Origin of the sequence: Planomonospora sp. ID82291, from assembly GCF_015711645.1 — a bacterium.
Taxonomy (GTDB): domain Bacteria; phylum Actinomycetota; class Actinomycetes; order Streptosporangiales; family Streptosporangiaceae; genus Planomonospora.
On record NZ_JABTEX010000001.1, the window covers coordinates 1,209,312 to 1,264,896 of the forward strand.

General features: G+C 69.2%; 64 protein-coding genes. 9 read left to right on the top strand and 55 right to left on the bottom strand.

Going from position 1 to position 55,585, the window contains the following annotated elements; translation table 11 throughout:
- Positions 1-53: 53 nt before the first annotated feature.
- Both HS045_RS05095 and HS045_RS05100 read right to left on the bottom strand, forming a co-directional pair.
- Positions 54-521 (bottom strand): hemerythrin domain-containing protein, encoded by a 468-nt coding sequence (locus HS045_RS05095; protein ID WP_230883441.1) that lies wholly within the window; start codon positions 519-521, stop codon positions 54-56.
- A gap of 136 nt (positions 522-657) precedes the next feature.
- Entirely contained in the window at positions 658-2,073 is a 1,416-nt protein-coding gene (locus HS045_RS05100; protein ID WP_196449994.1) for a PhoX family phosphatase, read from the bottom strand.
- Between the two features lie 155 nt (positions 2,074-2,228).
- On the opposite strand from HS045_RS05100, the gene coaA reads away from it, so the two are divergent.
- The 4 genes from coaA to HS045_RS05120 all read left to right on the top strand — a co-directional run bounded on the left by coaA (position 2,229) and on the right by HS045_RS05120 (position 5,979).
- On the top strand, positions 2,229-3,164 hold the full coding sequence (gene coaA / locus HS045_RS05105) for a type I pantothenate kinase (RefSeq protein ID WP_196449995.1): 936 nt from the start codon (positions 2,229-2,231) through the stop codon (positions 3,162-3,164).
- Positions 3,165-3,261: 97 nt separating this feature from the next.
- On the top strand, positions 3,262-4,167 hold the full coding sequence (locus tag HS045_RS05110) for an ABC transporter ATP-binding protein (protein ID WP_196449996.1): 906 nt from the start codon (positions 3,262-3,264) through the stop codon (positions 4,165-4,167).
- Complete coding sequence (locus tag HS045_RS05115; RefSeq protein WP_196449997.1) at positions 4,160-5,068, top strand: ABC transporter permease; 909 nt, start codon at positions 4,160-4,162, stop codon at positions 5,066-5,068. The genes HS045_RS05110 and HS045_RS05115 overlap by 8 nt, the downstream gene beginning before the upstream one ends.
- A complete protein-coding gene (locus HS045_RS05120) occupies positions 5,065-5,979 on the top strand; it encodes an ABC transporter ATP-binding protein (protein WP_196449998.1) in 915 nt (304 codons plus the stop codon). Before HS045_RS05115 ends, HS045_RS05120 begins: the two co-directional genes overlap by 4 nt.
- A 19-nt stretch (positions 5,980-5,998) precedes the next feature.
- Here HS045_RS05120 and HS045_RS05125 read toward each other — a convergent pair whose 3' ends face one another.
- Complete coding sequence (locus HS045_RS05125) at positions 5,999-7,198, bottom strand: RNA-guided endonuclease TnpB family protein (protein ID WP_196449999.1); 1,200 nt, start codon at positions 7,196-7,198, stop codon at positions 5,999-6,001.
- Between the two features lie 143 nt (positions 7,199-7,341).
- On the opposite strand from HS045_RS05125, the gene HS045_RS05130 reads away from it, so the two are divergent.
- On the top strand, positions 7,342-8,058 hold the full coding sequence (locus tag HS045_RS05130; RefSeq protein ID WP_196450000.1) for an ABC transporter permease: 717 nt from the start codon (positions 7,342-7,344) through the stop codon (positions 8,056-8,058).
- 71 nt (positions 8,059-8,129) lie between these two features.
- A complete protein-coding gene (locus HS045_RS05135) occupies positions 8,130-9,332 on the top strand; it encodes a sensor histidine kinase (RefSeq protein WP_196450001.1) in 1,203 nt (400 codons plus the stop codon).
- Positions 9,333-9,561: 229 nt separating this feature from the next.
- Here the strand turns inward: HS045_RS05135 and HS045_RS05140 are convergent, their stop codons facing one another.
- From HS045_RS05140 to rplM, 4 genes are all read right to left on the bottom strand, one after another.
- A complete protein-coding gene (locus tag HS045_RS05140; protein WP_196450002.1) occupies positions 9,562-10,095 on the bottom strand; it encodes a hypothetical protein in 534 nt (177 codons plus the stop codon).
- Between the two features lie 126 nt (positions 10,096-10,221).
- Entirely contained in the window at positions 10,222-11,589 is a 1,368-nt protein-coding gene (glmM, locus tag HS045_RS05145; protein ID WP_196450003.1) for a phosphoglucosamine mutase, read from the bottom strand.
- A 1-nt stretch (position 11,590) separates the two neighbouring features.
- On the bottom strand, positions 11,591-12,115 hold the full coding sequence (gene rpsI, locus HS045_RS05150) for a 30S ribosomal protein S9 (protein WP_068896564.1): 525 nt from the start codon (positions 12,113-12,115) through the stop codon (positions 11,591-11,593).
- A gap of 71 nt (positions 12,116-12,186) precedes the next feature.
- Entirely contained in the window at positions 12,187-12,630 is a 444-nt protein-coding gene (rplM, locus tag HS045_RS05155) for a 50S ribosomal protein L13 (RefSeq protein ID WP_196450004.1), read from the bottom strand.
- A 367-nt stretch (positions 12,631-12,997) separates the two neighbouring features.
- On the opposite strand from rplM, the gene HS045_RS05160 reads away from it, so the two are divergent.
- From HS045_RS05160 to HS045_RS05170, 3 genes are all read left to right on the top strand, one after another.
- A complete protein-coding gene (locus HS045_RS05160) occupies positions 12,998-13,783 on the top strand; it encodes a CAP domain-containing protein (protein ID WP_196450005.1) in 786 nt (261 codons plus the stop codon).
- 35 nt (positions 13,784-13,818) lie between these two features.
- Positions 13,819-15,075 carry a hypothetical protein gene (locus HS045_RS05165; protein ID WP_196450006.1) on the top strand — a complete coding sequence of 419 codons (1,257 nt, stop codon included), beginning with the start codon at positions 13,819-13,821 and terminating at the stop codon, positions 15,073-15,075.
- Positions 15,076-15,179: 104 nt separating this feature from the next.
- Positions 15,180-16,919, top strand: a complete 1,740-nt coding sequence (locus HS045_RS05170; RefSeq protein WP_196450007.1) for a hypothetical protein — start codon at positions 15,180-15,182, stop codon at positions 16,917-16,919.
- A gap of 256 nt (positions 16,920-17,175) precedes the next feature.
- Here HS045_RS05170 and truA read toward each other — a convergent pair whose 3' ends face one another.
- From truA to rplK, 48 genes are all read right to left on the bottom strand, one after another.
- Positions 17,176-18,132: a tRNA pseudouridine(38-40) synthase TruA gene (gene truA / locus HS045_RS05175; RefSeq protein ID WP_196450008.1), complete on the bottom strand. Its 957-nt coding sequence runs from the start codon at positions 18,130-18,132 to the stop codon at positions 17,176-17,178.
- A gap of 79 nt (positions 18,133-18,211) precedes the next feature.
- Positions 18,212-18,748: a 50S ribosomal protein L17 gene (gene rplQ, locus HS045_RS05180; RefSeq protein ID WP_196450009.1), complete on the bottom strand. Its 537-nt coding sequence runs from the start codon at positions 18,746-18,748 to the stop codon at positions 18,212-18,214.
- Between the two features lie 142 nt (positions 18,749-18,890).
- The gene (locus HS045_RS05185) at positions 18,891-19,907 is read right to left on the bottom strand and encodes a DNA-directed RNA polymerase subunit alpha (protein ID WP_196450010.1); all 1,017 of its coding nucleotides are present in this window, start codon (positions 19,905-19,907) and stop codon (positions 18,891-18,893) included.
- A gap of 104 nt (positions 19,908-20,011) precedes the next feature.
- The gene (rpsD, locus tag HS045_RS05190) at positions 20,012-20,638 is read right to left on the bottom strand and encodes a 30S ribosomal protein S4 (protein WP_196450011.1); all 627 of its coding nucleotides are present in this window, start codon (positions 20,636-20,638) and stop codon (positions 20,012-20,014) included.
- 20 nt (positions 20,639-20,658) lie between these two features.
- Positions 20,659-21,063 (bottom strand): 30S ribosomal protein S11, encoded by a 405-nt coding sequence (gene rpsK / locus HS045_RS05195; RefSeq protein WP_012887860.1) that lies wholly within the window; start codon positions 21,061-21,063, stop codon positions 20,659-20,661.
- 45 nt (positions 21,064-21,108) lie between these two features.
- The gene (gene rpsM / locus HS045_RS05200) at positions 21,109-21,489 is read right to left on the bottom strand and encodes a 30S ribosomal protein S13 (protein WP_068896556.1); all 381 of its coding nucleotides are present in this window, start codon (positions 21,487-21,489) and stop codon (positions 21,109-21,111) included.
- A 298-nt stretch (positions 21,490-21,787) separates the two neighbouring features.
- Positions 21,788-21,901 carry a 50S ribosomal protein L36 gene (gene rpmJ / locus HS045_RS05205; protein ID WP_003956441.1) on the bottom strand — a complete coding sequence of 38 codons (114 nt, stop codon included), beginning with the start codon at positions 21,899-21,901 and terminating at the stop codon, positions 21,788-21,790.
- Positions 21,902-21,925: 24 nt separating this feature from the next.
- Positions 21,926-22,147, bottom strand: coding sequence for a translation initiation factor IF-1 (gene infA / locus HS045_RS05210; protein WP_012887858.1), 222 nt, complete (start codon positions 22,145-22,147; stop codon positions 21,926-21,928).
- 273 nt (positions 22,148-22,420) lie between these two features.
- Positions 22,421-22,891 carry a hypothetical protein gene (locus HS045_RS05215; protein ID WP_196450012.1) on the bottom strand — a complete coding sequence of 157 codons (471 nt, stop codon included), beginning with the start codon at positions 22,889-22,891 and terminating at the stop codon, positions 22,421-22,423.
- 105 nt (positions 22,892-22,996) lie between these two features.
- On the bottom strand, positions 22,997-23,437 hold the full coding sequence (locus HS045_RS05220) for a DUF1707 domain-containing protein (protein ID WP_196450013.1): 441 nt from the start codon (positions 23,435-23,437) through the stop codon (positions 22,997-22,999).
- A gap of 37 nt (positions 23,438-23,474) precedes the next feature.
- The gene (gene map, locus HS045_RS05225; RefSeq protein WP_196450014.1) at positions 23,475-24,296 is read right to left on the bottom strand and encodes a type I methionyl aminopeptidase; all 822 of its coding nucleotides are present in this window, start codon (positions 24,294-24,296) and stop codon (positions 23,475-23,477) included.
- Between the two features lie 133 nt (positions 24,297-24,429).
- Positions 24,430-25,080 (bottom strand): adenylate kinase, encoded by a 651-nt coding sequence (locus HS045_RS05230; protein ID WP_196450015.1) that lies wholly within the window; start codon positions 25,078-25,080, stop codon positions 24,430-24,432.
- Entirely contained in the window at positions 25,080-26,393 is a 1,314-nt protein-coding gene (gene secY, locus HS045_RS05235) for a preprotein translocase subunit SecY (RefSeq protein ID WP_196450016.1), read from the bottom strand. The genes HS045_RS05230 and secY overlap by 1 nt, the downstream gene beginning before the upstream one ends.
- A gap of 175 nt (positions 26,394-26,568) precedes the next feature.
- Positions 26,569-27,024 carry a 50S ribosomal protein L15 gene (gene rplO, locus HS045_RS05240; protein WP_196450017.1) on the bottom strand — a complete coding sequence of 152 codons (456 nt, stop codon included), beginning with the start codon at positions 27,022-27,024 and terminating at the stop codon, positions 26,569-26,571.
- Between the two features lies 1 nt (position 27,025).
- Positions 27,026-27,208 (bottom strand): 50S ribosomal protein L30, encoded by a 183-nt coding sequence (gene rpmD / locus HS045_RS05245; RefSeq protein ID WP_068896549.1) that lies wholly within the window; start codon positions 27,206-27,208, stop codon positions 27,026-27,028.
- Between the two features lie 3 nt (positions 27,209-27,211).
- Positions 27,212-27,844: a 30S ribosomal protein S5 gene (rpsE, locus tag HS045_RS05250; protein ID WP_068896548.1), complete on the bottom strand. Its 633-nt coding sequence runs from the start codon at positions 27,842-27,844 to the stop codon at positions 27,212-27,214.
- A gap of 61 nt (positions 27,845-27,905) precedes the next feature.
- Positions 27,906-28,289 carry a 50S ribosomal protein L18 gene (gene rplR / locus HS045_RS05255; RefSeq protein WP_196450018.1) on the bottom strand — a complete coding sequence of 128 codons (384 nt, stop codon included), beginning with the start codon at positions 28,287-28,289 and terminating at the stop codon, positions 27,906-27,908.
- 2 nt (positions 28,290-28,291) lie between these two features.
- Positions 28,292-28,834 (bottom strand): 50S ribosomal protein L6, encoded by a 543-nt coding sequence (rplF, locus tag HS045_RS05260; protein WP_196450019.1) that lies wholly within the window; start codon positions 28,832-28,834, stop codon positions 28,292-28,294.
- Positions 28,835-28,850: 16 nt separating this feature from the next.
- Positions 28,851-29,249 carry a 30S ribosomal protein S8 gene (rpsH, locus tag HS045_RS05265; protein WP_068896545.1) on the bottom strand — a complete coding sequence of 133 codons (399 nt, stop codon included), beginning with the start codon at positions 29,247-29,249 and terminating at the stop codon, positions 28,851-28,853.
- 145 nt (positions 29,250-29,394) lie between these two features.
- On the bottom strand, positions 29,395-29,580 hold the full coding sequence (locus tag HS045_RS05270; RefSeq protein WP_012887844.1) for a type Z 30S ribosomal protein S14: 186 nt from the start codon (positions 29,578-29,580) through the stop codon (positions 29,395-29,397).
- A 2-nt stretch (positions 29,581-29,582) separates the two neighbouring features.
- Positions 29,583-30,152 (bottom strand): 50S ribosomal protein L5, encoded by a 570-nt coding sequence (gene rplE, locus HS045_RS05275; RefSeq protein WP_068896543.1) that lies wholly within the window; start codon positions 30,150-30,152, stop codon positions 29,583-29,585.
- A complete protein-coding gene (gene rplX, locus HS045_RS05280) occupies positions 30,152-30,442 on the bottom strand; it encodes a 50S ribosomal protein L24 (protein ID WP_196451064.1) in 291 nt (96 codons plus the stop codon). Before rplX ends, rplE begins: the two co-directional genes overlap by 1 nt.
- Positions 30,443-30,451: 9 nt before the next feature.
- Positions 30,452-30,820, bottom strand: coding sequence for a 50S ribosomal protein L14 (gene rplN, locus HS045_RS05285; protein ID WP_068896541.1), 369 nt, complete (start codon positions 30,818-30,820; stop codon positions 30,452-30,454).
- Between the two features lie 261 nt (positions 30,821-31,081).
- Entirely contained in the window at positions 31,082-31,363 is a 282-nt protein-coding gene (gene rpsQ, locus HS045_RS05290; protein WP_196450020.1) for a 30S ribosomal protein S17, read from the bottom strand.
- Entirely contained in the window at positions 31,356-31,592 is a 237-nt protein-coding gene (gene rpmC, locus HS045_RS05295) for a 50S ribosomal protein L29 (protein ID WP_026214152.1), read from the bottom strand. The genes rpsQ and rpmC overlap by 8 nt, the downstream gene beginning before the upstream one ends.
- The gene (gene rplP, locus HS045_RS05300) at positions 31,592-32,011 is read right to left on the bottom strand and encodes a 50S ribosomal protein L16 (protein WP_068896539.1); all 420 of its coding nucleotides are present in this window, start codon (positions 32,009-32,011) and stop codon (positions 31,592-31,594) included. The genes rpmC and rplP overlap by 1 nt, the downstream gene beginning before the upstream one ends.
- A 2-nt stretch (positions 32,012-32,013) precedes the next feature.
- Positions 32,014-32,865 carry a 30S ribosomal protein S3 gene (rpsC, locus tag HS045_RS05305; RefSeq protein ID WP_196450021.1) on the bottom strand — a complete coding sequence of 284 codons (852 nt, stop codon included), beginning with the start codon at positions 32,863-32,865 and terminating at the stop codon, positions 32,014-32,016.
- Positions 32,865-33,218, bottom strand: coding sequence for a 50S ribosomal protein L22 (gene rplV, locus HS045_RS05310; protein WP_068896537.1), 354 nt, complete (start codon positions 33,216-33,218; stop codon positions 32,865-32,867). The genes rpsC and rplV overlap by 1 nt, the downstream gene beginning before the upstream one ends.
- Positions 33,219-33,334: 116 nt before the next feature.
- The gene (gene rpsS / locus HS045_RS05315) at positions 33,335-33,613 is read right to left on the bottom strand and encodes a 30S ribosomal protein S19 (RefSeq protein WP_068896536.1); all 279 of its coding nucleotides are present in this window, start codon (positions 33,611-33,613) and stop codon (positions 33,335-33,337) included.
- Between the two features lie 11 nt (positions 33,614-33,624).
- Complete coding sequence (rplB, locus tag HS045_RS05320) at positions 33,625-34,461, bottom strand: 50S ribosomal protein L2 (protein ID WP_196450022.1); 837 nt, start codon at positions 34,459-34,461, stop codon at positions 33,625-33,627.
- Positions 34,462-34,550: 89 nt separating this feature from the next.
- Positions 34,551-34,850, bottom strand: coding sequence for a 50S ribosomal protein L23 (rplW, locus tag HS045_RS05325; RefSeq protein WP_068896534.1), 300 nt, complete (start codon positions 34,848-34,850; stop codon positions 34,551-34,553).
- Entirely contained in the window at positions 34,850-35,497 is a 648-nt protein-coding gene (rplD, locus tag HS045_RS05330; RefSeq protein ID WP_196450023.1) for a 50S ribosomal protein L4, read from the bottom strand. Before rplD ends, rplW begins: the two co-directional genes overlap by 1 nt.
- Positions 35,494-36,147 (bottom strand): 50S ribosomal protein L3, encoded by a 654-nt coding sequence (gene rplC / locus HS045_RS05335; RefSeq protein ID WP_196450024.1) that lies wholly within the window; start codon positions 36,145-36,147, stop codon positions 35,494-35,496. The genes rplD and rplC overlap by 4 nt, the downstream gene beginning before the upstream one ends.
- Positions 36,148-36,161: 14 nt before the next feature.
- Positions 36,162-36,470: a 30S ribosomal protein S10 gene (rpsJ, locus tag HS045_RS05340; RefSeq protein WP_030912931.1), complete on the bottom strand. Its 309-nt coding sequence runs from the start codon at positions 36,468-36,470 to the stop codon at positions 36,162-36,164.
- A 293-nt stretch (positions 36,471-36,763) separates the two neighbouring features.
- Complete coding sequence (gene tuf, locus HS045_RS05345) at positions 36,764-37,957, bottom strand: elongation factor Tu (RefSeq protein ID WP_196450025.1); 1,194 nt, start codon at positions 37,955-37,957, stop codon at positions 36,764-36,766.
- A gap of 92 nt (positions 37,958-38,049) precedes the next feature.
- Positions 38,050-40,140: an elongation factor G gene (gene fusA, locus HS045_RS05350; protein ID WP_196450026.1), complete on the bottom strand. Its 2,091-nt coding sequence runs from the start codon at positions 40,138-40,140 to the stop codon at positions 38,050-38,052.
- 45 nt (positions 40,141-40,185) lie between these two features.
- Positions 40,186-40,656 (bottom strand): 30S ribosomal protein S7, encoded by a 471-nt coding sequence (gene rpsG / locus HS045_RS05355; RefSeq protein ID WP_068896530.1) that lies wholly within the window; start codon positions 40,654-40,656, stop codon positions 40,186-40,188.
- Positions 40,657-40,658: 2 nt separating this feature from the next.
- A complete protein-coding gene (gene rpsL / locus HS045_RS05360) occupies positions 40,659-41,030 on the bottom strand; it encodes a 30S ribosomal protein S12 (protein ID WP_012887826.1) in 372 nt (123 codons plus the stop codon).
- A 526-nt stretch (positions 41,031-41,556) separates the two neighbouring features.
- Positions 41,557-45,444: a DNA-directed RNA polymerase subunit beta' gene (locus HS045_RS05365; protein WP_196450027.1), complete on the bottom strand. Its 3,888-nt coding sequence runs from the start codon at positions 45,442-45,444 to the stop codon at positions 41,557-41,559.
- Between the two features lie 26 nt (positions 45,445-45,470).
- Positions 45,471-48,941, bottom strand: coding sequence for a DNA-directed RNA polymerase subunit beta (rpoB, locus tag HS045_RS05370; protein ID WP_196450028.1), 3,471 nt, complete (start codon positions 48,939-48,941; stop codon positions 45,471-45,473).
- Between the two features lie 454 nt (positions 48,942-49,395).
- Complete coding sequence (locus HS045_RS05375) at positions 49,396-49,911, bottom strand: hypothetical protein (protein WP_196450029.1); 516 nt, start codon at positions 49,909-49,911, stop codon at positions 49,396-49,398.
- A complete protein-coding gene (locus tag HS045_RS05380; RefSeq protein WP_196450030.1) occupies positions 49,908-50,417 on the bottom strand; it encodes a hypothetical protein in 510 nt (169 codons plus the stop codon). Before HS045_RS05380 ends, HS045_RS05375 begins: the two co-directional genes overlap by 4 nt.
- A 304-nt stretch (positions 50,418-50,721) precedes the next feature.
- Positions 50,722-51,723, bottom strand: coding sequence for an ABC transporter ATP-binding protein (locus HS045_RS05385; RefSeq protein ID WP_196450031.1), 1,002 nt, complete (start codon positions 51,721-51,723; stop codon positions 50,722-50,724).
- Positions 51,724-51,984: 261 nt separating this feature from the next.
- A complete protein-coding gene (gene rplL, locus HS045_RS05390) occupies positions 51,985-52,377 on the bottom strand; it encodes a 50S ribosomal protein L7/L12 (protein WP_068896524.1) in 393 nt (130 codons plus the stop codon).
- Between the two features lie 84 nt (positions 52,378-52,461).
- On the bottom strand, positions 52,462-52,986 hold the full coding sequence (gene rplJ / locus HS045_RS05395) for a 50S ribosomal protein L10 (RefSeq protein ID WP_196450032.1): 525 nt from the start codon (positions 52,984-52,986) through the stop codon (positions 52,462-52,464).
- A 346-nt stretch (positions 52,987-53,332) separates the two neighbouring features.
- Complete coding sequence (locus HS045_RS05400) at positions 53,333-54,187, bottom strand: LppX_LprAFG lipoprotein (RefSeq protein WP_196450033.1); 855 nt, start codon at positions 54,185-54,187, stop codon at positions 53,333-53,335.
- 148 nt (positions 54,188-54,335) lie between these two features.
- Positions 54,336-55,049 (bottom strand): 50S ribosomal protein L1, encoded by a 714-nt coding sequence (gene rplA / locus HS045_RS05405; protein ID WP_196450034.1) that lies wholly within the window; start codon positions 55,047-55,049, stop codon positions 54,336-54,338.
- 86 nt (positions 55,050-55,135) lie between these two features.
- Positions 55,136-55,567, bottom strand: coding sequence for a 50S ribosomal protein L11 (rplK, locus tag HS045_RS05410; RefSeq protein ID WP_068896520.1), 432 nt, complete (start codon positions 55,565-55,567; stop codon positions 55,136-55,138).
- Positions 55,568-55,585 lie beyond the last annotated feature (18 nt).

Here is a 55,585-nt window from a genome sequence, read left to right on the forward strand (position 1 = left end):
TGCACCTCCCGGGGACCGAGCCCCCGCCGGGGATCGGGCGCCCTGCGGGCGGCTCAGCCTCCGGAGACGGACGGCTCAGGGGTGATGCGGTCCCAGGCCGCGATCGGCAACATGATGATCGACGCGGGGAACAGTCCGTGCTCCTCGCGGTCGATGTGGTGGTGCAGCTTCCCGATCGCCTCCAGCACGACGGCCCAGTCCGGGTCCTGCCGGTCGATCCCGCCGAACACCCCGTGGATGTCGTCGTGCTCGGCGCAGAGCCGGTCCACCTCCTCCGCCAGCGACCCCTCTTCGCGCAGCTCGGCGAAGAGTCCGCTCTCCTCGGTCGCGGTGTGCGGGAGCAGCTGGGCGAGCAGCTCGTCGAGGAGCGTCCCCGCGTCGCCGTACCGGCTCTCGTTGATCGCCCGGCGCAGCGCCCCGGCGGTCTCCTCGATCTCCCAGTGCTCCTGGGAGAGCCTGCCGATCAGCGGGAAGTCCCGGCAGCCGCAGTAGTTGCACATGGTGTGGCCCCTCGGTTCCAACGTGTCGCTCCAGGATGCCCGCCGCGGCCCCCGCCCCGGCAGAGGAGGCGGTCCCGCACCGCTAGGGCCGTTGGTCCACTCTGCGCCCGCCGCCGCCCGCCGCCGCCCGCCGCCCCGGCGGGCGGCGCGTCGGACCCTAGAACCCGCCGCGCTGCCAGGGGCCCCAGATCGCGAAGCTGGCGCCCCGGGAGGACTGCACGTTGACGTAGAGGGTGCGGCCGCCGGGACCGAAGGTGGAGCCGGCGAACTCGGCGCCGGAGTCCCCCGCGACGGGGGCCAGCAGGGCGAAGTCGAAGATCCCGCCGTGCCGGGTCAGGCCGCGCAGGTAGTTGCCCTCGCCCCCGTCCTCGCACAGCACCAGGGTCCCCCGGGGACTGGTGGTGACGTTGTCGGGGAGGTCGAGGACGACCGAACCGGGGGACTCGTAGACCAGCCGCAGCAGGCCGCTCCACGTCTCGTACGCCCAGACCTGCCCCCGCCCCTTGCCGAACCCGTCGGGCGGGGTGTCCCCGGGGGCGGTCGCGCCGCCCTGGGTGGAGACGAAGTAGATCGTGCCGTGGTGGTGGACCGCCCCCTCCAGCCGGGAGAACAGCGCCGCGCCCCCGGCCCGGCCCTGGCTCCCGACGGCCTGCATCGCGATCTCGTAGCCCGGCGTGCCGGTGAACTCCGGATCGGGGTCCTCGATGTCCACCCAGGCCGTCTGGTAGGTGGCGCCGGCGGGCTGGCCGAGCGAGAGGTCCTTGCCCGGCTCACCCCGTACGGCGAGCATCTGCAACCGGCCGCCGTCCAGGATCCGCCCGGCGCGCAACGGGTTCTGCGGCGGCAGGTAGCGGTAGAAGCCCGAGGCGAAGGCGAAGTTGTCCTCGGTGAGGTAGATCGCCCCGCTCGACGGGTCGAACGCGGCCGACTCGTGCGAGAACCGCCCGGCGCTCCGGATCGGCCCGCCCGCCCGGCCGTCGAGGGGGACCTCGAAGATGTAGCCGTGCCTGCGCTGGAGCCTGCCGTTGTCCTGACCGGTGTGGTCGTTTCCGACGTCCGGCCCGTTCACGGTCTCCTCGCAGCTCACCCAGGCGCCCCAGGGCATCGGCCCGCCGGAGCAGTTCATCTGGGTGCCGGTCAGGCTGGGCCCGGACCGGAGCACCCGGCCGTCGCCGGTGACCTGGAGCGTCGCCGTACCCCCGCCGGCCGCCGGGTCGTAGGCCTTCGCCGGATCGCCGAACGCGCCGACGGGACCGTTGACCTCATGGTTGCGGATCAGGATCGCGGTCCCGCGCGGCCCCCGGAACGCGGCCATGCCGTCGTGCTTGCCGGGGGTGACCGTGCCGTCGGTGAACGCCTCGCCCGCCGGGTTGAACGAGCGGTACCGGAACCCCTCCGGCAGGTGCAGCCGGACCACGCCGTCCCGCTCGTCGGGGACCGGGGTCAACGGCCCGTACCCCCCCGCGCGGCGGAGTTCCCCGCTCCGCCCGGCCCGGGCGACCCCGGCGAACGGGCCGGCCACCCCGGCCGCGGTGAGTGCTGCCGACCCTGCGAGGAAACGACGACGGTCCATGACGCGACTCCTTGCGTTCGAAAGGTTCACGACACGTTAATCACGAGTTGTCGATCAGTCATAGAGCACATCTCGACAATCGGCCGGGCCCGGCCGGAAACCCCGGCGGAGCCCGGCGGCGAGGCGCATCCGACCGGTCAGTAGGCTTGCGGGCTATGGCAGTTGGGTGGGACGCGGCCGTGCCGTACGTGGAGCTGAGCCGGGAGCAGTGGAGCGAGCTCCGCAAGAACACTCCCCTCACGCTCACCGAGGGCGAGCTGGAGGAGCTCCGGGGCGTCGACGACCCGATCGACCTGGCCGAGGTGACCGACGTCTACCTGCCGCTGACCCGGCTGCTCAACCTGCACTTCACCGGCGCCCGGCAGCGCAACGCGGCGGTCAGCACCTTCCTCGGCGCCGGGCGGGAGCCCGCGCCGTACATCCTCGGCATCGCCGGGAGCGTCGCGGTCGGCAAGTCCACCACCGCCCGGCTCCTGCACACCCTGCTGGCCCGCTGGCCCGAGCACCCCCGGGTCGAGCTGATCACCACCGACAGCTTCCTGTACCCGAACAGGGTCCTCGCCGAGCGCGACATCATGCACCGCAAGGGCTTCCCGGAGAGCTACGACCGGCGGGCCCTGGTCCGGTTCGTCGCCGACGTCAAGGCGGGGCTGCCCGAGGTGACCGCGCCGGTCTACAGCCACCTGGAGTACGACATCGTGCCGGGCGCCGCGCAGACCGTGCGCCGGCCGGACATCCTCATCGTCGAGGGCCTCAACGTCCTGCAGCCCGCCCCGCCGACCGCGCTGGCGGTCAACGACTACTTCGACTTCTCGATCTACGTGGACGCCAAGGTCGAGCACATCCGCGACTGGTACGTCGACCGGTTCCACAAGCTCCGCCGCACCGCCTTCGAGGACCCCAAGTCCTACTTCCGGCACCTGGCCGAGATGTCGGACGAGGAGGCCACGGCGTTCGCCAGGGACGTCTGGCGCGACATCAACGAGCGCAACCTCGTCGAGAACATCGCCCCCACCCGGGGCCGCGCCGGCCTCGTGCTCCGCAAGGGCGCCGACCACTCGATCCGCCGGGTACGGCTGCGCCGCGTCTGACCCCGGCCCGCGTCAGGGTTCCCCCTGACCTACGGACGAGGGGCGGGTCGTCCGGACGGCCGAGGCGGAAGGCTCCCCCGGTCGATAGTGTCCGATCATGACTATCCTCGCCACCAAGGGGCTCAGCAGGCGGTTCCCCCGGGTGACGGCACTCGACCGGCTCACCGTCGCCGTCGGCCCCGGGGTGACCGGACTGGTCGGCGCCAACGGCGCGGGCAAGTCCACGCTCATCAAGATCCTGCTGGGCCTGCTCGAACCCTCCGAGGGGACCGCGCAGGTGCTCGGCATGGACGTGACGGCGCAGGGCGCCGAGATCCGCCGGGTCGTGGGCTACATGCCCGAGCACGACTGCCTGCCCCCCGACCTGTCGGCCACCGAGTTCACCGTGCACCTGGCCCGGATGTCCGGGCTGCCGCGCACCGCCGCCCGCGAGCGCGCCGCCGACGTGCTGCGCCACGTGGGACTGTACGAGGAGCGCTACCGCGCGATGGGCGGCTACTCCACCGGCATGAAGCAGCGGGTCAAGCTGGCCCAGGCCCTCGTGCACGACCCGAAGCTGGTCTTCCTGGACGAGCCCACCAACGGGCTCGACCCGCAGGGCCGCGACGAGATGCTCGCCCTGATCCGCCGGATCGGCACCGAGTTCGGGATCAGCGTGCTGGTCACCTCCCACCTCCTCGGCGAGCTGGAGCGGATCTGCGACCACGTCATCGTCATCGACGGCGGCACGCTGCTGCGCTCCTCCGCCATCTCCGAGTTCACCCAGTCCACGCAGACCGTCACGGTCGAGGTCGAGGAGGGCCGGGACGCGCTCGCCGCGCGCCTGGCCGAACGGGGTGAGACCGTCACCGCCGCGGGCCGCACGCTCCTGGTCGAGGTGCGCGCCCCGCAGACCTACGACACGCTCCGCGACGCCGTCTGCGACCTCGACCTCTGCCTCATCCGCATGGAGCAGGGCCGCCAGCGCATCGAGGACGTCTTCAAGGAGCCCGCCGATGTCTGACCCGTCCCCCGCGACCCCGAGCCCCGGCGCCCCCGCGGGCGTCATCCACGACATCGGGTACCGCCACTACGACGGTCCGCGCACCGGGCGCGGGCCCGCCGCCGCGGCCCTGGCGGTGCACACCCTGCGCGGGGTCTTCGGCCTCGGCCGCCCGGCCCGCGCGAAGATCATCCCCTTCCTGCTGGCGGGCGTCATGATGCTGCCGGCCGTGGTCTCCATCGCGGCCATGGCCGCGATCCAGCAGCGGGCCACCGGCTACACCGAGTACGCGGTCATCATGCAGGCCGTACTCGCGATCTTCCTCGCCGCGCAGGCGCCGTACACCGTCGCGCCCGACCTGCGCTTCCGCGTGCTGCCGCTCTACCTGTCACGCCCGGTGACGCTCCGCGACTACGTCGGGGCGAAGCTGGCGGCGATGACGGTCGCGATGCTCCTGCTGCAGGCCGTGCCGCTGACCACGCTGTTCATCGGGGAACTGGTCGTGGACATGCCCGGTCCCCCGCGCACCGCCGAGTACCTGGCGAGCATGGCGGGCGCGGTCGGCAACGCGGTGCTGCTGGCCTGCATCGGGGTGGCGGTCGCCTCGTTCACCCCCCGGCGCGGCCTCGGCGTCGCCGCGGTCATCTCGCTCTACCTGCTCGCCTCCGGCGTCTCGGGCGTCGTCGCCGCGACGATGGAGGCGACCAACCACTACGACGCCGCCGCCTGGGCCTGGCTGATCAACCCGTTCTTCCTCGTGGACGCGGCCGTCCAGGTCGGGATCTTCGGCGCCGAGCCCTCCGGCCCCGGCGCCTACCCGACCGGGATCGGCGTGCCCGCCGCGATCACGATCATGCTCGGGCTGATCGCACTCTCGGTGACCGCCCTGGTCATCCGCTACCGGAAGGCGGCCTCGCGATGAACCTCGAACTGGCCCAGGTCTCCCGCTGGTACGGCAACGTGGTGGCGGTCAACGACGTCACCATGACCATCGGCCCCGGTGTCACCGGCCTGCTCGGCCCCAACGGCGCGGGCAAGTCCACCCTGCTGCACATGATGGCCGGCTTCCTCGCCCCCTCGGGCGGGACCGTGACCCTCGACGGCACCACGGTCTGGCGCAACCACGAGATCTACCGCTCGATCGGCCTGGTCCCCGAGCGCGAGGCCGTCTACGGCTTCCTCACCGGCCGGCAGTTCGTGCTCTCCAGCGCCAGGCTCCACCGCCTGCCCGACCCGGAGGGCGCCGCGGGCAAGGCGCTGGCGCTGGTCGAGATGGAGGCCGCCGCCGACCGCAGGATCGAGACCTACTCCAAGGGTATGCGCCAGCGGGTGAAGGTCGCCGCGGCGCTGGTGCACGACCCGAAGGTGCTCCTGCTGGACGAGCCGTTCAACGGCATGGACCCGCGCCAGCGCATGCACCTGATGGACCTGGTCCGCTCCATGGGGGCCGAGGGCAGGACCATCCTGTTCAGCTCGCACATCCTGGAGGAGGTGGAGCGCGTCGCCCAGCACATCGAGGTCCTGGTCGCCGGCCGGCACGCCGCCTCCGGCGACTTCCGCGAGATCCGCCGCCGGATGACCGACCGGCCGCACCTGTTCCGGGTCCGCTCCAGCGACGACCGCCGCCTGGCCTCGGTCCTGATCGCCGACGCCTCCGCCGGGTCCGTCTCCCTCACCGAGACGGGACTGGAGGTCCGCGCGGTGGACTTCCGGCGCTTCACCCGGCTGCTGCCCCGCCTGGCGCGGGACGCGGACGTGCGGCTCTGGCAGATCTCCCCCGCCGACGAAGACCTGGAGAGCGTCTTCTCCTACCTGATCAACAGGAGCAGCTGACTTGACTTTCTCCCCACGGCTAAAGCCGGGGGATTCCACCCCTCGCGGGTTGGGTTTCCTGCTTCACAGCCGACCGCACCCGGGAAGACCCGGGGTGTCTCACGTCAGCTCCACAGGCGGACACGGCAAGACCTGCCGCCAGGATGTTCTTCGCGGCGTTGACGTCCCGGTCATGCCGGGTGCCGCAACCCGGGCACGTCCAGTGCCGGGTGTTGAGCGAGAGCGCGGCAAGCAGGTGCCCGCACGCGCTGCACGTCTTGCTGGAGGGGTACCAGCGGTCGATCACGATCAGGTGGCGGCCGTACCGGGTCGTCTTGTACTCCAGCAGGCGGCGGAACTCGCCCCACCCGCAGTCGGAGATGGTCCGGGCCAGGGACCGGTTGCGGACCATGTTCTTCACGGCCAGGTCTTCGATCACGATCACGTCGTGGTCGCGGACCAGTCGCGTGCTGGTCTTGTGAAGGAAATCCCGGCGGGCGTCGCGGACCTTGCGATGTGCCCGTGCGATCTTGGCCCTGGCCTTGGCCCGGTTCGCGCTGCCGCGCTGTTTGCGGGCCATGCGCCGCTGGTAGCGGGCCAGGTTGCGGGCCTTGCGCTCCAGGTGACGCGGGTTGGCGATCTTCTCGCCGTCGCTGGTGACGGCGAAGTCCTTCACCCCGAGATCCACGCCGACCGCGGTCCCGGTCGCCGGGGTCTGCTCGGGGTCGGCCACGTCCACGGCGAGGGAGACGTACCAGCGCCCGTCCGGGTCACGGGACACCGTCACGGTGGAGGGGGTGATCGTGGCCGGGTCCACGTCCGGCCACGACCACACGAACTTCAGCGGTGTGTCCGTCTTCGCCAGCCACAGACGGCCATCGCGCCAACGGAACCCGCTGCGGGTGTATTCGGCGCTCTGACGACCGGTCCGGGACTTGAAGCGCGGGTAGCGGGCGCGGCCCTCGAAGAAGTTGACGAACGCCCGCTGCTGGGTGCGCAGCACCTGTTGCAGCGGAACCGAGGACACCTCGTTCAGCCAGGCGAACTCCTCGGTGCGTTTGAGCTGGGTGAGGAAGGCGTTGGCCTGCGGCACGTTCGTGGATTCCTGCTCGGCGTGCCAGCGGCGGTGCCGCCAGGCGAGGGTCTGGTTCCACACCACGCGCACGCAGCCGAACGTGCGGCTGAGCATCGCCGCCTGTTCGGGAGTCGGGTAGGCCCGACACTTGTACGCCGTTCTCACACCCAAGATCTTAGCAGGAGCCGGTGTTCCTGCTTAATGTCATTCCGTCTTGGCGGCGGCCTGACGTTCCCGATGCCGCTACGCGGCCGGTTCGCTTTTCTCCCCGGGGCTGAAACCCGGGGTTTCCCGCGAAAGGAAATTCGATGAACGGCGTCATCGCCGAGATCTCCTACCGGGCGCTGCTCGGCCGCCGCCGGGTCTGGCTGCTCGTCCTGCTGCCCGTAGTGCTGCTCGCCCTGGCCGTCCTGCTGCGCGTGGTCGACGCCGGCGGCGAGCGGGCCGCGGTCATGCTCCTGCAGACCTTCGCCGTCGGCACCATGCTGCCGCTGCTGGGACTGATCGCGGGCACCGGCGTGATCGCCCCGGAGATCGAGGACGGGACGGTCGTCCACCTGCTGGCCAAGCCGATCTCCCGGCCGGTGATCGCGCAGACCAAGTTCCTGGTCGCCGCCTCGATCGTCGCCGTCTTCGCCTCCGTGCCGACCTTCGCCGCCGCCTACCTGCTGGTCGGGCTGGAGTCCGGGGTGGCGTCGGGCTTCGCGCTGGGCGCCCTGATCGGGGGCCTCGCCTACGCGGCGGTCTTCATGCTGCTGGGCACGGTCACCCGGCACGCCGTCACGATCGGCATCGCCTACGCGGTGATCTGGGAGGGCGTGGTGGGCAACTTCGTTCCCGGCGCCCGCCGGTTCTCCATCCAGCAGTGGGCCCAGACGGTCGCCGACCAGGTCTCGTCGTCCGCCTTCCTCCGCACCGAGATCACGCTCGGCTTCGCCGTACCGGCCCTGCTGCTCGTCACGGTCGGGGCCGTCGTCTGGGCGGGCCGGCGCCTGCGGAGCTTCTCGCTCACCGGCGACGAGTGAGCCCCGCGCCCTCCCCGGCCGGCCCGCCGCCCGGGGAGGGCGGCCGGCCCGGGTTTGGTTAGCATGCGCAGATGCGCGCGACGATGGCGGCACTGGCGGGCAGGACGAACCCCCACGCGGTGGACGCGGTGCTCGCCGTCGCGCTCACCGCGTTCACCCTGGTGTGGCAGGCGAACGACCGCAGCGGCGGGTGGCGGGAGCCGGACGCGGTCTCGGCCGCGCTGACCTGCGCGGCCAACCTCCCCGTCGCCGTGCGCCGGCGGACCCCGCTGCTCGTGGTCCTCGTCTGCGCCGCCGCCTCGGCGGTCCACCACGCGCTGGGCTACCAGCCCAGCGCGAACAACTTCTCCTGCCTGTTCGCCCTCTACACCGTCGCCGTCCAGCGCCCGCTGCCGGCCATCCTCGCCGGGGCGGGCCTGGCGACGGCGCTGTGGTGGTGGGCCGCGGTCATGGCCTCAGGCGGCGCGGTGCTGCTCAACACCGCCCAGGGCCTGGCCTTCACCGTGGCCACCTGCGCGTTCGGGCTGGGCAACCGCAGGCTCGCCGACCGCAACCGGCGCCTGGCCGAGCTGACCGAGCAGCTCCGGCAGGAGCAGGAGGACCGCGAGCGGCGGGCGGTCACCCGGGAGCGGGTGCGGATCGCCCGTGAACTGCACGACATCGTGGCCCACCACATCTCGGTGATGTCGGTGCAGGCCGGGCTCGGCGCCTACGTCGTGGACTCCGACCCCCGGACGGCCCGGGAGACGCTGACCACGATCGCCGACACCGGCCGCGAGGCCATGGCGGAACTGCGCCGGCTGCTGTCGCTGCTCCGCCTCGACGGGGACGGCGACGGCGCCGAGGAGACGTACGCCTTCACGCCCGGAGTCGAGCGGCTGGGCCCGCTCGTCGAGCGACTGGGGACCGCCGGCGTGCCGGTGGAGATGCGGATCACCGGCACGCCGCAGCCCCTGCCGCCGGGACTGGATCTGTGCGTCTACCGGATCGTCCAGGAATGCCTCACCAACGTGCTCAAGCACGCCGGTCCCGCACGCGCCGAGGTGACCCTGGCCTACCGCGCGGACGAGCTGACGGTGCGCGTCGCCGACGACGGCCGCCCGGCCGCCCGGCCCGGCGCGCCCCGCGGGCACGGTCTGATCGGCATGGCCGAACGCGTCAGGCTGTACCGGGGGACCATCGGCCACGGTCCCCGGCCCGGCGGCGGCTTCGAGGTCGTGGCGGCGTTCCCGCTGACGCCGCTCCCCGAGGAAGAGCGCTCCGCGGCCCCGTGACGCCCGTCCGCGCATCCCGCGACGGCGGTCGGCGGTCGGCCGTAGCGCTCCGGAGGCTCGCCCCCCCGGATCGTGCACGGGGTACGGCGCGCAGGGAACGCGTACGGCCCGCGCACCGGGCGCGGGTCCCGGACAACGCGTACGGCCCGCGCACCGGGCGCGGGCCGCAGGGGACGTATCCGCCGCACCGCGCTTCGCGCGGACGGGGGCGGGGGCGGGGAGCAGGCGGTCAGGCCGGGAAGTCCTTCGGGTTGACGCCGCTGGTGCGGGCGTTGCCGCCCTTGACCGGGTTGAGGGTGAGCGTCCAGATGGTGGCGCTGGAGGAGGTCGTGGTGAACCTCAGCCGGTCGTCGAACTTCTGGTAGGAGGCGCCCCGGGCGAACCGGCCCTTGGAGACGCTGAACCGGTAGCCGCTGGTGAAGAAGATCCGGTAGGTGCCGTCACGGACGTCGTTGACCTTCGCGGTCGACCGGGCCCGGACGTAGACGCTGATCGCCTTGCTCTTCCCGCGGACGAGGGTGACGACCGCGTCCCTGGACGTGCCGTTCTTGACCTTCAGGACGCCCTGACCACCGCTGATGCGGTCGTAGAGGATCCTGCCGTTGCGCGGCCGTGCCGCCGCCGTCGTCGCCGTCCCGGCCGACTCGGACCAGGAGACCGTCGCGGTCGTGGAAGGCGTGGCGGCACCGGCGGGCGCGGCGGTGAAACCGGTCAGAAGGGCGGAGGCAAGGACCACTCCGGCGAGGGGACGTAGAGAGACCATGGCGACAAATATGTCGAACCAGCGGTCGGCCCGTCAACGCGGCCCCGTCTCCCGGGAACGTTCCGGAGCCCTTCCGCCGGAGCGGGACCGGCCCCCCGCGAAGGGCGCCGGTCCTGCTCACGGGGGTCACCCGCAGGCCGTACGGACGACGTCCGCCAGGCGGTCCGCCAGGTGCTCGGCCTGTTCCGCCGAGGCCGCCTCGACCATGACCCGGATCATCGGCTCGGTGCCGCTCGGCCGGATCAGCACCCGGCCGGTCTCGCCGAGCTCCGCCTCCGCCGCCGCCACCGCCGCGGTCAGCTCCGGCACCGAGGCCTTCGCGCGGTCCACGCCCTTGACGTTGACCAGCACCTGCGGGAGCCGGGTCATCACCGAGGCCAGCTCCGCCAGCGGCCTGCCCTCGCGGACCACGGCCGACAGCAGGTGCAGCGAGGTCAGCAGCCCGTCCCCGGTGGTGGCGTGGTCGAGCATGATCACATGCCCGGACTGCTCGCCGCCGAGGGTGTAGCCGCCCTCCCGCATGGCCTCCAGGACGTAGCGGTCGCCGACCGCGGTCTCGATCACGTCGATCCCGGCGTTCCGCATCGCCAGTTTGAAGCCCAGGTTGGACATGACCGTGGCGACGACGGTGTCACCCGCCAGCCGGCCCTCGGCGTGCATGGCCACGGCCAGCACGGCCATGATCTGGTCGCCGTCGACCACCTCTCCGGTGTGCGCCACCGCCAGGCAGCGGTCGGCGTCGCCGTCGTAGGCGATCCCGACGTCCGCGCCGCGGGAGACCACGATCTGCCGGAGCTTGTCCAGGTGGGTGGAGCCGACCCCGGAGTTGATGTTCAGCCCGTCGGGGCGGGCGCCGATGGTCTCGACCTTCGCCCCGGCCCGGATGAGCGCCTCGGGGGCCACCACGTGGGCGGCGCCGTGGGCGCAGTCGAGGACGACGTTCAGGCCGTCGAGCCGGCCGGGCAGGGTGGACAGCACGTGGGAGACGTAACGGTCGGCCTCGCCGTACGCCTCGCGCACGCGGCCGACCGCGGCGCCGACGGGGCGGTCCCACTGCTCGCCGAGGCGCTGCTCGATCTCGGTCTCCACCGCGTCGGGCAGCTTGAAGCCGCCGCGGGTGAGGAACTTGATCCCGTTGTCCGGGGCGGGGTTGTGGGAGGCGGAGATCATCACGCCCATGTCGGCTCCGAGAGCCGTGGTCAGGTACGCGACCGCCGGGGTGGGCAGCACGCCGAGCCGGAGGACGTCCACGCCCGCCGACGCGAGACCGGCGACCACCGCCGCCTCCAGGAATTCTCCTGAGGCGCGGGGATCGCGGCCCACGACGGCGATCGGGCGGCCCGGTGAGGAACCGGGCCGCCCGTCGGCGGCGCTGAACGCCCCGGCGTCGCCGAGGACATGAGCTGCGGCCACGGACAGGTCCATGGCGAGCTCGGCCGTGAGGTCGCGACCCGCGACCCCACGTACCCCGTCGGTGCCGAAAAGGCGCCCCAACTTAACGCTTGCTGTACTGGGGGGCCTTACGGGCCTTCTTGAGACCGTACTTCTTGCGCTCGGTGGCGCGGGCGTCACGGGTCAGGAAGCCGGCCTTCTTCAGCGGCGCGCGGTTGACCTCGACGTCCAGGACGGCCAGCGCACGGGACAGGCCCATGCGCAGGGCGCCGGCCTGGCCGGTGACGCCGCCGCCGTCGATGCGGGCGATGACGTCGAACTGGTCCTCGGCGCCGAGCGTCACGAAGGGCTCGTTGACGATCTGCTGGTGGACCTTGTTCGGGAAGTAGACGTCAAGCGGGCGACCGTTGATCGTCCACTTGCCGGTGCCCGGCACGATGCGCACGCGGGCGACGGCCTCCTTGCGGCGGCCGGTGCCGTACGAGTTGCCCACGGTGATGGGCTTGCGCACGGCCTCGCCGCCGGCGGCGGCGGAGGACTCGCTGGTGTACTCGGAGGGGAACTCCTCCGCGTTGTAGTCGTCCAGCTCGCCCTCGACGGGCGTCTCGACACCGGTGGGCTCAGCCACGGTTCTCCTCAAACTTTCCTACTCGGCGCCGGCCGTCGGCCGGCGCTGCTGCGGATGGGCAGCTCGTACGACTACTGGGCGATCTGGGTGAGCTCGAACGGCACCGGCTGCTGAGCCTGGTGCGGGTGCTCGGAGCCGGCGTAGACCTTGAGCTTCTTGATCATCTTCCGGCCGAGGGCGTTCTTGGGCAGCATGCCCTTCACGGCCTTCTCAACGGCGCGGTCGGGACGCTTGTCCATGAGCTCGGCGTAGGTCACGGAACGCAGACCGCCGGGGTAGCCCGAGTGACGGTAAGCCTTCTTCTGCTCCAGCTTGTTGCCGGTCAGCGCGATCTTGTCGGCGTTGATGACGATGACGAAGTCGCCGGTGTCGACGTGGTTCGCGAAGATCGGCTTGTGCTTACCGCGAAGCAGGATCGCGACGTGGCTGGCCAGCCGGCCGAGCACGATGTCGGTGGCGTCGATGACATACCACTGACGCTCGACTTCAGCAGGCTTGGGTGTGTACGTGCGCACGGTCGTATGCCTTCTTTGATCGCATCTCGGCGCTGTCGGAGGCGACAGCGACATGGTCGGTAGGTGCGGGCGCACGACAGCCCGGACCTTCCGTCTCCCTAGATGCGAGGAGATGACGCCGGACGCGCCGCGTATCGGTCTGCAGAGGAGACCGATTCGCACACAACGAATATGCAGAATACAGGCCTGGAGGAGAGAGGGTCAAAACGACACCGCCCCGGACCGGCCTTCCCGGCCAGTCTACCGTGCGGGGGGAGGGCGGGACGGCCGTCCGGCCGACACCGGGCGGCGCCCGGCCGAACGTTTGCAACTCGTTCCCGACATTCCCTTCTTCACCTATCTCAACATCTCTATCGTTGATAGCCGTATGTGGCAGTCCCCTTACCCCGGGCATACCCAGCGGGCCGCCTTGCGCCGCGCCGGGTTGTTCGCCTGCCTCGCCGCCGTCCTGTTCCTCGGGTTCCTCCTCGGCCGGGAAAGCCGCCACGAGGAGGCCCCCGGCCACGTCTACCTGAACGAGGCGGGCCCCGCCGAGCCCTCGTCCGCCCTCACGACCGAGCCGGGCGACTCGCCCGACGAGCGCGTCCCGCTGCACCGGGTCACGCGTCCCGCCCCCGCCGCCTCCCCCTCCGCCTCCCGGCAGCGGCGTCCCCTCCCGCGCGCCTCCGACGGCCCGCGCAACGTCATCGACGGCTCCACCCACGACGACCCCGGCTACGTCCTGCGCGGAGACGGCGGCGGGGATGACGGCGGCCACGGCGTGGCCACGGCGCTGAGCGCGATGGAGGGCGAGGTCGTCCGGCTCACCAACATCGAGCGCCGCCGGGCCGGCTGCGCTCCCCTGCGGATCGACAGGCGGCTGGCCCGGTCGGCGCGGGCGCACTCCTCGGAGATGGCGCTGAGCGACGCCTTCTCGCACGACTCCCCGGACGGCGGCTCCCCCTGGGACCGCATGGAGGCCGCCGGCTACCGCGACGGGGGCGCCGAGAACATCGGCCGCGGCTACGCCTCCGCACAGGAGGCGGTGCGCGGCTGGATGGCGAACCCCGGCCACCGGCGCAACATCCTCAACTGCGCGCTGGCGGCCACCGGCGTCGGGGTCGTGGAAGGGCCCGGCGGTCCCTGGTGGACCCAGGACTTCGGGTATTCATGAACTGATCCGCCCTGATACGGAGTTAATCTCAGCGCATGGGTTTTCCCGGTGATTCTCCGCGCCGCCAGCCGTACGTCCAGCCCGGCGGGCCGCAGCCGCCGCTCCAGCCCGGCGGACCGCAGCCGCCGTCCCCCTGGGACGACCAGGCCGGCGGACAGAGGGGCGGACAGGACGGCGGGCAGCCGGATGGGCAGCCGGGCGGGCAGGGTGAGGGCTGGTTCGGCCCGCCCGCGCAGGGCCCGCGCCCGCAGTCCCCCGCCGGCTTCGGCTCCGCGCCCCCGGAGTCTCCGCGGCGGGCGCCCGGACGGCAGGCGCCTCCCGGGTGGGCCCCGCCCGGACAGGAGCGGCCCGAACGGGAGCGGTCCGGGCAGGAACGGCCCGGCCCTGCGGCATTCGCGCAGGAGACGCCCGGCCCTGCGGCGTTCACGCAGGAGACGCCCGGCCCTGCGGCGTTCACGCAGGAGACGCCCGGCCCTGCGGAGCGTCCGCAGCAGCCCCCGGCCCGTCCCGCGGAGCAGAAGCGGCCCAAGAAGCAGAAGCAGCCGTGGAGCCCTTATGAGGACGGCCTCCGCGCGCTCCTGCCCACCTTCGTCGCGATCGGCGTGATCGGCATGCTCATCGCGGGCGGCATCGGGCTGGCCGTCTTCGCCAGTTCCGGCGACGACTCCCCGGCCGGCGCGGCGGACGCCCCGGCACCGTCCGCCACCAGGCCCGTGATCCCCGCCAATCCCGGAGGCACGTACGGCTTCGCCGAGGCCCGCAAGACCGATCCGGGCAAGCTGACCCTGGACGAGCTCTTCAAGAGCCGCAAGGCCCGGCACAAGGGCCAGACCTACCTGATGACCGTCCGCAGGAGCGACAAGAAGTGCAAGGACGCCGCCGTCGGCTCCGGCCTGCAGAAGGCCCTCGCCGCGGGCAGGTGCAACCAGCTCCTGCGCGCCAGCTTCCGCGACTCCTCCGGTAAGATCATCGGAACCCTGGGGGTCGCCAACCTCGACACCTCGTCGGCCGCGGCGAAGGTCGTCAAGGCCGCCCGGGGGAAGAAGTCCCGGGAATACCTCAAGGTGCTGCCCGGCAAGGACAAGCTCACCAAACTCCTGGGCACCGGCGACGCCTTCGTCGGAGGATGGCGGCACGGCCACTACGCCATCCTGGTCTGGTTCCAGTACAAGGACGGCCACCTGCCGAGCAAGGCGGAGGCCAAGAAGCTCAACGCGGCCGCGTTCGGGGTCGCCGACGCGACCGTCACCCCCGCGCTGGAGTCCCGTTCACTGACCGGAAGGCGCCCGTGAACACTCCCCCATTCGGGGCTTTTCGGGCATAAAACCGGCGGGCGATCCGGCCAGGAACACCCATACTCACATGCCGATCTCCGGCTATCGCTACGCTGCCAGGTATGCGTGGCCAGGAATCCGGATCCGAGCACGAGCGCGAAACCGACGGTTCGGTCGTACCGGCGACGCCGCCGCCGAGCTTCGGCCAGCCTTCATCGCAGGTGCCGCGGGTCGATCTCGCCGAAGGCGAGCAGTCCCATGTCCCTCCCGCCGTCCCTCCCGCCGTCCCTCCCGTGCGGCCGGAGCCCGCGGCCGGCCGGCCCTGGACGGCCCCCGGTGACGGCGGGACCTCCTACGACCGGCTCACCCGGGCCGGGGAGGAAGACGTCCTCGCCCCCGTCCCGGACGGACCCGCCGCCCCGGCGTGGCAGCCTCCGCCCGCCTTCACCGCCGCCGCCGCCGGCATCCAGGTGTGGCCGTCACCCGCCGCGGACGCTCCCGTGCCCCCTCCGTGGCCCGCGGCCACGGGAGAGCCCGTCGAGGAACTGTCCTGGCCCGACTCCGACGAGGAGGCCCGTCCTGTCGGCCCCGTCGGCCCCGTCGGCCGATCGTCCCCCCTCGGCCCGCCCGTCAGCGAGAATCCGGAGAACACCGTCGACGTCCGCGTCCCCGCTCCCGCCGTGCCCGATCCGCAGGAGCCCGTCCCCCCGGTCGCGGACCCGCAGGAGATCGGCCCCGCCGCGACGACCGCACCGCAGGAACCGACCGCCGGGCACGCCGCACCACCTGCGCCCCCATCGCAGCCCCCCACCGCCGGGCACGCCGCACCGCCCTCACCTCCGTCTCCGCCCTCCCCTGCCGGGCGCACCGCACCACCCGAGGCGCAGCCGTCCGCGTCCGGTCCTCAGGTGATCCCGTCCACGGCGCTTCCGCCGTCCGGCCCGGCTCCGTCTCCCGCCGACCAGCCGACCCCTCCGGGCGGCTTCCCGCCCCTCCCCCCGCCGTTCCCGCCTCCGCCGTCTCCTCCCTCCGGGCGGCTCCCCGTCTCCGACGACCCGGTGGTGGAGCGCGGTCCGTTCGAACCGCCCACGGCGACCGTGTCCGCCCCGCCGGCGCCTCCCGCCGCCGCGCCCCCGGCCCCCGGCCGGGGCAGGATCATCCTGGTGGCCGCCGCGGTCGCGGTCGTGATCGGCGGCATCGGCACCGGCGCCTTCTTCGCCTACCGGTCGTTCAACGCGGCCGATCCGCAGCCCGTCCGGCCCACTGCCGCGCCGGTGACCGGCGACCCGATCGAGGAGAGCCCCGAGAACATCCCGACCGAGGAGCTGATCGACACCACGCTGCTCAACTCCGAGCTGACCGACCCGGGCAAGATGACCCTCGCCGACGCCTTCGCCAAGAAGGTGACCATCGCCGGAACCACCTTCACCCGGGTCAAGACCCATCTGACCCAGGACTGCGACAAGACGGCGGCGGGCACGTTCGCCACCGCGCTCGAGAACGGCGACTGCCGCCGCGTGCTGCGGGCCACCTACGTCGACCGCAAGAAGAAGTACGCCGTCACCACGGGCGTCGCCGTCCTGCCCACCCGCGAGTCGGCCGTCAAGGTCGACCAGGCCAAGAACCTCGAGAAGAACCTGTGGTTCCGCGGCCTGCGGGGCGCTTCCGGCAGCGGGGCCGAACGCATGCACATCGCGGGCGGCTACGCGGCCGGACTGGTATGGGGCCGCTACATCGTGTTCAGCTACGCGACCTTCGCCGACGGCCACACCCCCACCGCGAAGGAGAAGAGCCTCGGCAAGCTCAGCGGCGCCTTCCGCGACCAGACCTCCAAGGTCGTCGAGCACCGCCTGACCCGCTGACGGCACCCGCCCCGCACGCCGGAGGGGCGGCCCCGCCGCCGGACCCGCCTCTCCGGCGGAAGCAGCCGGCGTACCCTCCGGCGCGTACCTCTGGCAGAACCACCCGGCGCACACCCGACGGAGCCGTCCCACCCCGTGCGTGCACCGGCGCATCGCGGCCCATCCGCCCCGGGAGCGGCCCTCGGCACACAGCGGACCGCGCACCCCCGGGAGCGGCCCTCGGCACACAGCGGACCGCGCACCCCCGGGAGCGGCCTCAGCCCCCGGCGCGCAGGCCGTCCGCCTCAGCCCTCGGCACGCGTACCCGGCGGGTCAGCGCGGCCCTCAGGGCCAGTTCCTCCGCCCCGGGGTAGCGCACCTCCTCCAGGCAGAGCCCGTGCGCCGGCGCCACATGCACCCCGGAGTCCCGTACGGCTCTCGCCAGCACCTGCCCGGGCCACTCCACCCCGAGACGCCCTTCCCCGACCGCCAGCAGCGATCCCACCAGCGCCCGCACCATGGAGTGGCAGAAGGCGTCGGCGACCACCGTCGCGACCAGGACCCCGCCCTCGCCCCCCTCGCCGCCCTCACGGGCCCAGTCCAGCCGCTGCAGTTCGCGGATCGTCGTCGCGCCCTCGCGCTTCTTGCAGAACGCCGCGAAGTCGTGCTCGCCGAGCAGTCGCGCGGCGGCCGTGTTGAGCCGGTCCAGGTCGAGCGGGCGGGCGTACCAGACGACCTCCCGGCGGCGGAGCGGATCCACGCCCCCCGGCGCGTCGCACACCCGGTAGGCGTACCGGCGGGACAGCGCGGAGAACCGCGCGTCGAAGCCCTCAGGGGCCACCGTGACGCGATGAACCCTGACGTCCGGGGGGAGGACCCCGGCAAGCCTCCTGCGCAGGGCGGAGAGCCGCTCCTCGACCCGCTCCCGCGCTCCCCGGACCTCGGCGGCCCCGGCCTGCCCGACCCCCTCGGCCCGCCCCTGCCCGCGTGACCTCGCGCGGCCCTCCACCGCCGCGAGCGCCTCCTCGTCCACGTCGAGATGCGCCACCTGCCCGCGGGCGTGCACCCCGGCGTCGGTCCGGCCCGCCACGGTCAGCGCGGGGGCCTCACCGAGCCGCAGGACCCTGGCGAGCGCCTCCTCGATCTCCCCCTGGACCGTCCGCCTGCCGGGCTGCCGGGCCCAGCCGGAGAAGTCCGTGCCGTCGTAGGCGAGATCCAGGCGCAGCCGTACCACGTTGTTCCTCCCGGAGAACGGGAACGGGCCCGGTACCCCCGATGCGGGGATGCCGGACCCGTTCACCCAGCCTGAGAGATCAGGCGTTGTCCTTCTTGTCCTCGGTCTCCTCGGCCGGAGCCTCGGTCGCCTCGTCGTTCTTCTCCGCGGCGGGGGCCTCGGCGGTCTCCTCGGCCTCCTGCGTGGCGGGGGCCTCGGCCTTCTCCGCGGCCGGGGCCTCGGCGGCGGCCGGAGCCTTGGCGACGCGGACCGTGTTCAGCGGCTCGGACACCAGCTCGATGACCGCCATGGGGGCGGCGTCGCCCTTGCGGAGGCCGACCTTGGTGATCCGGGTGTAACCGCCGGGACGCTCGGCGAAGGTCGGGGCGATCTCGGTGAAGAGGTGGTGGACGACACCCTTGTCGCGGACGACCGTCAGCACCTGGCGACGGTTGTGCATGTCGCCCTTCTTCGCCTTCGTGATCAGCTTCTCCGCCAGCGGGCGCAGGCGCTTCGCCTTCGCCTCGGTGGTCCTGATCCGGCCGTGCTGGAACAGCTGGGTGGCGAGGTTCGCCAGGATCAGCTTCTCGTGGGCCGGGCTGCCGCCGAGACGGGCACCCTTGGTGGGCCTGGGCATTTCGTTCTCCTTGAGAGTGAACCCGCCCCGGCCGTACCAGGTACCGGGGTCGGGCCGCGGGAGTCGCCTGCGACTCCCGCGTGGCGATCGGTCCCGGAGGGCGCGCCCTCCGGGGGATCACGGGGACGGAGTCCCCGCGGGGTCAGTACTGCTCGGTCTCCACGTACGCGCTGTCGTCGTCGTCGTAGCCGCCGCCGGCCACCGCGGTCGGGTCGAACCCGGGCGGGGAGTCCTTGAGCGCCAGCGACATCTCGTGCAGCTTCTGCTTGACCTCCTCGATGGACTTCGCACCGAAGTTGCGGATGTCCAGCAGGTCCTGCTCGCTGCGCGCGACGAGCTCGCCCACGGTGTGGATGCCCTCGCGCTTGAGGCAGTTGTAGGAGCGGACCGTGAGGTTCAGCTCCTCGATCGGCAGCGCCAGGTCCGCGGCCAGGGCCGCGTCCGTCGGCGACGGGCCGATGTCGATGCCCTCGGCCTCGACGTTCAGCTCGCGGGCGAGGCCGAACAGCTCGACCAGGGTCTTGCCGGCGGAGGCCACCGCGTCGCGGGGCTTCATCGCGGCCTTGGTCTCGACGTCCAGGATCAGGCGGTCGAAGTCGGTGCGCTGCTCGACACGGGTCGCCTCGACCTTGTAGGTGACCTTGAGCACCGGCGAGTAGATCGAGTCGATCGGGATGCGCCCGATCTCCTGGCCCGGCTGCTTGTTCTGCGCCGCGGAGACGTAGCCGCGACCGCGCTCGACGGTCAGCTCCATCTCCAGCTTCGCCTTGCCGTTCAGCGTGGCGATGCGCAGCTCGGGGTTGTGCACCTCGACACCGGCCGGGGGCGCGATGTCGGCGGCGGTGACGTCCCCGGGGCCCTGCTTGCGCAGGTACATGACCACGGGCTCGTCGTGCTCGGAGGAGACGACCAGCTCCTTGAGGTTCAGGATGATGTCGGTGACGTCCTCCTTGACCCCCGGGACGGTCGAGAACTCGTGCAGCACGCCCTCGATGCGGATGCTGGTCACGGCCGCGCCCGGGATGGACGACAGCAGCGTGCGCCGCAGCGAGTTGCCGATGGTGTAGCCGAAGCCGGGCTCCAGCGGCTCGATGACGAACCGGGAGCGGGTCTCCTCGATGCTCTCCTCGAGGAGGGTCGGGCGCTGAGCGATCAGCATGTGGGTTCTCCCCTTGACGTGCGGCGCCCGCTATTTGACGCCGCTCGGTAACAACAGCATAGGTGCCGTACGGCGAACCGTACGGCACCTGTGCGGGTGAGCTGCTACTTGGAGTAGAGCTCGACGATCAGCTGCTCCTGGACCTGGGTGTCGATCTGCTGACGGACCGGGAGCTGGTGGACCAGGATGCGCATGGCCTCCGGGGCCACGCCCAGCCACGCCGGGAACGTCTTGTCGCCGGCGGTGGCGCGCGCCACCTCGTAGGGCAGCAGGTTGCGCGAGCGCTCGCGGACCTCGACGATGTCGTGCTCGCGGACGCGGTACGACGGGATGTCGACCTTCTTGCCGTTCACCAGGATGTGGCCGTGGCGGACCTGCTGGCGGGCGGCGTCGCGGGACTCGGCGAAGCCGGCGCGGTAGACCACGTTGTCGAGACGGCTCTCCAGGATCTGGAGGAGGTTCTCGCCGGTCTTGCCGCCCTTGCGGTTGGCTTCCTCGTAGTAGTTGCGGAACTGCTTCTCGAGGACGCCGTAGATGCGGCGGGTCTTCTGCTTCTCCCGGAGCTGGAGCTGGTACTCCGACTCCTTGGGACGGCCGCGGCCGTGCTCACCCGGCGGGTAGGGACGGATCTCGATGGGGCACTTCGCGGACTCGCACTTCTTGCCCTTGAGGAAGAGCTTGACCTTCTCCCGACGGCAGAGCTTGCAGTCCGCACCCGTGTAACGAGCCATTTTCTATCTTCTCCTGGGGCTCAGACGCGACGGCGCTTGGGCGGGCGGCAGCCGTTGTGCGGCACGGGGGTCACGTCCTGGATGGACCCGACCTCCAGGCCGGTCGCCTGCAGCGAGCGGATGGCGGTCTCGCGGCCGGAACCCGGGCCCTTGACGAAGACGTCGACCTTGCGCATGCCGTGCTCCATGGCGCGGCGCGCGGCGTTCTCGGCGGCCATCTGCGCGGCGAACGGGGTGGACTTGCGAGAGCCCTTGAACCCGACGTGGCCGGCGCTGGCCCAGGAGATCACGTTCCCGCTCGGGTCGGTGATCGAAACGATCGTGTTGTTGAACGTGCTCTTGATGTGGGCGTGCCCGTGAGCGACGTTCTTCTTTTCCTTGCGGCGCACCTTCTTCGGTGCACCCTGGCGGCTCTTAGGAGGCATTGTTTGCCTTCACTCCTGAGGTCTTCGGTCCTGCGGCTGCGCGGACTACTTCTTACCGGGCTTCTTCTTGCCGGCGACGGTCTTCTTCTTGCCCTTGCGGGTGCGCGCGTTGGTCTGCGTGCGCTGGCCGTGCACGGGAAGACCGCGACGGTGCCGGATGCCCTGGTAGGACTGAATCTCGATCTTGCGGCGGATGTCGGCCTGAATCTCGCGACGGAGGTCACCCTCGATCTTGAAATTCGCCTCGATGTAGTCACGCAGCGGCACGAGCTCTTCGTCCGTGAGCTGGTGAACCCGGAGGTCGCCGCTGACGCCGGTGGCCTTCAGGGTCTCGAGCGCGCGCGTGCGGCCGATTCCGAAAATGTAGGTGAGAGCGATCTCCAGCCGCTTGTCGCGGGGGAGGTCGACGCCAACCAGGCGAGCCATGGTCGGGCATTCTCCTTCTTTGTGGCGGAGGTCCTACGCTTCACCGCCCCTCCCCATGCCCGGGGTGAGGGCCCCGGCCTCCGACCAGGGGTCTCCTGCGGGGTACGGCCTCGGCGGCCGCCTGCGCAGGTGTGAAACGCGATTACCGTTCTTCCGGGCGGGGTCCGCCTCCCCGCTCCACCGCGGGGAGCGTCTCCGCTCTCCGCACCGGACCGGCGGGACCGCCTTCACCCGATGGGCCCCACATGCATCGAGTCCGCCCCTTTTCGAGCGGACCCCGTGAGACCTTCTTCGGCGACTAGCCCTGACGCTGCTTGTGGCGCAGGTTGTCGCAGATCACCATGACGCGACCGTGCCGGCGGATCACCTTGCACTTGTCGCAGATCTTCTTGACGCTCGGCTTGACCTTCATAGTCCTTATTCGTCCCTCAGACGCTTACTTGTATCGGTAGACGATCCGCCCACGACTGAGGTCGTAGGGGCTCAGTTCGACGACGACCCGGTCGTCGGGAAGGATTCGGATGTAGTGCATGCGCATCCGCCCGCTGATGTGGGCCAGGACCTTATGGCCGTTGTCGAGCTGAACCCGGAACATTGCGTTCGGGAGCGACTCAACCACAGTGCCCTCGATCTCGATGGCGCCGTCTTTCTTGGCCATGTCCCTCGCGTTTCACTGATCGGTCGTCTGAGGCTTCGGAACACTAAGCAGCCGCGACCATGCGCTTCCAGGAGAGGCGGCGGTAGCGACACCGCTGAGGCGCAATGGTCATAGTGAACCGAAGAAGGATTGTACGGCACCGGGCGATGGAATGCGAAACCGACGGCCGACGCTCGACACAACCACCGGACATCATACCGCTCGGACGAGCGGAAAGCCCACCGGTGACCGTGTCACCGGTGGGCTCGTGCCGTTCGGCCGTGCCGGCCGCGCCTAGAAGGCGTCACCCCAGCCGCCGCAGTCGTCGAAGCGGTCGTCGCCCTCGCAGACGCGGATCTTGAAGTCGTCGAAGCCGCTGCTCTTCTTGAAGCCGCCGAACTTCGTGAAGTGCCGGCTGCCGAACGTCTTGTAGTACTTGGTGTGGACGCCGAACTTGTCGTGCCACCTGAACCAGACGTAGCTGTACTCGCGGTCGCGGTCCCGGTCGAACAGGTCGCCGTGGAACCAGTAGCGGCCGTCCTGCTTGATCCAGTAGCCCTTGAAGTAGGAGCGCTTGCCGAAGCCCTCGCCGCCGCCGAACGTCGAGTGGTACGGGCCGAAGAAGTGCTTCGATCCCTGCGCCTCCTGGAAGGCGGCGACCGTGGCCGTTCCGGCGGTCGCGGCCTGGGCCGGGACCGCGGCCAGACCCGCGGCGAGCGAGCCGGCGAGGACGGTGGCGGCGAGAAGGGTGCGGGCCTTGCTCATGTCTTCCTCCTGTGACGGGGTCCGTCGTTCGGACACCGCTCACGTTAGGAAGCTCCGGTCCGTCCTTCTGCGGAGGAATGCACACTCGCCGCCGAGCGTGCACTATTACGGCTTACGATCGCCGCCGGCCTTCATCAGAACGGTCGCGACCAGCAGGATCGCGCCCCAGGGCCCCATCACCCACAGCGGCCAGGGGTAGGGGAAGTCGAAGTCGTTCCCCATGCCGATGGCGAACCAGATCGTCCAGTTGACGGTGACCGCGAAGGCCCAGGGACCCCACATGGCGGCCAGGCGGCCGTTCTCGCCGCGCTCCGGCTGCTTCGGGGGACGCGGGGAGACCTCCCGCATGGCGCGCAGGTCGACGTCGGGCAGATCGGAGGTGAGCGTGGCCAGCTCGCCGTACGTCCTGCTCGCGTAGAGCTGTTCGAGCCGCTCGTCGAACTCCTCGACGGTGAGACGCCCCTGCGCGTAGTGCTCACGGAGCACCGAGGCGATCCTGTCCCTGTCGTCGTCCGACGCCCGCATCTGCGGACCAGCCGCCATCATCGCTCACATCCGCTCACCACGGCGGGCAGCGTCGCCGCTAGCCCGCGTTCTCTCCCAGCACGTCGGCGAACCGCTCCCTGCCCCCGTCGAGCGCGGTCAGCACCCACGGTCCATTATGTGTCACCGCGACGCTGTGCTCGAAGTGCGCCGAGGGCTTGCCGTCGATGGTGACGACGGTCCAGTCGTCGGCCAGCACCTTGGTCCGCGCGGTGCCCAGGTTGACCATCGGCTCCACCGCGAAGCACATGCCCACCTCCAGCCTGGGCCCCTTGCCGGGCTTGCCGTGGTTGGCGACCCAGGGGTCCATGTGCATCTCGGTGCCGATCCCGTGCCCGCCGTACTCCTGCGGGATGCCGTAACGGCCTTGGGCGCGGACGTACTTCTCCACCGCGTGGCCCACGTCGGACAGGTGACCACCCGGCTTCAGAGCGGCGATGCCCTGCCACATCGCCTCCTCGGTGACCCGCATCAGCTCGGTCAGCGCGGGATCCACCTCGCCGACCGGGACCGTGACGGCCGAGTCGCCGTGCCAGCCGTCCAGGATGGCGCCGCAGTCGATCGAGATGATGTCGCCGTCGCGCAGCTTCCGGCGGTCACCGGGGATCCCGTGCACGACCTCGTCGTTGACCGACGCGCAGATCGTCGCGGGAAAGCCCTGGTAGCCCTTGAAGGAGGGGATCGCGCCCTCGGCCCGGATCGCCTTCTCCGCGATCGCGTCGAGGTCCAGCGGCGTCATGCCCGGCTGGACGCTCTCCTTGAGCAGCTGCAGCGTCCGCCCGACCACCAGGCCCGCGGCACGCATCTTCTCCAGCTGCTCCGGTGTCTTGATCTGGATCCCGTGTCGGTTTTTCTTGAACACGTATGCACCCCCTGGGGTGGTTGAACGGGCGATTCGGGAGCCCAATTCCCGATTGTGCCCGAGAAGACTTCTCCTAACGACAGCACGCCACCCGCGGGGTGCTTCCCGCGGGTGGCGTGCCGGATGAGAACCGCTAGCCGACGTGGGGCGCCAGGGCCTCCATCGCGCGACGGGTGACCTCTTCCACCGGACCGGCCGCGTCCACCCCGACGAGGATCTTCTCCTCCGCGTAGAACGAGACCAGCGGAGCGGTCTGCTCCTGGTAGACCTCCAGACGACGCCGGACGGTCTCCTCCTTGTCGTCGTCCCTCTGGTAGAGGCTGCCGCCGCAGGCGTCGCAGATGTCGTCCTTCTTGTCGTCGAAGTCGACGTGCCAGATCCGGCCGCACCGGCCGCAGGTACGACGGCCGGCGAGGCGGCGGACCACCTCGTCCTCGTCGACCACGAGCTCCAGGACGACGTCCAGCGCGACCCCGAACTCCGCGAGCATCTTCTTCAGGATCTCGGCCTGGGGCACGTTCCTGGGGAAGCCGTCGAGCAGGAAGCCGTCCCGCGCGTCGTCCTCGGAGAGGCGGTCGCGGACCATGGCGATGGTCACCTCGTCGGGCACGAGGTCGCCGCGGTCCATGTACTCCTTGGCAAGCTTGCCGAGCTCCGTGCCGCCCGAGACGTTGGCGCGGAAGATATCCCCTGTCGAGATCTTCGGGATGGACAGGTTCGATGCGATGAACTGGGCCTGAGTCCCCTTACCCGCTCCGGGGGGGCCCACCAGGACGAGGCGCACTACTTCAGGAAGCCTTCGTAGTTGCGCTGCTGCAGCTGGCTCTCGATCTGCTTCACGGTGTCAAGACCGACACCCACCATGATCAGAATGCTCGTGCCTCCGAACGGGAAGTTCTGGCTCGCTCCGACCAGCGCCAGCGCGACGATCGGCACCATGGAGATCAGGCCCAGATAGAGCGATCCCGGAGCCGTGAGTCGCGAGAGCACGTAGTTCAGGTACTCGGCCGTCGGGCGTCCCGGGCGGATACCCGGGATGAAACCACCGTACTTCTTCATGTTGTCGGCCACTTCAACGGGGTTGAAGGTGATGGACACGTAGAAGTAGGTGAAGAAGACGATCAGGAGGAAGAACGTGATCATGTAGGCCGGGGTGTCGCCGGTGACCAGGTTCTGCTGGATCCACTGCACGACCGCGTTCGGCTCTTCCGTGCCGCTGAACAGGGTCGTGACCAGCTGCGGCAGGTAGAGCAGCGAGGAGGCGAAGATGACCGGGATGATGCCGGCCTGGTTCACCTTCAGCGGGATGTACGTGGAGGTCCCGCCGTACATCCGGCGCCCGACCATGCGCTTGGCGTACTGCACCGGGACCCGGCGCTGAGCCTGCTCGACCATGACGACCAGGGCGATCATCGCGATGCCGACGGCCATGACCACGGCGAAGACGAACGCGCCCTTCTGGCGGCCGATGTTCAGCAGCTCGGACGGGAAGACCGCGATGACCTGGGTGAAGATCAGAATGGACATGCCGTTGCCGACGCCGCGGTCGGTGACGAGCTCGCCCAGCCACATGATCACGGCGGTGCCGGCGGTCATCACCAGGACCATGGTCACGATGGTGAAGACGCTGTCCTTGTCCAGCAGGACGTCCTGACGGCAGCCGGGGAAGAGCTGGCCGCTGCGCGCGAGCGCGATGAAGGCGGTCGACTGCAGGATCGCCAGGCCGATCGTCAGGTAACGCGTATATTGAGTGATCTTGGTCTGGCCCGCCTGTCCCTCCTTCTTGAGGGCTTCGAGGCGGGGGATGACCACGACGAGGAGTTGGAGGATGATGCTCGCGGTGATGTACGGCATGATGCCGAGCGCGAAGATGGACAGCTTCAGCAGCGCGCCTCCGCTGAACAGCTGCACCATCCCGTAGATATTGCCCGCATCGCCGGCCTGCGCCTCCTTGAGGCACAGTGCGATGTTTTCGGTGTGAACACCCGGAGTCGGAAGAACCGAGCCGAGACGGAAGAGCGCGATGATGCCCAGTGTGAAGAGCAACTTCTTGCGCAGGTCCGGCGTACGGAACGCTCGGGTAAACGCGGTCAGCACGGTCCCTCCTGCGCGCCTGAAAGGCGAGGTCGGTCAGCGATGGTGCGGGGGTGATCCATCTTGGTATCTCAAGTCAACGAGTCCGTGGAAATGAGTTGACACTCATTGTCCAGCGAACTCTAACGCACCGCGGGCGCGGAGGCCCAGAAGGGCCCCCGCGCCACGTGATTGATGCCTACAGCTCGGAGACGGAGCCCCCGGCGGCGGCGATCTTCTCCTTGGCGGTGGCGGAGAAGGCGTGCGCCTGCACGTTCAACGCCACGGAGATCTCGCCGGTTCCCAGGACCTTCACGAGCTGGTTCTTGCGGACCGCGCCCCTGGCGACCATGGCCTCGACGGTGACGTCGCCACCCTCGGGGAACAGCTCGCCGAGCCGGTCCAGGTTGACGACCTGGTAGGTCGTCTTGAACAGGGCGTTGGAGAAGCCCTTGTACTTGGGCAGGCGGCGCTGGAGCGGAACCTGGCCGCCCTCGAAGCCGAGGGGGACCGTGTTCCGGGACCGCGTGCCCTTGGTGCCACGACCGGCGGTCTTGCCCTTGGACGCCTCGCCGCGGCCCTTGCGGACCTTCGACTTGTTGGCGCCCGGAGCCGGCCGCAGGTGGTGGATGCGGAGCGGAGTGTTCTCTGCCATGTCAGTCGACCTCTTCCACGGTGACCAGGTGCGTCACCACGGAGACCATGCCGCGGATCTCCGGGCGGTCCTCCTTGACGACGACGTCGCCGATGCGCTTCAGACCCAGCGAGCGCAGCGAGTCGCGCTGGTTCTGCTTGCCGCCGATCTTCGAGCGGACCTGAGTGATCTTCAGGCGTGCCATCGACTAGCTCACCGCCTTCGCCGCCGCGGCCTCCGCGATGCCCTCGGCGCGCGCCTTGAGCATCGCCTTGGGGGCGACGTCCTCGATCGGCAGGCCGCGGCGGGCCGCGATCTCCTCGGGGCGGCTGAGGCCCTTCAGAGCGGCCACCGTGGCGTGCACGATGTTGATCGGGTTGTCCGAGCCGAGCGACTTGGACAGGACGTCGTGGATGCCGGCGCACTCCAGCACGGCGCGCACCGGACCACCGGCGATGACACCGGTACCCGGCGAGGCCGGACGCAGGAAGACGACGCCGGCGGCCTCTTCACCCTGCACGATGTGCGGGATGGTGCCCTGGATGCGGGGCACCCGGAAGAAGTGCTTCTTCGCCTCTTCGACGCCCTTGGCGATGGCCGCGGGGACTTCCTTGGCCTTGCCGTAACCGACACCGACCATGCCGTTACCGTCACCGACGATAACCAGGGCGGTGAAGCTGAAGCGACGACCACCCTTCACGACCTTGGCCACCCGGTTGATCTTCACGACGCGCTCGATGTACGAGACGCCCTTGTCAGCGCTGCCACCGCGGCGGTCGTCACGACGACCGTCACGCCGCTCGCCACCGGCGGCGCCACCGCGACGCGGAGCTCCGGCCATCAGTGGTTCCTCTTCTCATTCGTCATACGGGCCATCAGGTGCGATCCTCGGGACGGAGTCATCAGAACTCCAGCCCGCCTTCGCGTGCGCTGTCCGCGAGGGCCGCGATGCGGCCTGCGTAGCGGTTGCCACCGCGGTCGAACACGACCGCGGAGATACCGGCAGCCTTGGCCCGCTGAGCGATGAGCTCGCCGACCTGCTTCGCCTTGTCGGTCTTGGCGCCCTCGGCCGTGCGCAGCGAGCCCTCCATGGTGGAGGCGCTCACCAGCGTGTGGCCCTGGGTGTCGTCGACGATCTGCACGAACAGGTGTCGGGTGGAGCGGTTGACGACCAGGCGCGGACGCGCGGCCGTACCGACCACCTTCTTGCGGACTCGGCCGTGGCGGCGGGCCCGCGAGACGGCGCGGGCGGCCGTGTGCTTGCCGAACGCAGTCTTGCCAGCCATGCCTACTTACCAGCCTTTCCGACCTTGCGGCGGATAACTTCACCCTGGTAGCGCACGCCCTTGCCCTTGTACGGGTCGGGCTTGCGCAGCTTGCGGATGTTCGCGGCGATCTCGCCGACCTTCTGCTTGTCGATGCCGTCCACGTGGAACAGCGTCGGCTTCTCGACGCGGAAGGTGACGCCCTCGGGGGCGTCCACGATCACCGGGTGACTGAAACCGAGGGCGAACTCAAGCTGAGTCGGCCCCTTGGCCTGGACGCGGTAACCGACGCCCACGATCTCCAGGGTCTTGGAGAATCCCTGGGTCACGCCCGTCACCATGTTGGCGATGAGCGTGCGGGACAGACCGTGCAGTGCGCGGACCTTGTTCTCGTCGTTGGGACGCGTGACGGCGACAGTGCCGTCCTCCGCCCGAGCGACCTCGATCGGCTCCGCCACCGTGTGCGAGAGCGTGCCCTTGGGGCCCTTGACCGTGACATCCCGACCGTCGATGGTGACGTCGACGCCGCTCGGTACAGGGATGGGCAGCCGTCCGATTCTCGACATGCTGTATGCCTCCCTTCTACCAAACGTAGGCGAGGACTTCCCCGCCCACACCACGCTTGCCGGCCTGCTTGTCGGTCATGAGGCCGCCGGACGTCGAGATGATCGCGACGCCCAGTCCGCCCAGGACCCGAGGCAGGTTGTCCTTCTTTGCATAGACCCGCAGGCCGGGCTTGGAAACCCGGCGCAGGCCCGCGAGCGAGCGCTCACGGTTCGGCCCGAACTTGAGCTCCACCACGAGGTTCTTTCCGACCTTGGCGTCCTCGACGCTCCAGGCCTGGATGTAACCCTCCTGCTGGAGGATCTCGGCGATGTGCGCCTTGATCTTCGAGTACGGCATGGCCACGGTGTCGTGGTACGCCGAGTTCGCGTTTCGCAGACGCGTCAGCATGTCTGCGATCGGGTCGGTCATCGTCATGGCCGGTGGCCTTCCTCACCGCGGTTTCCCCAGGGGACCTACGGTGCGGTCATGGGCGCCTTCTTCGAACAGCGCCCGGTGAATATGACTTCTCTTCTGCGGCCGGCGCCGCACGGTCCCGTGAGGATCACGGGACCGTGCGCGGCTACCAGCTCGACTTGGTGATGCCGGGCAGCTCGCCCCGGTGCGCCATCTCGCGGAAGCAGATGCGGCACAGGCCGAACTTCCTGTACACGGCGCGGGGACGGCCACAGCGCGAGCACCGGGTGTAGGCCCGGACCTCGAACTTGGCCTTGCGAGCGGCCTTGACCTTGAGCGACGTCTTCGCCATGATCAGGCCTCCTTGAAGGGGAAGCCGAGGTGCTTCAGCAGCGCCCGGCCCTGGTCGTCGGTCTTGGCGGTGGTCACGACCGTGATGTCCATGCCACGCTGCCGGTCGACCTTGTCCTGGTCGATCTCGTGGAACATGACCTGCTCGGTGAGACCGAAGGTGTAGTTGCCGTTGCCGTCGAACTGCTTCGGCGACAGGCCGCGGAAGTCGCGGATACGGGGAAGCGCCAGGGACAGCAGACGGTCCAGGAACTCCCACATGCGGTCGCCGCGCAGCGTGACGTGCGCACCGATCGGCATGCCCTCGCGCAGCTTGAACTGGGCGATGGACTTGCGGGCCCGCACGACGGCCGGCTTCTGACCGGTGATGACCGTCAGGTCGCGGACGGCGCCCTCGATCAGCTTGGAGTCGCGGGCCGCCTCGCCGACACCCATGTTCACCTTGATCTTGGTGATCGTGGGGATCAGCATGACGTTCTCGAACCCGAACTCCTCCTGCAGCTTCGCGGCGATCTCCTCGCGGTAGCGCTGCTTGAGGCGAGGGAGCGTGCGCTCTTCAGAGGTGGCAGTCATCAGTTGTCCTCACCCGACTCGTCGGCCTTCTTGTCGGCCTTCTTGGCGGGCTTCTCGTCATCCTTGAGCTTCTTGACGTTGCTCACGTGGATGGGAGCCTCCATGGTCTGCACGCCGCCGGTCTTGGCGCCGCGCGGACCCTGCAGGCCCTCCTTGACGTGCTTCTTGATCATGTTGACGCCTTCGACCACCACGCGGTCCTCGCGCGGGAGGGCGGCGATCACACGACCCTTGGCACCCTTGTCCTTGCCGGCGATGACCTGGACCAGGTCACCCTTCTTCACATGCAGCTTCGACATCTACAACACCTCCGGCGCGAGCGAGATGATGCGCATGAACTTCTTGTCACGCAGCTCGCGGCCGACGGGACCGAAGATACGCGTGCCACGAGGGTCACCGCTGTCCTTGATGATGACGGCGGCGTTCTCGTCGAAGCGGATGTAGGAGCCGTCGGGCCGGCGGCGCTCCTTGACAGTGCGGACGACGACGGCCTTGACCACGTCGCCCTTCTTCACGGTGCCGCCCGGAATGGCGTCCTTGACAGTGGCGACGATGATGTCGCCGATACCGGCGTAGCGCCGACCCGAGCCGCCGAGCACCCGGATGCAGAGGACTTCCTTCGCACCCGTGTTGTCGGCGACCTTGAGTCGCGACTCCTGCTGGATCACGTCTACTCCTGTTTGTCTCGCCGGTTCTCGCCCCTGATGGGCGAGCCTTGCGGAACCTACTGTGGTCTTTTTCCCCCGGCGACAGCCCGTCCGCCCGGGTCCGCCGCGCTCCGCGGCCGGTCCGTCACGTGACGCACCGGCCCTTCCGGAACCCGGCCTCCCCGGCCGGCGACCGCCGCCGCAGGCGGTGCGGAGGAGGACCCCCACACCCTTGGACGCCGTCGTGGGGGGTGGACCCGCCACCCCCCACGAGGCGCGTTGCTACTTGGCCTTCTCGAGGATCTCGACGACCCGCCAGCGCTTGCTGGCCGACAGCGGCCGGGTCTCCATCAGCAGGACGCGGTCGCCGATGCCGCAGCTGTTGGCCTCGTCGTGCGCCTTGTACTTGGTCGTCCTACGGATGACCTTGCCGTACAGGCGGTGCTTGACGCGGTCCTCGACGGCGACGACGACGGTCTTGTCCATCTTGTCGCTGACGACCAGACCCTCGCGGGTCTTGCGGTAGTTCCGCGCCTCGGTCGTGCTCTCCGTTGCTTCAGCCATCGCTCGACTCCTTCTCAACCGTTACAATGCCGAGCTCCCGCTCGCGCATCACGGTGTAGATACGGGCGATCTCGCGGCGGACGGCGCGCAGCCGCCCGTGGCTCTCCAACTGGCCGGTCGCGGCCTGGAAGCGGAGGTTGAACAGCTCCTCCTTGGCTTCCTTCAGCTTCTGGACCAGGGTGTCCTGGTCCTCCACCCGCAGCTCACCGGCGGTCAGGCCCTTAGCCATCACGCCTCACCCACTTCACGCTTAACGACCTTGCACTTCATCGGGAGCTTGTGGATCGCCCGCTTCAGCGCCTCACGGGCCACCGGCTCGGCGACACCGGAGAGCTCGAACATGACGCGACCGGGCTTGACGTTCGCGATCCACCACTCCGGCGAACCCTTACCGGAACCCATGCGGGTCTCGGCCGGCTTCTTGGTGAGCGGACGGTCCGGGTAGATGTTGATCCAGACCTTGCCGCCACGCTTGATGTGGCGGGTCATGGCGATACGAGCCGACTCGATCTGGCGGTTGGTCACGTAGGAGTGCTCAAGCGCCTGGATGCCGTACTCGCCGAACACGACGCGCGTGCCGCCCTTGGCGGCGCCGCTGCGGTCGGGCCGGTGCTGCTTGCGGTGCTTGACCCTGCGCGGGATCAGCATGGTCAGCTCCCTTCAGCACCCGGCTGCGCAGCCGGGCCGGTCTCGGGGGCGGCCTGCGAAGCCGCCTCGGTCCTGGGTGCACGGTCGCCGCGGCCGCCGCCGCGACGGGGACGGTCGCCACCGGCGCCGCCGCCACGACGGGGGCGGTCGGCGCCACCGCGACGGTCGTCACGCTCGCGACGCTGGCCCGCACGGGCGCCGGCGGCAGCCGCCTCGCGCTCGGCGCGGCTGGTCGGAGCCTCACCCTTGTAGATCCACACCTTCACGCCGATGCGGCCGAAGGTGGTACGGGCCTCGTACAGGCCGTAGTCGATGTCCGCGCGGAGCGTGTGCAGGGGCACGCGGCCCTCGCGGTAGAACTCCGAGCGGGACATCTCGGCGCCGCCCAGACGACCGGAGCACTGCACCCGGATGCCCTTGGCGCCGCTCTTCATGGCCGACTGCATGGCCTTGCGCATGGCCCGCCGGAACGAGACACGGCTGGACAGCTGCTCGGCCACGCCCTGGGCGACGAGCTGGGCGTCGATCTCGGGGTTCTTGACCTCGAGGATGTTCAGCTGGACCTGCTTCTTGGTCAGCTTCTCGAGGTCGCCCCGGATCCGGTCCGCCTCGGCGCCGCGGCGGCCGATGACGATGCCCGGACGGGCGGTGTGGATGTCGACCTGAACCCGGTCGGTGGTCCGCTCGATCTCGACCTTGGAAATGCCGGCCCGCTCCATGCCCTTCTTCAGCATGCGGCGGATCGCCACGTCCTCGGCCACGTACGACTTGTAGAGCTTGTCGGCGTACCACCGGCTCTTGAAGTCGGTCGTGATGCCGAGGCGGAACCCGTGCGGGTTGACCTTCTGACCCACTAGCGGGTCCTCCCCTTCGGCTCGCGGGACTCCACGATCACGGTGATGTGGCTGGTCCGCTTGTTGATCCGATAGGCACGACCCTGGGCGCGGGGACGGAACCGCTTCAGGGTGGGGCCCTCGTCGACCCAGGCACGGCTCACGACGAGCGTGTCACGGTCGAGGTTGAAGTTGTGCTCCGCGTTCGCAATGGCGCTGGACAGCACCTTGTACACGGTCTCGCTCGCCGACTGGGGAGCGAACTGCAGCACGGCCTGCGCCTCCGAAGCGGGCAGCCCGCGAATGAGGTCCACCACGCGGCGGGCCTTCATGGGCGTGTGGCGCGCGAATCGCACCTGAGCCCTGGCTTCCATCGCTTACTCCTCTTACCTTCTGCTTCGTATCGGGTCGAGTCCCCCTCGCCCGGCTCCGACCGGTACGGCTCTCGCCTCCCGGCCGTCTCCCGGCGCGGTCTCCTCTTCCCAGGCGCTTATCGCCGGCTGCGGCGGTCTTCCTTGACGTGGCTGCGGAACGTCCGCGTGGGCGCGAACTCGCCGAGCTTGTGACCGATCATCGCCTCGGTGACGAACACCGGGACGTGCTTGCGGCCGTCGTGGACGGCGATCGTGTGACCGATCATGTCGGGCACGATCATGGAGCGCCGCGACCACGTCTTGATGACGTTCTTGGTGCCCTTCTCGTTCTGAGCGTCCACCTTCTTCTGAAGGTGGTCGTCCACGAAGGGACCCTTCTTAAGGCTACGTGGCATTTCGGCTGCTCCTACCGCTTCTTCCGCTTGGTCCGACGACGGATGATCAGGCGGTCGCTGGCCTTGTTCGCCGCACGGGTCCGTCCCTCGGGCTTGCCCTTGGGGTTGACCGGGTGACGACCGCCGGACGTCTTGCCCTCACCACCACCGTGCGGGTGGTCGACCGGGTTCATCGCGACACCGCGGACGGTGGGGCGCTTGCCCTTCCACCGCATACGGCCGGCCTTACCCCAGTTGATGTTGCCCTGCTCTGCGTTGCCCACCTGGCCGATGGAGGCCCGGCAGCGCACGTCGACCTGGCGCATTTCGCCGGAGGGCATACGCAGCGTGGCGTACTGGCCCTCCTTGGCGAGCAGCTGGATCTGCGCACCGGCGGACCGGCCCAGCTTGGCGCCGCCGCCCGGACGGAGCTCCACCGCGTGGATGAAGGTACCGGTCGGGATGTTGCGCAGCGGGAGGCAGTTGCCCGGCTTGATGTCGGCCGTGGGGCCGTTCTCGATCTTGTCGCCCTGCTTGAGGCCGGTCGGGCAGAGGATGTAGCGCTTCTCCCCGTCGGCGTAGTGCAGCAGCGCGATCCGGGAGGTGCGGTTCGGGTCGTACTCGATGTGAGCGACCTTGGCCGGGATCCCGTCCTTGTCGTGGCGCCGGAAGTCGATGATCCGGTAGGCGCGCTTGTGACCGCCGCCCTGGTGGCGGGTGGTGACCCGGCCGTGGACGTTGCGACCGCCCTTGCTGTGCAGCGGGGCGAGCAGCGACTTCTCGGGCGTGCTGCGGGTGATCTCGGCGAAGTCCGAGACACTCGAGCCGCGGCGACCCGGGGTCGTCGGCTTGTACTTACGGATGCCCATCTTTTTCGTTCATCCTTTATCGGTTGATCCGGCCGAATGCCCCCGCCTCTCGGCGGGGGCTTCCGGCGCGTCACTTACTGGCGAGCGGTTCAGCCCTGACCGAAGATGTCGATCCGGTCGCCCTCGACCAGGCTCACGATCGCACGCTTGGTGCTCGGGCGCTGGCCGTAGCCGAACTTGGTCCGCTTGCGCTTGCCCTGGCGGTTGATGGTGTTGACGCTCGCCACCTTGACGCCGAAGATCTGCTCGATGGCGATCTTGACCTGCGTCTTGTTGGCCGTCTTCCGCACCAGGAACGTGTACTTGTTGTGCTCGTCGATCAGGCCGTAGCTCTTCTCGGAGACAACCGGCTTGATGATGATGTCGCGCGGGTCGGCGATCTTCTCCATCAGGCGTCTTCCTTCCCGCTCTTGCTCAGACGCGACACGACCTGGTCGTACGCCTCCTGAGTGAAAACGACGTCGTCGTAGCAGAGCACGTCGTAGGTGTTGAGCTGCCCGGCGTCCAGCAGGTGGACCTCCGGGGCGTTGCGCAGGCTCATCCAGGTGAGCTCGTCGCCCTCGTCGACGACGACCAGGACGCTACGCGCCTGCGTGATCTTCCGCAGCGACTCGAGGGCCGCCTTGGTCTTGGGGGTCTCGCCGGAGACCAGGCCGCTGACCACGTGGACGCGGCCGCCGTTCGCCCGGTCGGAGAGGGCGCCGCGCAGCGCGGCGGCCTTCATCTTCTTGGGGGTCCGCTGCGAGTAGTCGCGCGGGACCGGACCGTGGACGGTGCCACCGCCGGTGAACTGCGGGGCGCGGGTCGAACCCTGGCGGGCGCGGCCGGTGCCCTTCTGGCGGTACGGCTTCTTGCCGCCACCGCTGACCTCGCCGCGGGTCTTGGCCTTGTGGGTGCCCTGCCGGCGAGCGGCGAGCTGGGCCACGACCACCTGGTGGATCAGCGGGACGTTGACCTTGGCCCCGAAGATGTCCTCGGGCAGGTCGACCGAGCCGGCCTTCGTGCCGCTGGCGTCGAGGACGTCAATGGTGCTCACTTGGCAGCCCCCTTCTTGGCAGCGGTGCGGATGAGGACCAGGCTGCCGTTGGCGCCGGGGACCGCACCCTTGATGAGGATGAGGCCCTTCTCGGCGTCCACGGCGTGGACCTTCAGGCTCTGGACGGTGGTGCGGACGTTGCCCATCCGACCGGCCATGCGCAGGCCCTTGAAGACGCGGCCCGGAGTGGCGCAGCCGCCGATGGAGCCCGGCGAGCGGTGCTTGCGCTGGGTACCGTGGGAGGCGCCCAGACCACCGAAGCCGTGACGCTTCATGACACCGGCGAAGCCCTTGCCCTTGCTCTTGCCCGTCACGTCGACGAACTGGCCGGCCTCGAAGGCGTCGGCCGAGATCTCCTGGCCGATGGTGTACTCGGCCGCGTCGTCCGTACGGATCTCCGTGAAGTAACGGCGCGGGGTGATGTCGTGCTTGCGCAGGTAGTCGCCGAGCGGCTTGTTGACCTTCCGCGGGTCGACCTGTCCGAAGCCGAGCTGCACGGCGGAGTAGCCGTCCTTCTCGGGGGTGCGGACGCGGGTCACGACGCACGGACCGGCCTCGACCACGGTCACCGGGACCATGCGGTTGTCCGCGTCGAAGACCTGGGTCATGCCGAGCTTCTTGCCCAGGACGCCCTTGATCTGCTTAGCCATGTCAGTGCGTTCCCTCAGAGCTTGATCGAGATGTCGACGCCGGCGGGGAGGTCGAGCCGCATGAGCGAGTCGACCGTCTTCGGCGTCGGATCGATGATGTCAATCAGCCGCTTGTGCGTGCGCATCTCGAAGTGCTCGCGGCTGTCCTTGTACTTGTGCGGCGAGCGGATGACGCAGTACACGTTCTTCTCCGTCGGCAGCGGAACCGGGCCCGCGACCTTAGCGCCAGTCCGCGTCACCGTCTCGACGATCTTCTTGGCCGAAACGTCGATGACCTCGTGGTCATAGGCCTTGAGCCGAATGCGGATCTTCTGTCCCGCCATAATGGCCTCGGTGTCCTTCGCTGTCGTCTGAAAAAGTTACATGCGGCCGGCGGCCGCTATATGCGGATCCGGGCCCGTCGCGCCTTCCGGCGGTCCGGCCCGTCCCCTTCCCCACGTAGCAGACGTTCGCCGTCTGCGCTTTCTTCCGTGATCTGGCAGTTGCTTCGGTCACTCGATCCGGCCGAAACAGCTGCGAGATCACGGTTCGTGGGTCGCGTGCGGAGCTGCGGGAGCCCCGCGCGGTGCGGCGGCCGGCCTCCTTGCGAGAGGCCGACCGCCGCTCCGCGGTCGTACTACTTGAGGATCTTGGTGACGTTGCCCGCACCGACGGTGCGGCCACCCTCACGGATCGCGAACTTGAGGCCTTCCTCCATCGCGATCGGCTGGATGAGCTGGACGGTCATCTCGGTGTTGTCACCGGGCATGACCATCTCGGTGCCCTCGGGGAGGTTCACGACACCGGTCACGTCAGTCGTACGGAAGTAGAACTGCGGACGGTAGTTGTTGAAGAACGGCGTGTGGCGGCCGCCCTCGTCCTTGGCCAGGATGTAGACCTGGGCCTCGAACTCGGTGTGCGGGGTGGTCGTGCCCGGCTTGATGATGCACTGGCCGCGCTCGACGTCCTCACGCTTGATGCCGCGCAGGAGCAGACCGACGTTGTCACCGGCCTGGCCCTCGTCGAGCAGCTTGCGGAACATCTCGACACCGGTGACCGTGGTGGTGGTCTTCTCCTGCTTGATGCCGATGATGTCGACGGTCTCGTTGACCTTGACGATGCCGCGCTCGATACGGCCGGTCACGACGGTGCCGCGGCCGGTGATCGAGAAGACGTCCTCGATCGGCATCAGGAACGGCTTGTCGACGTCACGGGTCGGCTCGGGGACGTTCTCGTCCACGGCGTTCATCAGCTCGATGATGCTGTCGCCCCACTTCTCGTCGCCCTCGAGGGCCTTGAGAGCGGAGACGCGCACGACCGGCAGGTCGTCGCCGGGGAACTCCTGAGCCGAGAGCAGCTCACGGACCTCGAGCTCGACGAGCTCCAGGATCTCCTCGTCGTCCACCATGTCGGCCTTGTTGAGGGCCACCACGATGTAGGGGACGCCGACCTGGCGGGCCAGGAGGACGTGCTCCTTGGTCTGCGGCATCGGGCCGTCGGTGGCGGCGACCACGAGGATCGCGCCGTCCATCTGGGCCGCACCGGTGATCATGTTCTTCACGTAGTCGGCGTGACCGGGGCAGTCCACGTGGGCGTAGTGGCGCTTCTCGGTCTGGTACTCGACGTGGGCGATGGAGATCGTGATACCACGAGCCTTCTCCTCCGGCGCCTTGTCGATCTTGTCGAACGGGGTCGCCTCGTTGAGGTTCGGGAAACGCTCGTGGAGCACCTTGGTGATCGCCGCGGTCAGAGTGGTCTTGCCGTGGTCGATGTGCCCAATGGTGCCGATGTTGACGTGCGGCTTGGTCCGCTCGAACTTGGCCTTGGCCACTGGTCTGTCTCCTTAGAGATTCTGACTTGACTTTCGTCTTTTCACTCGGGTTCGGGGAGGCCGGCCCCCTTCGGGACCGGCCTGGCAGGTGACTACTCGCCCCGGACCTTCGCGACGATCTCCTTGGCGATGTGCTGGGGCACTTCCGCGTAGGAGTCGAACTGCATGCTGAAGCTCGCACGTCCCTGCGTCTTGCTACGGAGGTCGCCCACGTAGCCGAACATCTCAGAGAGCGGCACGATCGCCTGGACGACGCGGGCGCCTGCGCGCTCGTCCATCGCCCGGATCTGCCCGCGACGACCGTTGAGGTCGCCGATGACGTCACCCATGTAGTCCTCGGGGCTGATGACCTCGACGGCCATCACCGGCTCCAGGATTACGGCGTCCGCCTTGCGCGCGGCCTCCTTGAAGGCCATCGAGCCAGCGATCTTGAAGGCCATTTCGGACGAGTCCACCTCGTGGTAGGCGCCGTCCTGCAGGGTGACCTTCACCCCGACCATGGGGTAACCGGCGAGAACACCGAACTCGGCGGCCTCCTGGGCGCCCGCGTCGACCGACGGGATGTACTCCCGCGGGATGCGGCCACCGGAGACCTTGTTCTCGAACTCGTACCCGTCGTTGCCCTCGCCCAGCGGCTCAATGTCGATGATGACCTTGGCGAACTGGCCGGAACCACCGGTCTGCTTCTTGTGGGTGTAGTCGACCTTCTCCACCTTGCGGCGGATGGTCTCCCGGTAGGCCACCTGCGGCCGGCCGACGTTCGCCTCGACCTTGAACTCGCGGCGCATCCGGTCGACGAGGATCTCCAGGTGGAGCTCGCCCATGCCCCAGATGACCGTCTGACCGGTCTCCTCGTCACGGCGGACCTGGAAGGACGGGTCCTCCTCGGCCAGCCGCTGGATGGCGGTGCTCAGCTTCTCCTGGTCGCTCTTCGTCTTGGGCTCGATCGCGACGTTGATGACCGGGGCCGGGAACGTCATCGACTCCAGGACGACCGGGTGGGCCGGGTCGCACAGGGTGTCACCGGTGGTGGTGTCCTTCAGGCCCATCACGGCGACGATCTGACCGGCGTGCGCGGACGGGCGCTCCTCGCGCTTGTTCGCGTGCATCTGGTAGATCTTGCCGATCCGCTCCTTCTTGCCCTTCACCGAGTTGACCACCGCGGTGCCGGTCTCGAGCGTGCCCGAGTAGATGCGGATGTAGGTGAGCCGGCCCAGGTGCGGGTCGCTCATGATCTTGAAGGCCAGTGCGGAGAACGGCTCGCTCACGTCCGCGTGACGCTCGATGACCTCCGCCTCGTCCTTGACCGAGTGGCCCTTGAAGGCCGGGATGTCGGTCGGCGCGGGCAGGTAGGCGACGATCGCGTCGAGCAGGGGCTGAACGCCCTTGTTCTTGAACGCGGTGCCGGTCAGGACCGGGTTGATGGCGCTGGACAGCGTGGCGCGGCGGATCGCCGCGACCAGCTGCTCCTCGGTGGGCTCGACGCCCTCGAGGAAGAGCTCCATCAGCTCGTCGTCGTTCTCGGCGACGGTCTCGACGAGCTTGTCACGCCACTCGCGGGCCGCCTCGGCGTGGTCCGCCGGGATGTCCACGGTCTCGTACATCTCACCCTTGGCCGCCTCGGCGCTCCAGAGCAGGCCCTTCATCTTCACCAGGTCGATGACGCCCTTGAAGCCGGCCTCGACGCCCCAGGGAAGCTGGATGACGGCGGGCGTGGCGTTCAGGCGGTTGACCATCATGTCGACGCAGCGGTGGAACTCCGCGCCGACCCGGTCCATCTTGTTGACGAAGCAGATGCGCGGCACGCCGTAGCGGTCGGCCTGACGCCACACCGTCTCGGACTGGGGCTCGACGCCCGCCACTCCGTCGAACACGGCGACGGCACCGTCGAGGACACGCAGCGAGCGCTCCACCTCGATGGTGAAGTCCACGTGACCAGGCGTGTCGATGATGTTGATCGTGTGACCGAGCCATTCGCAGGTGGTCGCGGCGGAGGTGATGGTGATACCACGCTCCTGCTCCTGCTCCATCCAGTCCATGGTGGCTGCGCCCTCGTGGACTTCACCGATCTTGTACGTGATACCGGTGTAGAACAGGATGCGCTCGGTCGTCGTGGTCTTGCCCGCGTCGATGTGGGCCATGATCCCGATGTTGCGGACCTTGGCCAGGTCAAGAGCGGTCATAGTGGCCACTTCTCTCGCGTCCTCGTCGTCTCGTCGAACCCGCTGTTACCAGCGGTAGTGGGCGAAGGCCTTGTTGGACTCGGCCATCTTGTGGGTGTCCTCGCGCTTCTTGACGCTCGCGCCGAGGCCGTTGCTGGCGTCGAGGAGCTCGTTCATGAGGCGCTCGGTCATGGTCTTCTCGCGGCGGGCGCGGGAGTACTGCACCAGCCAACGCAGGGCCAGGGTGGTGCTGCGCGCGGCGCGCACCTCGACCGGGACCTGGTAGGTCGCGCCACCGACACGGCGGCTGCGCACCTCGAGGGTGGGCTTGACGTTGTCCAGCGCGCGCTTCAGGGTGACGACCGGGTCGTTGCCGGTCTTCTCCTTGCACCCCTCCAGGGCGCCGTAGACGATCGACTGCGCGATGGAGCGCTTGCCGTCCAGGAGCACCTTGTTGATGAGCGCGGTGACCAGCGGCGAGTTGTGGACCGGGTCAGCCATGAGCTGACGACGGCCAGGAGAACCCTTGCGAGGCATTCTTACTTCTCCTTCTTCGCGCCGTAACGGCTACGGGCCTGCTTGCGGTTGCGGACACCCTGGGTGTCGAGCGAACCACGGATGATCTTGTAGCGAACACCCGGCAGGTCCTTCACACGACCACCGCGGACGAGCACGATGCTGTGCTCCTGGAGGTTGTGGCCGACGCCCGGAATGTAGGCCGTGACCTCGATGCCGTTGGTGAGCCGGACACGCGCGACCTTGCGCAGCGCCGAGTTCGGCTTCTTGGGGGTCGTGGTGTAAACGCGCATGCAGGTGCCGCGTCGCTGGGGGCTGGCCTTGAGCGCCGGGGTCTTGGTCTTGGTGACCTTGTCCTGGCGGCCCTTGCGGACCAGCTGCTGAATCGTAGGCACCGCGTCTCCGTTCGTGCTTGCCGGTAATTCGAATGGTCGTTCATTTCGCAGGTACTGCCGGTGTCATGACCTGCTGGTTTTCCGTCCACTCCGACCCACGCGGTCGGGCGTGTCGCGCTCTTGTCGCGCCACTCCCGAGCTAGGCCGGCCCAGTGGGGGGGATCACGCGACGCCTCTGTCGACTCCCCGTCGGGAAACCCGCCGACGCGCACGCGTGAGGGCCCATGAAGCCACGGGCACGAAGTTAGAGACTACCCAGTCAAGCGCAACACGTCAAAACCGCTGCACCTCACCGGGCGCGGTTGCACGCGTCCGAATCCGTGTCGTGACTCCCGCGACCGGCTTCCAGCCGATCACTGTCGGGTCCCCGCATGAGTTTACCCGTTGCGAACGACCTCTCCGGCCGTTCTCCTCATAACGTACAGCTTTCGCCGCAAAGATCAGGTCAAGCCGTACCAACGGATACGGCGTCCGGCTCCCCGAAGGGCGCCGGACGCCGTATCACGTCCTACCGGAGGCGAACCGGTCAGCGGTTGTACTGGCCGAAGTCGTACTCCTCCAGCGGCACGGCCTCACCCGAGCCCGAGCCGAACGTGTAGTCCGCGGCCGAGCCGTCGTAGCCGCCGACGGTGTACATCGCGGCCTTGGCCTCCTCGGTGGGCTCCACCCGGATGTTGCGGTACTGCGGCATGCCCGTACCGGCCGGGATGAGCTTTCCGATGATGACGTTCTCCTTGAGACCGAGCAGCGAGTCCGACTTGGCGTGGATCGCCGCGTCGGTGAGCACCCGGGTGGTCTCCTGGAAGGACGCCGCCGACAGCCACGACTCGGTGGCGAGCGAGGCCTTGGTGATGCCCATGAGGACCGGGCGTCCGGAGGCCGGCGTCCCGCTCTCCGCCACGCACTCGCGGTTCATCCGCTCGAAGCGCGGCCGCTCGACGAGCTCACCGGGGAGCATGTCCGTGTCGCCGGACTCCAGCACGTTCACGCGCTTGAGCATCTGACGCACGATGATCTCGATGTGCTTGTCGTGGATCGACACACCCTGCGAGCGGTAGACCTGCTGGACCTCCGCCACCAGGTGCAGCTGCACGGCCCGCGGGCCGAGGATGCGCAGCACCTCGTTGGGGTTGACGGCACCGGCGATCAGCTGCTGGCCCACCGAGACCCGCTGGCCGTCGGAGACCAGCAGACGCGACCGCATCGACACCGGGTAGGCGATCTCGTCCGAACCGTCGTCCGGCGTGATCACGATCTTCCGGGTCTTGTCGGTCTCGTCGATGCGGACCCGGCCCTCGGCCTCGCTGATCGGCGCGACGCCCTTGGGGATGCGCGCCTCGAAGAGCTCCTGCACACGGGGCAGACCGTGGGTGATGTCCGCACCCGCCACACCACCGGTGTGGAAGGTGCGCATCGTCAGCTGCGTGCCCGGCTCACCGATCGACTGGGCGGCGATGATGCCGACCGCCTCGCCGACGTCCACCAGCTTGCCGGTCGCGAGCGAACGGCCGTAGCAGGTGGCGCAGACACCGATCTTGGCCTCGCAGACGAGGGCGCTGCGGGTCCTGACGGTCTCCACACCGGCCTCGACCAGTGCGGTCACGTGGGTGTCGTTGATGTCGACGCCCGCCGGCACGACGACCTTGCCGTCCACCTCGACGTCCTCGGCCAGGATGCGGCCGTGCACGTTGCTCTCGGCGTTCTCCGCCTTGACGAGGTTGCCGGAGGCGTCGCGCTCGCCGACGTGCAGCGGGACCGCGCGGTCGGTGCCGCAGTCGATCTCGCGGATGATGACGTCCTGCGCGACGTCCACCAGACGACGGGTCAGGTAACCCGAGTCGGCGGTCCGCAGCGCGGTGTCCGCCAGGCCCTTCCGCTGTCCGTGGGTGGAGATGAAGTACTCCAGCACCGACAGGCCCTCGCGGAACGAGGCCTTGATCGGCCGCGGGATCGTCTCGCCCTTGGTGTTGGACACCAGACCGCGGATGCCGGAGATCTGGCGGACCTGCATCAGGTTTCCTCGGGCGCCCGACTGGACCATCATCCAGACCGGGTTGGTCTTCGGGAACGCCTTCTGCATGTCGTCGGTCACGTCACTGGTCGCGTGCGTCCAGATCTCGATGAGCTCCTGGCGGCGCTCCTCGTCCGTGATGAGACCGCGCTCGTACTCGCGCTGGACCTTGTCGGCCCGGCGCTCGTACGACTCCATGATCTCGGCCTTGTTCGGCGGCGCGATGACGTCCTCGATCGAGATCGTCACACCGGCGCGGGTGGCCCAGTAGAAGCCCGCGTCCTTGAGCGCGTCCAGCGCGGCCGCGACCTCGACCTTCGGGTACTTCTCCGCCAGCTCGTTGACGATGACCGAGAGCTGCTTCTTGCCGACCTGGAAGTTCACGTACGGGTAGTTCGCCGGCAGCGTCTGGTTGAACAGGCAGCGGCCCAGCGTGGTCTCCAGGCGGTAGGAGTCGCCCGGCTCCCAGCCCTCGGGGGCCGACCAGCCGCGAGGCGGCGGGACGTCGCCCTTCAGCCTGATCTGGATCTTGGCCTGGATGTCCAGCTCGCGCCGGTCGAAGGCCATGAGCGCCTCGGAGACCGAACCGAAGACCCGGCCCGCGCCGGCGGCGTTCTCGTCGTCGTCCTTGATCGTGGTCAGGGAGTAGAGACCGATGATCATGTCCTGGGTGGGCATGGTCACCGGCTTGCCGTCGGCCGGCTTCAGGATGTTGTTGGTGGACAGCATCAGGATGCGGGCCTCGGCCTGGGCCTCGGCCGACAGCGGCAGGTGCACGGCCATCTGGTCGCCGTCGAAGTCCGCGTTGAAGGCGGTGCAGACCAGCGGGTGGATCTGGATGGCCTTGCCCTCGACCAGCTGCGGCTCGAAGGCCTGGATGCCCAGGCGGTGCAGGGTGGGCGCGCGGTTGAGCAGCACGGGGTGCTCGGTGATGACCTCTTCGAGGACGTCCCACACGACCGGGCGGGCCCGCTCCACCATGCGCTTGGCCGACTTGATGTTCTGCGCGTGGTTCAGGTCGACCAGGCGCTTCATCACGAACGGCTTGAACAGCTCCAGCGCCATCTGCTTGGGCAGACCGCACTGGTGCAGCTTCAGCTGCGGGCCGACGACGATGACCGAACGGCCGGAGTAGTCGACGCGCTTGCCCAGCAGGTTCTGGCGGAAGCGGCCCTGCTTGCCCTTGAGCATGTCGCTGAGGGACTTGAGGGGACGGTTGCCGGGCCCGGTGACCGGGCGGCCGCGGCGGCCGTTGTCGAACAGCGCGTCGACGGCCTCCTGGAGCATCCGCTTCTCGTTGTTCACGATGATCTCGGGCGCGCCGAGGTCGAGAAGGCGCTTGAGGCGGTTGTTCCGGTTGATCACCCGGCGGTACAGGTCGTTCAGGTCCGAGGTCGCGAACCGGCCGCCGTCGAGCTGCACCATCGGGCGCAGGTCCGGCGGGATGACCGGGATGCAGTCGAGGACCATGCCGTTGGGCGAGTTGCGCGTGTTCAGGAACGCGGAGACGACCTTGAGGCGCTTGAGCGCGCGGGCCTTCTTCTGGCCCTTGCCGCTGCGGATCGTCTCGCGGAGGTTCTCCGCCTCGGCCTCGAGGTCGAAGTTGGACAGGCGCTCCTGGATCGCCTGGGCGCCCATGCCGCCGCGGAAGTAGCGGCCGAAGCGGTCGCGCATCTCGCGGTAGAGCAGCTCGTCGCCCTCGAGGTCCTGGACCTTGAGGTTCTTGAAACGGCTCCAGACCTCGTCCAGCCGGTCCAGCTCGCGCTGGGCCCGGTCGCGGAGCTGGCGCATCTCGCGCTCGGCGCCCTCGCGGACCTTGCGGCGCTGGTCGCCCTTGGCGCCGGCGGCCTCCAGCTCGGCCAGGTCGGACTCGAGCTTCTTCTGCCGGGCCTCGACGTCGGCGTCGCGGCGCTGCTCGACGTGCTGGCGCTCGACGGAGATCTTCGCCTCGAGCGACGGCAGGTCGCGCTCACGCAGGTCCTTGTCGACGTGCGTGATCATGTAGGCCGCGAAGTAGATGACCTTCTCGAGGTCCTTCGGAGCCAGGTCGAGCAGGTATCCCAGACGGGACGGGACGCCCTTGAAGTACCAGATGTGCGTGACGGGCGCGGCCAGCTCGATGTGGCCCATCCGCTCGCGGCGCACCTTGGCACGGGTCACCTCGACGCCGCAGCGCTCGCAGATGATGCCCTTGAAACGGACGCGCTTGTACTTACCGCAGTAGCACTCCCAGTCCCGGGTCGGACCGAAGATCTTCTCGCAGAAGAGTCCGTCCTTCTCGGGCTTGAGGGTCCGGTAGTTGATCGTCTCGGGCTTCTTGACCTCGCCGTGCGACCACTGGCGAATGTCGTCGGCCGTCGCGAGGCCGATCCGAAGCTCGTCGAAGAAGTTGACGTCCAGCACTTGTATTCCCCTCCTCAGCTTCTAGATCAGACCTCTTCGACACTGCTCGGCTCGCGCCGGGACAGGTCGATGCCGAGCTCTTCCGCCGCGCGGAAGACGTCCTCGTCGGTGTCGCGCATCTCGATGGACATGCCGTCGCTGGAGAGCACCTCGACGTTCAGGCACAGCGACTGCATTTCCTTGATGAGGACCTTGAACGACTCGGGGATGCCCGGTTCGGGGATGTTCTCGCCCTTGACGATGGCCTCGTAGACCTTCACCCGACCGAGGACGTCGTCGGACTTGATCGTCAGCAGCTCCTGGAGGGCGTAGGCGGCGCCGTACGCCTCCAGCGCCCACACCTCCATCTCGCCGAACCGCTGGCCGCCGAACTGGGCCTTACCGCCCAGCGGCTGCTGCGTGATCATGGAGTAGGGGCCGGTCGACCGCGCGTGGATCTTGTCGTCGACCAGGTGGAGCAGCTTCAGGATGTAGATGTAGCCGACCGAGATCGGGTGCGGGAACGGCTCGCCGGACCGGCCGTCGAAGAGCCGGGCCTTGCCGTTCGGGCCGACCATCCGCTGGCCGTCCCTGGTCATCAGGGTGCTGTCGAGGAGACCGACGATCTCCTCCTCGCTGGCGCCGTCGAACACCGGCGTGGCGACGTTGGTGCGCGGCTCGACCTGTCCGAAGCCCTTGTCGCGCAGCCGCTCGGCCCACGCCTCCTCGATGCCGGAGATGTCCCATCCTCTGGCGGCGATCCATCCGAGATGGGTCTCCAGGACCTGGCCGACGTTCATCCGGCCGGGCACGCCCAGCGGGTTGAGGATGATGTCGACCGGCGTGCCGTCCTCGAGGAAGGGCATGTCCTCCACGGGGAGGATCTTGGAGATGACGCCCTTGTTGCCGTGCCGGCCGGCGAGCTTGTCACCGTCGGTGATCTTGCGCTTCTGGGCCACGTAGACGCGGACCAGCTCGTTGACGCCGGGGGGGAGCTCGTCGCCCTCCTCGCGGCTGAACACGCGCACCCCGATGACCTTGCCCTGCTCGCCGTGGGGCACCTTGAGGGAGGTGTCGCGGACCTCGCGCGCCTTCTCACCGAAGATCGCGCGGAGCAGGCGCTCCTCGGGGGTCAGCTCGGTCTCGCCCTTGGGCGTGACCTTGCCGACGAGGATGTCGCCGGGGACGACCTCGGCGCCGATGCGGATGATGCCGCGCTCGTCGAGGTCGGCCAGGACCTCCTCGGAGACGTTCGGGATGTCCCGGGTGATCTCCTCGGGGCCCAGCTTGGTGTCGCGGGCGTCGACCTCGTGCTCCTCGATGTGGATCGAGGACAGGACGTCGTCCTGGACCAGGCGCTGGGACAGGATGATCGCGTCTTCGTAGTTGTGGCCCTCCCACGGCATGAACGCCACGAGGAGGTTCTTGCCGAGCGCCATCTCGCCGTCGTCCGTGCACGGACCGTCGGCGATGACCTGGTTGACCTCGATGCGGTCGCCCTCGGCCACGATCGGCTTCTGGTTGAAGCAGGTGCCCTGGTTGGAACGCTTGAACTTGGCGACCCGGTAGGTGGTGCGGGTGCCGTCGTCGTTCATGACGGTGACGTAGTCGGCGGAGACCTCCTCCACCACACCGGCCTTGTCGGCGGTGATGACGTCGCCGGCGTCGGTGGCGGCGCGGTACTCCATGCCGGTGCCGACCAGCGGAGCCTCGCTCTTGAGCAGCGGCACCGACTGGCGCTGCATGTTGGAGCCCATCAGCGCGCGGTTGGCGTCGTCGTGCTCGAGGAACGGGATCATGGCGGTCGCCACGGACACCATCTGGCGTGCCGAGACGTCCATGTAGTCGACCTCGTTGGCCCGCAGGGACTCGAACTCGCCGCCCTTGCGGCGGACGAGGACGCGGTCCTCCAGGAAGGTGCCGTCGGCGCCGATCGGCGTGTTCGCCTGGGCGATGACGTACCGGTCCTCCTCGTCGGCGGTGAGGTAGTCGACCTGGTCGGTGACCCGCCCGTCGACGACCTTCCGGTACGGCGTCTCCACGAAACCGAAGGAGTTGACCCGGCCGAAGGAGGCCAGCGAGCCGATCAGACCGATGTTCGGCCCTTCCGGCGTCTCGATCGGGCACATGCGGCCGTAGTGCGAGGGGTGCACGTCGCGGACCTCGAAGCCCGCGCGCTCACGGGACAGACCGCCGGGGCCCAGCGCGGACAGGCGGCGCTTGTGCGTCAGCCCGGCCAGGGGGTTGGTCTGGTCCATGAACTGCGACAGCTGGGAGGTGCCGAAGAACTCCTTGATCGACGCCACCACGGGGCGGATGTTGATCAGGGTCTGCGGCGTGATCGCCTCGACGTCCTGGGTGGTCATCCGCTCGCGGACGACGCGCTCCATGCGGGCCAGGCCCAGGCGGACCTGGTTCTGGATGAGCTCCCCGACGGTGCGCAGGCGGCGGTTGCCGAAGTGGTCGATGTCGTCGGTCTCGACGACGACCTCGCGGCCGGAGGCGCCGTTCATCGCGACCTCGCCCGCGTGCAGCTTGACGATGTACTCGATGGTGGCGACGATGTCCTCTTCGGTCAGCGTCCCCTGCGTGATCTCGCTGTCGGCCCCGAGCTTCTTATTGATCTTGTAGCGGCCGACCTTCGCCAGGTCGTAGCGCTTGGGGTTGAAGTACAGGTTCTCGAGCAGGGTCTGCGCCGACTCCCGGGTCGGCGGCTCGCCCGGACGCAGCTTGCGGTAGATGTCGAGCAGGGCGTCGTCCTGGCCGGCCGTGTGGTCCTTCTCCAGGGTGGCGCGCATCGACTCGTACTGACCGAAGCGCTCGAGGATCTGCTCGTTCGTCCAGCCCAGCGCCTTGAGCAGGACCGTGACGGCCTGCTTGCGCTTGCGGTCGATGCGGACGCCGACGCTGTCGCGCTTGTCGATCTCGAACTCGAGCCAGGCGCCCCGCGAGGGAATCACCCTGCAGCCGTACAGGTCCTTGTCGGAGGTCTTGTCGATGCTGCGATCGAAGTAGACGCCCGGCGACCGGACCAGCTGGGAGACCACGACACGCTCGGTGCCGTTGATGATGAAGGTGCCCTTGCCGGTCATGAGCGGGAAGTCGCCCATGAACACGGTCTGGCTCTTGATCTCACCGGTGGTGTTATTGATGAACTCCGCCGTGACGAACATCGGGGCGGAGTAGGTCATGTCCTTGTCTTTGCACTCATCGACTGAGTACTTTGGCGGCTCGAACCGGTGGTCCCGGAACGACAGGGACATGGTTCCGGAGAAGTCCTCGATGGGACTGATCTCCTCGAAGATCTCTTCGAGACCCGACTGGGCCGGAACGTCCTTGCGCCCGGCCTGGCGAGCCGCCTCGACCCGCCCCTTCCACTTCTCGTTGCCGAGCAGCCAGTCGAAGGACTCGGTCTGCAGGGCGAGAAGGTCAGGAACTTCGAGCGGCTCCTGAATCCGTGCAAAAGACACACGACGGGGACCAGCGGGTACGGCGGAGGCGTTGCGCGAGGCTGCCAACAGATGTCCTTCCGAGGGCTCGCGGCGGACTGACTACACGCACGCCAGACGACCATGCATCAGAGCACCAAAAGAAGCGGGTCGTCAAAGGGCAGCGCAAAGGGGCAGTGTAGCCGAACGGCACACGCCTGTCCACTTCAGTCTCGCTGCATGCTCCACGTTGGTCGCAGCATCGCTCGTCGGAGCCGAAACGTCAAGCCCGGAATCCCGCCTTCCAGCCGGGGAACCGCCGGGACCCTGGGAGTTCTCCCCACCGGCCGGCCGGGCACACCGCCGCCCCCCGGACGATGCCCGCGCCCCGGAGAGGTTAACGCCCGGACGCCCGACGGCTCGAACCCCGGCCGATAACCGACCGACGATCGACGCTGCCATGGTGGGTGTACCCCTGATCGCGGATTTCTCAAACACAGGATTTGCCAACAATTGGATAACGCGCCGTGCCCGAACGGGGAGATCACGGCGGCGGAGGGTCCCCGAGCAGCGTGGACAGCTCCGCGACCAGCCACCGGGAGTCCTTCCTGACCATCACGAACCGGGCCCGGCTCTGGCTGACCTGGCGGCGCGGCGCCTTCTCTCCTGCGACGATCTTCGTGGTGCTCACGTTCATGAACAGCAGCACCTCGACCCGGTCGCGCCCCGCCGACTCCACCGCCGCGCCCGAGACCGCCACCGACTGCACCGCCTGCTGCCGCCGGGCCGTCGGCGCCAGGGTCGTGGAGAGCCTCCTGTAGTGCTCGGTGAGCTCCCCGGTGGCGTATCCCGCCGCCCTCGCGAGGTCCTGCTCGATCGTCCGGTGGTCGTAGGAGAGCATGTCCGCGGCGACGGACCGGACCGCCGCGAGCGCCTCCCTTCCGGCCTCCTCGTCCGCGCGGAGCCGGCTCAGATCGGCGAACATGACGCCGACCGCCACCGCGAGCACCAGCGCCACGGCGGTCAATACCCCGCCGACCAGCAGGGAAACGCGCGTCACGGGACCAGCTCCGCCTTCGACACGAGCCACGTGCCTCCGGTCCTGGTGACGTCCATCGTCCACCGGTAGAACCGCTCCTGTGGGGCGTCCTCGCCCCCGTCCCACTCGATCACGGCGTCCCCGACCACCATCACCCGGGCGGTGTCCCCCTTCAGCGCGACGAGTCCCACCGCGCGCAGGGCCCCGGTCTGGACCACCTTCTCCTCCGTCGTGGTCCTCCGCAGCGCCTCGGCGGTCCTGGTGTACTCGGCCCTGGCCGACCCGGTGGAGGTGCTCAGAATGCGCCCGACGTCGGCGTCGATGGTCCGGTAGCCCACCGAGAGCAGGTTCATCGCGTGCGCCCCCGCGGCGCGCAGCGCCGCCTCCCGGTCGTCCTCCGCCGCCTGCGCGTCGCGCAGTCGCCCGCCGGTCCACAGGGCCGCCGCGAGCAGCACGGTGATCAGCACGCCGAGAACGGGCCCGGCGACCCGCAGCGGGCGGGACGACCCGCCGGCCTCCACTGCCATGCTCGTCTCCCGTCACGCGGCCGGGCGGTGGCCGAAGGCCGTGTACGAACCGGCCGTACACGCCGAAAGGCTCCCGATCGCCGGATCATAACCCGGCGGGCGGGTCCTCAGCGGGCCTTTCCCGACCTCTCCCGGACGCGTCCACGCGACGCCGCCGCCACGGCCCTGCCCGGGGCACCGTCCAAGGCCCTGCCCGGGGCACCGTCCAGGGCCCTGCCCGGGGCACCGTCCAAGGCCCCGGTCCGCAGCGGGCGGCCGGTCCTGCCCGGACGGCGGAACGACGCGCACGGACGGGGATCGGGCGTCACCCGTCGCCGCGGGCGTGGGCCGCGACGAGCCGCGGGTACTCCTCCAGCCAGTTGCGCCCCCGCTCGTCCACGAACGAGTTCGGCGGAGGGATGACCCCGTTGGCCGCCAGCCACGCGCCCGGAGGACGCTGGGTACGGCGCATCCGGTTCTCGCTCGGCATGAGCTGCGGCGGGATCGGCGGCAGCACCCCCGGGTCGTGTCCCAGCTGCGCCTCGGCCTCCAGCTCGGAGACGTCCTTCTCCTCCGACATGCCGATCGGACCGTGCCTGCGGGCGTTGAGGAACTGGCGCACCACCGGCTCATCGCTGGAGAGCAGCATCTCCCGCGGCCCGAACATGATCAGCTCCCGCCGGAACAGCAGGCCGATGCCGTCGGGGACCGTCCGGGCGGTGTTGATGTCGTGCGTGACGATGAGGAAGGTCGCCTCGGTCTCCGCGTTGAGGTCCACGATGAGCTGGTTCAGGTAGGCCGTGCGGACCGGGTCCAGACCCGAGTCGGGCTCGTCGAACAGGATGATCTCGGGATCGAGCACCAGCGCCCGCGCCAGCCCCGCGCGCTTGCGCATGCCGCCGGAGATCTCCCCGGGAAGCTTTCCCTCGGCGCCGACCAGGCCGACGAGGTCCATCTTCTCCATCACGATGCGGTGGATCTCCGTCTCGCTCTTGCGGGTGTGCTCGCGCAGCGGGAAGGCGACGTTGTCGTACAGGTTGAGCGAGCCGAACAGCGCCCCGTCCTGGAACAGCACGCCGAACAGCCTGCGGAGCTCGTACAGCGTGTTCTCGCGGCAGTTGGCCAGGTCGTGCCCGTCGATCCAGATGTGCCCGCGTTCGGGCCGCAGCAGGCCGACGAGGGACTTCAGGAAGACGGACTTGCCCGTGCCGGAGGGGCCGAGCAGCACCGAGATCTCACCGGCCGGGAGCGTCAGCGTGACGTCCTCCCAGATCACCTGCCTGCCGAACGACTTCGTCAGGCCCTCGACCACGACTTCCACGCCCACGCGCCGTCCTCCAGAAGACCGGTCCGCCCACTTCGGCGGCGGGCCGCCCGGCCGACCGGATCCGCCGGCCGTCCACCGCCCGTTACCGCATGGCTATCAGACCGTTCATCCAACAACAAGAGGCGGAGCGCAGCGCCGCCGGACCCGTGGCGGGATCCCGGCGTCCGGACCGGGGAGCGCGCGCCGCACCGCCGTCACCGCGGACGCGCAGAGGGCGGGTCCACCGGCACCTGGTGGACCCGCCCTCTGCGGTGAAGCGGACTACTTGACGCTGACGGTGGCGCCGGCGGCCTCGAGGGCGGCCTTGGCCTTCTCCGCCTGCTCCTTGTTGACCTTGTTCTCGAAGACCGGCTTCGGAGCGCCGTCGACCAGGTCCTTGGCCTCCTTGAGGCCCAGGCTCGTCAGGGCGCGGATCTCCTTGATGACCTGGATCTTCTTGTCACCGGCGGCCTCGAGGACGACGTCGAACTCGTCCTGCTCCTCGGCCTCCTCAGCGGCGGCACCGCCACCGGCGGCGGGGGCGGCGGCAACGGCGACCGGGGCGGCGGCCTTGACGTCGAAGGTCTCCTCGAAGAGCTTCACGAAGTCGGACAGCTCCAGGAGGGTCATCTCCTTGAAAGCGTCGAGCAGCTCGTCGGTGCTGAGCTTCGCCATGATTTCCTCCGTATGGGGATCTAACTGATGAGAATTGGGACCGCGGTACGTATGCGCTAATCCCCTGGGACCGCCTGCGCGGACCTACTCGCCGGCCTCCGCGCGCTTGGCGCGCAGAGCCTCGGCCAGCTGAGCCATGTTGGTGGGCAGCGCGTTGAAGACAGCGGCCGCGTGGCCCTGCTTCGCCTTCAGAGCGCCGGCCAGCTTCGCGAGGAGGACCTCGCGCGACTCGAGGTCGGCAAGCTTGCTGATCTCGGCCGGGGTCATCGCCTTACCGTCGACGACACCGCCCTTGATGACCAGGAGGGGATTGGCCTTGGCGAAGTCACGCAGACTCTTGGCAGCCTCGACCACGTCGCCCTTGACGAACGCGATCGCCGACGGGCCCGCGAGCAGGCCGTCGAGCTGGCTGATCCCGGCCTCATTGGCCGCGATCTTGGTCAGCGTGTTCTTCACCACGGCGAAATTCGCATTCTCACCGAGAGCAACGCGCAGCTGCTTGAGCTGGGCGACGGTGAGACCGCGGTACTCGGTCAGAACGGCAGCGCTGGAGCCTTCGAAGCTGCTCTTCAGCTCGGCTACAGCCGTTGCCTTTTCCGCCTTCGCCATGGGCCTCCTTCCAGATGTGCCGCCGGCAAAGGCCCATGAATGAGAACAAGCCCCGGCGCAGGCGCACGGGGCTCACATAAGGAAATCAATCCAGATGAAAACTCACATCACACCTGCGCAGGCCGTCCACTGACGTGGATCCTTGGGCCGCCAGGCCATGAGGCCCGACGACGACCGGCGGTCTTCGGCGTTGGACATCCTACGCGCCTCGGAGAGCGGATGCCAAACCGCGACTCCGGCACCGTCCCGCTCCCCCTCCGGCACCGTCCCGCTCCCCCTCCGGCGCGGACACGCGTACGGCCCGCGCCCCGGCCGGACAGTCCCGGGGCGCGGGCCGTACACGGGCTCAGTTGCCGCCCGAGCTCTCCCGCGGCTTCTCGCCGAGGTCCTTCGGCAGGTCGCCCACCTGGTCGGCGGGCGGGGCCGCGATCGTGACCGGCTCGTTGAAGTCCTGGAAGTGCGCCGCCATGGTGAACGAGGCGCCCTGCTCGGCGCCGCTCAGCGTGACCTTGCGGGGCAGGCTCTGCGCGTCGGCCCACAGGTCGAACTTCACGTTCTTCGCCTCGGCGAACCGGCCCTGGAGCTGCTCGCGGTCGGCCGGGTCCAGCGCCTTCGCGGCCTCGGCCACCGGGAAGGTGCCGCTGTAGTGGGTGGTCTCCACTCCGCCGACCGTCTCCGTGCCGACGGCCTTGACGTCTTTCGAGGCCGTCAGCAGCTTGACGGTGCCCGGCAGGTCGAACTGCTGGGCCTGGTCCATGAGCCCTCGGACCTCGGCCTGGTCGCCGGCGTCCAGGTCGGCGGTCGACACCTTGACCCAGGGCTTGGTCCCGCCGGTGAACCGGGTCAGCAGGTCCGACTTCACGTAGACCGTGTCACCGAGCAGGATGGCCCGCGCCCCGCCGGGCACGTTCTGCTCGCCGAAGGAGATCACGTCCAGCGTGATGTCCGTCGCCAGCTGGGGCTTGCTCTGGTAGACCATGCGGCCCTGGACCTTGCCGGCGCCGTGCTCGCCGTCCTTGGCGTCGAACACCAGGTCGGCGGAGTAGGAGGTGACCTCCTCGGCCTTCTGGGCGCTCTGCTGAACCGCCTCGGCCGCCGCCAGCTTCACGTTCCCGAGGGAGGCGGCGCCTTGCGCACCGCACCCCGCGACCCCGATCAGCGCGGCCGTTCCCAGCGCCAGCGCGGGAACCAATCGGCGCATCCGTCCTCACACCCCTTCGTAATCCCCCAATGAACTTGTCTACGAGACTATGCCTCGCGGAGGCGGAGCGCTTCGGCCGCAAGAACGAAGAAGGGCCTCGACCGAATGGCCATTCGGTCGAGGCCCTCTACGACGGACGTCTGATAGATCAGGCGTCGAGGTCGGCGGTCATGCCGCGCGTCACGTTCGGGTCGACCGGGATGCCGGGGCCCATGGACGTGGAGAAGGTGATCTTCTTGAGGTAGCGGCCCTTGGCCGCCGACGGCTTGAGACGCAGCACCTCGTCGAGGGCGGCGGCGTAGTTCTCGATGAGCTGACGCTCGCCGAACGACACCTTGCCGATGATGAAGTGCAGGTTCGCGTGCCGGTCGACACGGAACTCGATCTTGCCGCCCTTGATGTCGGTGACGGCCTTGCCGACCGCCGGGGTGACGGTGCCGGTCTTGGGGTTCGGCATCAGACCGCGCGGGCCGAGGACGCGGCCCAGACGGCCGACCTTGCCCATGAGGTCCGGGGTGGCGACGACCGCGTCGAAGTCGAGGCGGCCCTTGGCGACCTCGTCGATCAGCTCGTCGGCGCCCACGATGTCGGCGCCCGCGGCACGGGCCTCCTCGGCACGGTCGCCGGTCGCGAAGACCAGGACCCGGGCGGTCTTACCGGTGCCGTGCGGGAGGTTGACGGTGCCGCGCACCATCTGGTCGGCCTTGCGGGGGTCGACGCCCAGCCGCAGGGCGACCTCGACGGTCGCGTCGAACTTGGCGACGTTGGTCTCCTTGGCCAGCTTCGCGGCCTCGGCCGGGCTGTACAGGTTCTCGCGGTCGATCTTGCCCGCTGCGTTGCGGTGGCCCTTGCTGCGCTTCACTTGCTCACTCCTGTGGATCCGAGTGTCCGTGGTACGGGCCAGCGCCTGGCCCCTCCACTCGCTTCGAGGTTGGTGGTGGTGAACGCCTAGTCGGCGATCGTGATGCCCATCGACCGGGCGGTGCCGGCGATGATCTTCTCCGCCGCCTCGATGTCGTTGGCGTTGAGGTCCTGCATCTTCGTCTCGGCGATCTGGCGCAGCTGCTCGCGGGTGAGCTTGCCGACCTTGTCCTTCTGCGGGACGGCCGAGCCCTTCGTCACACCGGCGGCCTTCTTGATCATCTCGGGCGCCGGGGGCGTCTTCGTGATGAAGGTGAAGCTGCGGTCCTCGAAGATGGTGATCTCAACGGGGATGATGTTGCCGCGCTGGGCCTCGGTGGCAGCGTTGTACTGCTTCACGAAGTCCATGATGTTGACGCCGTGCGGACCGAGGGCGGTACCGACCGGCGGAGCGGGCGTGGCCTGGCCAGCGGGAAGCTGGACCTTGACCAGTGCCGCGATCTTCTTCTTAGGAGGCATGGTTCTCTCCGGGTCCTA

Coding starts and splice junctions, on each gene's coding strand:
- rpsQ (WP_196450020.1), bottom strand. CDS start 31,363: ATGGCTGAAGCAACGGAGAGCACGACCGAGGCGCGGAACTACCGCAAG.
- HS045_RS05160 (WP_196450005.1), top strand. CDS start 12,998: ATGTGGCAGTCCCCTTACCCCGGGCATACCCAGCGGGCCGCCTTGCGC.
- rplL (WP_068896524.1), bottom strand. CDS start 52,377: ATGGCGAAGCTCAGCACCGACGAGCTGCTCGACGCTTTCAAGGAGATG.
- rplW (WP_068896534.1), bottom strand. CDS start 34,850: ATGGAGAAGATCGCCGACCCGCGCGACATCATCATCAAGCCGGTTGTC.
- rplJ (WP_196450032.1), bottom strand. CDS start 52,986: ATGGCGAAGGCGGAAAAGGCAACGGCTGTAGCCGAGCTGAAGAGCAGC.
- HS045_RS05270 (WP_012887844.1), bottom strand. CDS start 29,580: ATGGCGAAGACGTCGCTCAAGGTCAAGGCCGCTCGCAAGGCCAAGTTC.
- HS045_RS05215 (WP_196450012.1), bottom strand. CDS start 22,891: ATGAGCAAGGCCCGCACCCTTCTCGCCGCCACCGTCCTCGCCGGCTCG.
- rpsJ (WP_030912931.1), bottom strand. CDS start 36,470: ATGGCGGGACAGAAGATCCGCATTCGGCTCAAGGCCTATGACCACGAG.
- rpsK (WP_012887860.1), bottom strand. CDS start 21,063: ATGCCTCCTAAGAGCCGCCAGGGTGCACCGAAGAAGGTGCGCCGCAAG.
- rpsH (WP_068896545.1), bottom strand. CDS start 29,249: ATGACGATGACCGACCCGATCGCAGACATGCTGACGCGTCTGCGAAAC.
- HS045_RS05115 (WP_196449997.1), top strand. CDS start 4,160: ATGTCTGACCCGTCCCCCGCGACCCCGAGCCCCGGCGCCCCCGCGGGC.
- rpsM (WP_068896556.1), bottom strand. CDS start 21,489: ATGGCTCGCCTGGTTGGCGTCGACCTCCCCCGCGACAAGCGGCTGGAG.
- rpsE (WP_068896548.1), bottom strand. CDS start 27,844: ATGGCCGGAGCTCCGCGTCGCGGTGGCGCCGCCGGTGGCGAGCGGCGT.
- HS045_RS05130 (WP_196450000.1), top strand. CDS start 7,342: ATGAACGGCGTCATCGCCGAGATCTCCTACCGGGCGCTGCTCGGCCGC.
- rplE (WP_068896543.1), bottom strand. CDS start 30,152: ATGACTGCCACCTCTGAAGAGCGCACGCTCCCTCGCCTCAAGCAGCGC.
- HS045_RS05110 (WP_196449996.1), top strand. CDS start 3,262: ATGACTATCCTCGCCACCAAGGGGCTCAGCAGGCGGTTCCCCCGGGTG.
- HS045_RS05400 (WP_196450033.1), bottom strand. CDS start 54,187: ATGCGCCGATTGGTTCCCGCGCTGGCGCTGGGAACGGCCGCGCTGATC.
- rpsS (WP_068896536.1), bottom strand. CDS start 33,613: ATGCCACGTAGCCTTAAGAAGGGTCCCTTCGTGGACGACCACCTTCAG.
- rplR (WP_196450018.1), bottom strand. CDS start 28,289: ATGGCTGGCAAGACTGCGTTCGGCAAGCACACGGCCGCCCGCGCCGTC.
- rpmC (WP_026214152.1), bottom strand. CDS start 31,592: ATGGCTAAGGGCCTGACCGCCGGTGAGCTGCGGGTGGAGGACCAGGAC.
- rpmD (WP_068896549.1), bottom strand. CDS start 27,208: ATGGCACGCCTGAAGATCACTCAGGTCCGCTCGAAGATCGGCGGCAAG.
- rplQ (WP_196450009.1), bottom strand. CDS start 18,748: ATGCCCAGGCCCACCAAGGGTGCCCGTCTCGGCGGCAGCCCGGCCCAC.
- rpsG (WP_068896530.1), bottom strand. CDS start 40,656: ATGCCTCGCAAGGGTTCTCCTGGCCGTCGTCAGCTCATGGCTGACCCG.
- HS045_RS05100 (WP_196449994.1), bottom strand. CDS start 2,073: ATGGACCGTCGTCGTTTCCTCGCAGGGTCGGCAGCACTCACCGCGGCC.
- rplK (WP_068896520.1), bottom strand. CDS start 55,567: ATGCCTCCTAAGAAGAAGATCGCGGCACTGGTCAAGGTCCAGCTTCCC.
- HS045_RS05185 (WP_196450010.1), bottom strand. CDS start 19,907: ATGCTGATCGCTCAGCGCCCGACCCTCCTCGAGGAGAGCATCGAGGAG.
- HS045_RS05165 (WP_196450006.1), top strand. CDS start 13,819: ATGGGTTTTCCCGGTGATTCTCCGCGCCGCCAGCCGTACGTCCAGCCC.
- HS045_RS05135 (WP_196450001.1), top strand. CDS start 8,130: ATGCGCGCGACGATGGCGGCACTGGCGGGCAGGACGAACCCCCACGCG.
- rplO (WP_196450017.1), bottom strand. CDS start 27,024: ATGGCAGAGAACACTCCGCTCCGCATCCACCACCTGCGGCCGGCTCCG.
- HS045_RS05220 (WP_196450013.1), bottom strand. CDS start 23,437: ATGATGGCGGCTGGTCCGCAGATGCGGGCGTCGGACGACGACAGGGAC.
- HS045_RS05120 (WP_196449998.1), top strand. CDS start 5,065: ATGAACCTCGAACTGGCCCAGGTCTCCCGCTGGTACGGCAACGTGGTG.
- coaA (WP_196449995.1), top strand. CDS start 2,229: ATGGCAGTTGGGTGGGACGCGGCCGTGCCGTACGTGGAGCTGAGCCGG.
- rplF (WP_196450019.1), bottom strand. CDS start 28,834: ATGTCGAGAATCGGACGGCTGCCCATCCCTGTACCGAGCGGCGTCGAC.
- rplP (WP_068896539.1), bottom strand. CDS start 32,011: ATGCTGATCCCGCGCAGGGTCAAGCACCGCAAGCAGCACCGGCCCGAC.
- infA (WP_012887858.1), bottom strand. CDS start 22,147: ATGGCCAAGAAAGACGGCGCCATCGAGATCGAGGGCACTGTGGTTGAG.
- rplC (WP_196450024.1), bottom strand. CDS start 36,147: ATGGCTAAGCAGATCAAGGGCGTCCTGGGCAAGAAGCTCGGCATGACC.
- rpmJ (WP_003956441.1), bottom strand. CDS start 21,901: ATGAAGGTCAAGCCGAGCGTCAAGAAGATCTGCGACAAGTGCAAGGTG.
- rplV (WP_068896537.1), bottom strand. CDS start 33,218: ATGGAAGCCAGGGCTCAGGTGCGATTCGCGCGCCACACGCCCATGAAG.
- HS045_RS05170 (WP_196450007.1), top strand. CDS start 15,180: ATGCGTGGCCAGGAATCCGGATCCGAGCACGAGCGCGAAACCGACGGT.
- HS045_RS05140 (WP_196450002.1), bottom strand. CDS start 10,095: ATGGTCTCTCTACGTCCCCTCGCCGGAGTGGTCCTTGCCTCCGCCCTT.
- rplB (WP_196450022.1), bottom strand. CDS start 34,461: ATGGGCATCCGTAAGTACAAGCCGACGACCCCGGGTCGCCGCGGCTCG.
- fusA (WP_196450026.1), bottom strand. CDS start 40,140: ATGACCGCTCTTGACCTGGCCAAGGTCCGCAACATCGGGATCATGGCC.
- HS045_RS05380 (WP_196450030.1), bottom strand. CDS start 50,417: ATGGCAGTGGAGGCCGGCGGGTCGTCCCGCCCGCTGCGGGTCGCCGGG.
- rpsD (WP_196450011.1), bottom strand. CDS start 20,638: ATGGCTCGTTACACGGGTGCGGACTGCAAGCTCTGCCGTCGGGAGAAG.